This is a genomic window from Sulfuritalea sp. (assembly GCF_031426875.1).
Classification (GTDB): Bacteria; Pseudomonadota; Gammaproteobacteria; order Burkholderiales; family Rhodocyclaceae; genus Sulfuritalea.
The window spans coordinates 1-54128 of the sequence record NZ_JASJPC010000016.1 but is presented as its reverse complement, the minus strand read 5'-3'; the positions used below and the strand labels follow the sequence as shown (position 1 = coordinate 54128).

The 54128-nt window shown below is 66.5% G+C and carries 58 protein-coding genes, 1 other RNA gene and 1 pseudogene (1 of these 60 running past the window's edge); 28 read left to right on the top strand and 32 right to left on the bottom strand.

The features are described 5' to 3' along the window. The 5 genes in view from RMO95_RS07395 to RMO95_RS07375 are tightly spaced (at most 54 nt apart) and all read right to left on the bottom strand, a layout consistent with a single transcriptional unit that may run on beyond the window. Positions 1-588, bottom strand: partial view of a thioredoxin domain-containing protein gene (locus RMO95_RS07395; protein WP_310449966.1) — the 5' portion only. 66 nt of this gene lie to the left of the window's left edge; only the first 588 of its 654 coding nucleotides appear in the window; the start codon lies at positions 586-588; the stop codon falls past the left edge of the window. Beyond that, the gene (locus tag RMO95_RS07390; RefSeq protein WP_310449965.1) at positions 585-1037 is read right to left on the bottom strand and encodes a disulfide bond formation protein B; all 453 of its coding nucleotides are present in this window, start codon (positions 1035-1037) and stop codon (positions 585-587) included. The genes RMO95_RS07395 and RMO95_RS07390 overlap by 4 nt, the downstream gene beginning before the upstream one ends. Beyond that, positions 1034-1765 (bottom strand): hypothetical protein, encoded by a 732-nt coding sequence (locus RMO95_RS07385; RefSeq protein ID WP_310449964.1) that lies wholly within the window; start codon positions 1763-1765, stop codon positions 1034-1036. Before RMO95_RS07385 ends, RMO95_RS07390 begins: the two co-directional genes overlap by 4 nt. A 40-nt stretch (positions 1766-1805) precedes the next feature. Continuing rightward, the gene (locus tag RMO95_RS07380) at positions 1806-2252 is read right to left on the bottom strand and encodes a hypothetical protein (RefSeq protein ID WP_310449963.1); all 447 of its coding nucleotides are present in this window, start codon (positions 2250-2252) and stop codon (positions 1806-1808) included. 54 nt (positions 2253-2306) lie between these two features. Further along, positions 2307-3416 (bottom strand): NAD(P)/FAD-dependent oxidoreductase, encoded by a 1110-nt coding sequence (locus tag RMO95_RS07375; protein ID WP_310449962.1) that lies wholly within the window; start codon positions 3414-3416, stop codon positions 2307-2309. Positions 3417-3486: 70 nt separating this feature from the next. Between RMO95_RS07375 and RMO95_RS07370 the strand changes: the two genes are divergently transcribed. The 11 genes from RMO95_RS07370 (at position 3487) to RMO95_RS07320 (ending at position 13793) form a co-directional block, all read left to right on the top strand. Further along, the gene (locus RMO95_RS07370; protein ID WP_310449961.1) at positions 3487-3936 is read left to right on the top strand and encodes a DsrE family protein; all 450 of its coding nucleotides are present in this window, start codon (positions 3487-3489) and stop codon (positions 3934-3936) included. After that, complete coding sequence (gene yrfG / locus RMO95_RS07365) at positions 3917-4603, top strand: GMP/IMP nucleotidase (protein ID WP_310449960.1); 687 nt, start codon at positions 3917-3919, stop codon at positions 4601-4603. Before RMO95_RS07370 ends, yrfG begins: the two co-directional genes overlap by 20 nt. Positions 4604-4839: 236 nt before the next feature. Then, the gene (locus RMO95_RS07360) at positions 4840-5511 is read left to right on the top strand and encodes a GntR family transcriptional regulator (protein WP_310449959.1); all 672 of its coding nucleotides are present in this window, start codon (positions 4840-4842) and stop codon (positions 5509-5511) included. Next, positions 5504-6826 carry a malonyl-CoA decarboxylase gene (locus tag RMO95_RS07355; RefSeq protein ID WP_310449958.1) on the top strand — a complete coding sequence of 441 codons (1323 nt, stop codon included), beginning with the start codon at positions 5504-5506 and terminating at the stop codon, positions 6824-6826. The genes RMO95_RS07360 and RMO95_RS07355 overlap by 8 nt, the downstream gene beginning before the upstream one ends. A gap of 21 nt (positions 6827-6847) precedes the next feature. Further along, on the top strand, positions 6848-7864 hold the full coding sequence (gene dctP, locus RMO95_RS07350) for a TRAP transporter substrate-binding protein DctP (protein WP_310449957.1): 1017 nt from the start codon (positions 6848-6850) through the stop codon (positions 7862-7864). A gap of 108 nt (positions 7865-7972) precedes the next feature. Further along, positions 7973-8485 carry a TRAP transporter small permease subunit gene (locus tag RMO95_RS07345; RefSeq protein WP_310449956.1) on the top strand — a complete coding sequence of 171 codons (513 nt, stop codon included), beginning with the start codon at positions 7973-7975 and terminating at the stop codon, positions 8483-8485. Between the two features lie 283 nt (positions 8486-8768). Further along, the gene (locus RMO95_RS07340; RefSeq protein WP_310449955.1) at positions 8769-10097 is read left to right on the top strand and encodes a TRAP transporter large permease; all 1329 of its coding nucleotides are present in this window, start codon (positions 8769-8771) and stop codon (positions 10095-10097) included. Between the two features lie 13 nt (positions 10098-10110). Beyond that, the gene (locus RMO95_RS07335) at positions 10111-11631 is read left to right on the top strand and encodes a malonyl-CoA synthase (protein WP_310449954.1); all 1521 of its coding nucleotides are present in this window, start codon (positions 10111-10113) and stop codon (positions 11629-11631) included. 46 nt (positions 11632-11677) lie between these two features. Further along, a complete protein-coding gene (locus RMO95_RS07330) occupies positions 11678-12589 on the top strand; it encodes an acyltransferase (RefSeq protein ID WP_310449953.1) in 912 nt (303 codons plus the stop codon). Positions 12590-12600: 11 nt separating this feature from the next. After that, positions 12601-13035: a DUF2721 domain-containing protein gene (locus RMO95_RS07325; RefSeq protein ID WP_310449952.1), complete on the top strand. Its 435-nt coding sequence runs from the start codon at positions 12601-12603 to the stop codon at positions 13033-13035. A 56-nt stretch (positions 13036-13091) separates the two neighbouring features. Then, complete coding sequence (locus tag RMO95_RS07320) at positions 13092-13793, top strand: glutathione binding-like protein (protein ID WP_310449951.1); 702 nt, start codon at positions 13092-13094, stop codon at positions 13791-13793. A 167-nt stretch (positions 13794-13960) separates the two neighbouring features. Here the strand turns inward: RMO95_RS07320 and RMO95_RS07315 are convergent, their stop codons facing one another. Together RMO95_RS07315 and RMO95_RS07310 are read right to left on the bottom strand one after the other, a co-directional pair. Beyond that, a complete protein-coding gene (locus RMO95_RS07315) occupies positions 13961-14662 on the bottom strand; it encodes a hypothetical protein (protein WP_310449950.1) in 702 nt (233 codons plus the stop codon). Then, a complete protein-coding gene (locus tag RMO95_RS07310) occupies positions 14659-15201 on the bottom strand; it encodes an RNA polymerase sigma factor (RefSeq protein ID WP_310449949.1) in 543 nt (180 codons plus the stop codon). Before RMO95_RS07310 ends, RMO95_RS07315 begins: the two co-directional genes overlap by 4 nt. 179 nt (positions 15202-15380) lie before the next feature. Between RMO95_RS07310 and RMO95_RS07305 the strand changes: the two genes are divergently transcribed. Further along, positions 15381-15806, top strand: coding sequence for a DsrE family protein (locus tag RMO95_RS07305; RefSeq protein ID WP_310449948.1), 426 nt, complete (start codon positions 15381-15383; stop codon positions 15804-15806). A gap of 33 nt (positions 15807-15839) precedes the next feature. Here RMO95_RS07305 and RMO95_RS07300 read toward each other — a convergent pair whose 3' ends face one another. The 5 genes from RMO95_RS07300 to zapB all read right to left on the bottom strand — a co-directional run bounded on the left by RMO95_RS07300 (position 15840) and on the right by zapB (position 18146). Then, a complete protein-coding gene (locus RMO95_RS07300) occupies positions 15840-16643 on the bottom strand; it encodes a sulfite exporter TauE/SafE family protein (RefSeq protein ID WP_310449947.1) in 804 nt (267 codons plus the stop codon). Then, the gene (locus tag RMO95_RS07295; RefSeq protein ID WP_310449946.1) at positions 16640-17113 is read right to left on the bottom strand and encodes an EVE domain-containing protein; all 474 of its coding nucleotides are present in this window, start codon (positions 17111-17113) and stop codon (positions 16640-16642) included. The genes RMO95_RS07300 and RMO95_RS07295 overlap by 4 nt, the downstream gene beginning before the upstream one ends. Before the next feature lie 91 nt (positions 17114-17204). Next, positions 17205-17384: non-coding RNA, 6S RNA (gene ssrS, locus RMO95_RS07290), on the bottom strand. Between the two features lie 59 nt (positions 17385-17443). Beyond that, positions 17444-17770 (bottom strand): cell division protein ZapA, encoded by a 327-nt coding sequence (locus RMO95_RS07285; protein ID WP_310449945.1) that lies wholly within the window; start codon positions 17768-17770, stop codon positions 17444-17446. 181 nt (positions 17771-17951) lie between these two features. Next, positions 17952-18146, bottom strand: coding sequence for a cell division protein ZapB (zapB, locus tag RMO95_RS07280; RefSeq protein WP_310449944.1), 195 nt, complete (start codon positions 18144-18146; stop codon positions 17952-17954). 109 nt (positions 18147-18255) lie between these two features. Here zapB and rfaQ point away from each other — a divergent pair, with 109 nt between their 5' ends. Next, a complete protein-coding gene (gene rfaQ, locus RMO95_RS07275) occupies positions 18256-19359 on the top strand; it encodes a putative lipopolysaccharide heptosyltransferase III (RefSeq protein WP_310449943.1) in 1104 nt (367 codons plus the stop codon). A gap of 145 nt (positions 19360-19504) precedes the next feature. Further along, positions 19505-20602, top strand: a complete 1098-nt coding sequence (locus RMO95_RS07270) for a glycosyltransferase family 4 protein (RefSeq protein WP_310449942.1) — start codon at positions 19505-19507, stop codon at positions 20600-20602. On the opposite strand, the gene RMO95_RS07265 is transcribed toward RMO95_RS07270, so the two are convergent. From RMO95_RS07265 to polA, 17 genes are all read right to left on the bottom strand, one after another. Further along, positions 20584-21756, bottom strand: a complete 1173-nt coding sequence (locus RMO95_RS07265) for a glycosyltransferase family 4 protein (RefSeq protein WP_310449941.1) — start codon at positions 21754-21756, stop codon at positions 20584-20586. The genes RMO95_RS07270 and RMO95_RS07265 overlap by 19 nt on opposite strands. 64 nt (positions 21757-21820) lie before the next feature. After that, the gene (locus RMO95_RS07260) at positions 21821-23137 is read right to left on the bottom strand and encodes an O-antigen ligase family protein (protein ID WP_310449940.1); all 1317 of its coding nucleotides are present in this window, start codon (positions 23135-23137) and stop codon (positions 21821-21823) included. Next, the gene (locus RMO95_RS07255; RefSeq protein WP_310449939.1) at positions 23134-24111 is read right to left on the bottom strand and encodes a glycosyltransferase; all 978 of its coding nucleotides are present in this window, start codon (positions 24109-24111) and stop codon (positions 23134-23136) included. The genes RMO95_RS07260 and RMO95_RS07255 overlap by 4 nt, the downstream gene beginning before the upstream one ends. Continuing rightward, positions 24108-25292, bottom strand: coding sequence for an ATP-binding protein (locus tag RMO95_RS07250; protein ID WP_310449938.1), 1185 nt, complete (start codon positions 25290-25292; stop codon positions 24108-24110). The genes RMO95_RS07255 and RMO95_RS07250 overlap by 4 nt, the downstream gene beginning before the upstream one ends. A gap of 41 nt (positions 25293-25333) precedes the next feature. Next, on the bottom strand, positions 25334-26311 hold the full coding sequence (locus tag RMO95_RS07245) for a glycosyltransferase (protein ID WP_310449937.1): 978 nt from the start codon (positions 26309-26311) through the stop codon (positions 25334-25336). A 143-nt stretch (positions 26312-26454) separates the two neighbouring features. Further along, on the bottom strand, positions 26455-27168 hold the full coding sequence (locus RMO95_RS07240; RefSeq protein ID WP_310449936.1) for an FkbM family methyltransferase: 714 nt from the start codon (positions 27166-27168) through the stop codon (positions 26455-26457). Positions 27169-27171: 3 nt separating this feature from the next. Then, positions 27172-27732 (bottom strand): acyltransferase, encoded by a 561-nt coding sequence (locus tag RMO95_RS07235; RefSeq protein ID WP_310449935.1) that lies wholly within the window; start codon positions 27730-27732, stop codon positions 27172-27174. Positions 27733-27734: 2 nt separating this feature from the next. Next, the gene (gene asnB / locus RMO95_RS07230; protein ID WP_310449934.1) at positions 27735-29570 is read right to left on the bottom strand and encodes an asparagine synthase (glutamine-hydrolyzing); all 1836 of its coding nucleotides are present in this window, start codon (positions 29568-29570) and stop codon (positions 27735-27737) included. 37 nt (positions 29571-29607) lie between these two features. After that, positions 29608-30036: a TA system VapC family ribonuclease toxin gene (locus RMO95_RS07225; protein WP_310449933.1), complete on the bottom strand. Its 429-nt coding sequence runs from the start codon at positions 30034-30036 to the stop codon at positions 29608-29610. Between the two features lie 12 nt (positions 30037-30048). Beyond that, positions 30049-30294 carry a hypothetical protein gene (locus tag RMO95_RS07220; RefSeq protein ID WP_310449932.1) on the bottom strand — a complete coding sequence of 82 codons (246 nt, stop codon included), beginning with the start codon at positions 30292-30294 and terminating at the stop codon, positions 30049-30051. Positions 30295-30361: 67 nt separating this feature from the next. After that, positions 30362-31432: a glycosyltransferase gene (locus tag RMO95_RS07215; protein ID WP_310449931.1), complete on the bottom strand. Its 1071-nt coding sequence runs from the start codon at positions 31430-31432 to the stop codon at positions 30362-30364. Continuing rightward, positions 31429-32490 carry a glycosyltransferase family 9 protein gene (locus RMO95_RS07210; RefSeq protein ID WP_310449930.1) on the bottom strand — a complete coding sequence of 354 codons (1062 nt, stop codon included), beginning with the start codon at positions 32488-32490 and terminating at the stop codon, positions 31429-31431. The genes RMO95_RS07215 and RMO95_RS07210 overlap by 4 nt, the downstream gene beginning before the upstream one ends. Beyond that, entirely contained in the window at positions 32468-33187 is a 720-nt protein-coding gene (locus tag RMO95_RS07205; protein WP_310449929.1) for a class I SAM-dependent methyltransferase, read from the bottom strand. The genes RMO95_RS07210 and RMO95_RS07205 overlap by 23 nt, the downstream gene beginning before the upstream one ends. Next, positions 33184-34281, bottom strand: a complete 1098-nt coding sequence (locus RMO95_RS07200; RefSeq protein ID WP_310449928.1) for a glycosyltransferase family 4 protein — start codon at positions 34279-34281, stop codon at positions 33184-33186. Before RMO95_RS07200 ends, RMO95_RS07205 begins: the two co-directional genes overlap by 4 nt. Before the next feature lie 112 nt (positions 34282-34393). Continuing rightward, the gene (gene msbA, locus RMO95_RS07195; protein ID WP_310449927.1) at positions 34394-36133 is read right to left on the bottom strand and encodes a lipid A export permease/ATP-binding protein MsbA; all 1740 of its coding nucleotides are present in this window, start codon (positions 36131-36133) and stop codon (positions 34394-34396) included. Further along, on the bottom strand, positions 36130-37317 hold the full coding sequence (locus RMO95_RS07190) for an ATP-binding protein (protein ID WP_310449926.1): 1188 nt from the start codon (positions 37315-37317) through the stop codon (positions 36130-36132). Before RMO95_RS07190 ends, msbA begins: the two co-directional genes overlap by 4 nt. Positions 37318-37367: 50 nt before the next feature. Beyond that, entirely contained in the window at positions 37368-40136 is a 2769-nt protein-coding gene (polA, locus tag RMO95_RS07185; protein ID WP_310449925.1) for a DNA polymerase I, read from the bottom strand. Between the two features lie 16 nt (positions 40137-40152). Here polA and RMO95_RS07180 point away from each other — a divergent pair, with 16 nt between their 5' ends. The 12 genes from RMO95_RS07180 to metW all read left to right on the top strand — a co-directional run bounded on the left by RMO95_RS07180 (position 40153) and on the right by metW (position 50827). After that, a complete protein-coding gene (locus RMO95_RS07180) occupies positions 40153-40899 on the top strand; it encodes a TIGR00730 family Rossman fold protein (protein WP_310449924.1) in 747 nt (248 codons plus the stop codon). A gap of 31 nt (positions 40900-40930) precedes the next feature. Further along, positions 40931-41263 (top strand): DUF2782 domain-containing protein, encoded by a 333-nt coding sequence (locus RMO95_RS07175; protein WP_310449923.1) that lies wholly within the window; start codon positions 40931-40933, stop codon positions 41261-41263. Further along, complete coding sequence (locus RMO95_RS07170) at positions 41242-42522, top strand: class I SAM-dependent methyltransferase (RefSeq protein ID WP_310449922.1); 1281 nt, start codon at positions 41242-41244, stop codon at positions 42520-42522. Before RMO95_RS07175 ends, RMO95_RS07170 begins: the two co-directional genes overlap by 22 nt. Positions 42523-42583: 61 nt before the next feature. After that, complete coding sequence (gene gshA, locus RMO95_RS07165) at positions 42584-43876, top strand: glutamate--cysteine ligase (protein ID WP_310449921.1); 1293 nt, start codon at positions 42584-42586, stop codon at positions 43874-43876. A gap of 199 nt (positions 43877-44075) precedes the next feature. Then, complete coding sequence (gshB, locus tag RMO95_RS07160; protein ID WP_310449920.1) at positions 44076-45023, top strand: glutathione synthase; 948 nt, start codon at positions 44076-44078, stop codon at positions 45021-45023. A 66-nt stretch (positions 45024-45089) separates the two neighbouring features. Further along, positions 45090-46205, top strand: coding sequence for an FAD:protein FMN transferase (locus RMO95_RS07155; protein ID WP_310449919.1), 1116 nt, complete (start codon positions 45090-45092; stop codon positions 46203-46205). A gap of 184 nt (positions 46206-46389) precedes the next feature. Then, the gene (locus tag RMO95_RS07150; RefSeq protein WP_310449918.1) at positions 46390-46578 is read left to right on the top strand and encodes a hypothetical protein; all 189 of its coding nucleotides are present in this window, start codon (positions 46390-46392) and stop codon (positions 46576-46578) included. Between the two features lie 9 nt (positions 46579-46587). Then, positions 46588-46977: a PTS fructose transporter subunit IIA gene (locus tag RMO95_RS07145; protein WP_310449917.1), complete on the top strand. Its 390-nt coding sequence runs from the start codon at positions 46588-46590 to the stop codon at positions 46975-46977. Then, positions 46977-47246, top strand: a complete 270-nt coding sequence (locus tag RMO95_RS07140; RefSeq protein ID WP_310449916.1) for an HPr family phosphocarrier protein — start codon at positions 46977-46979, stop codon at positions 47244-47246. The genes RMO95_RS07145 and RMO95_RS07140 overlap by 1 nt, the downstream gene beginning before the upstream one ends. 121 nt (positions 47247-47367) lie before the next feature. Then, the gene (gene ptsP, locus RMO95_RS07135; RefSeq protein WP_310449915.1) at positions 47368-49107 is read left to right on the top strand and encodes a phosphoenolpyruvate--protein phosphotransferase; all 1740 of its coding nucleotides are present in this window, start codon (positions 47368-47370) and stop codon (positions 49105-49107) included. Next, a complete protein-coding gene (locus RMO95_RS07130) occupies positions 49107-50237 on the top strand; it encodes a homoserine O-acetyltransferase (protein ID WP_310449914.1) in 1131 nt (376 codons plus the stop codon). The genes ptsP and RMO95_RS07130 overlap by 1 nt, the downstream gene beginning before the upstream one ends. Then, positions 50234-50827 carry a methionine biosynthesis protein MetW gene (gene metW / locus RMO95_RS07125; protein ID WP_310449913.1) on the top strand — a complete coding sequence of 198 codons (594 nt, stop codon included), beginning with the start codon at positions 50234-50236 and terminating at the stop codon, positions 50825-50827. Before RMO95_RS07130 ends, metW begins: the two co-directional genes overlap by 4 nt. 220 nt (positions 50828-51047) lie before the next feature. On the opposite strand, the gene RMO95_RS07120 is transcribed toward metW, so the two are convergent. Next, the gene (locus RMO95_RS07120; RefSeq protein WP_310449912.1) at positions 51048-51218 is read right to left on the bottom strand and encodes a hypothetical protein; all 171 of its coding nucleotides are present in this window, start codon (positions 51216-51218) and stop codon (positions 51048-51050) included. A gap of 105 nt (positions 51219-51323) precedes the next feature. Then, positions 51324-51611: a DUF1330 domain-containing protein gene (locus RMO95_RS07115; protein ID WP_310449911.1), complete on the bottom strand. Its 288-nt coding sequence runs from the start codon at positions 51609-51611 to the stop codon at positions 51324-51326. A gap of 399 nt (positions 51612-52010) precedes the next feature. On the opposite strand from RMO95_RS07115, the gene RMO95_RS07110 reads away from it, so the two are divergent. Together RMO95_RS07110 and RMO95_RS07105 are read left to right on the top strand one after the other, a co-directional pair. Beyond that, complete coding sequence (locus tag RMO95_RS07110) at positions 52011-52988, top strand: hypothetical protein (protein ID WP_310449910.1); 978 nt, start codon at positions 52011-52013, stop codon at positions 52986-52988. A gap of 151 nt (positions 52989-53139) precedes the next feature. Then, positions 53140-53340 (top strand): annotated as a pseudogene (locus RMO95_RS07105) (transposase); the annotation flags it as partial. Between the two features lie 25 nt (positions 53341-53365). Here RMO95_RS07105 and RMO95_RS07100 read toward each other — a convergent pair. After that, complete coding sequence (locus RMO95_RS07100) at positions 53366-54004, bottom strand: LysE family translocator (RefSeq protein ID WP_310449909.1); 639 nt, start codon at positions 54002-54004, stop codon at positions 53366-53368. Positions 54005-54128 lie beyond the last annotated feature (124 nt).

The following is a 54128-nucleotide window of genomic DNA, read 5'->3' as shown; positions in this document are numbered from 1 at the left end:
CAGCGGCTTGCCGTTCACGAAATACTCGGGCGTCTTGGTGACCTTGAGCGTCTGCGCGTCGAGCAGATCCTGCTCGATGACGCCGGCGATTTCGGGCGCGGCCATGTCGCTGCGCAGCTTCTGCAGGTCGAGGCCGGCTGCTTCCAGCAGCGGCCAGATCCGCGCCACCTGCGCCGCGTGGTTCTGCACCCAGTCGTTCTGGCGTGCCAGCAGCATCTCCAGCGCCTGCCAGTACTTGCCCTGCTTGCGCGCCGCTTCGAGCGCCGCCACGACCTGGTCGGAGCCCTTGTGGAAAGGCGCGTAGCGCAGCACCAGGCGGATCCGTCCGGGGTTCGCCGCCATGATCTGCTTGACCAGCGGATAGAAGGCCGCGCAGGTTTCGCAGGCGGGGTCGAGAAATTCGACGATGACCACCGATGCCTCGGCCGGGCCCAGGCTCGGCGAATGCATGCGCACCAGCGCCGCGTTGTTTGCCGCGGCGAACTGGCCGGCCTGTTCCTCCTTCTCGACGTTGTAGAGCAGCGCCGCGACGATGAAGCCCAGCAGCAGGAGAAGCGCGGCAATCACGAACAAGGTCTTCTGTTTCATTTACGGCTCCGCAGATGCGCCGCGACCAGCAGCGCGATGATGGTTGAAAAAGCCACCGCCGAAAGCAGCGGAATGGTGAGGAAACCGAACCATTCGATGACGGTTTCCGAACAGGGCACGCCCTGGGTGCAGGGCTTGATGCTTTCCGGCACCACGCCGGCGACCAGCAGCAGGTGGAAGGTCGCCACCAGTCCGCCGGGCAGCGCCAGCGCCAGCCCGTAGCGGACCACCCGGGGGTCGAGCGGAAACAGGCCGAGCGGCAGGATCAGCACCAGCGGAAACATGAATATGCGCTGGTACCAGCACAGCACGCAGGGCGGCAGCTGCATGACCTCGCCGAAGAACAGCGCGCCCAGGGTCGATGCCGCGGCGATCAGCCAGGCGCCGAAAATCGGCATCCAGGCGGCCGCCGCTGCGTCGCCGGGCGCTACGGACCGGGCGCTGTTCATTGCGCCACGGCCTGCGTCAGCAGCGGCGCGGCGAGCGCGGGATCGAAAGTTGGCGCTGGCAGCACGGCGGGAAACTCGACACTGTCGAGCTTGGTGGTGCCGATGTACTGGTCCATCGCGAAATGCCTTTCGGTCATGGCGACGCGGCGGCCATCGACGCTGCGGTAGTTTTCGTAGCCGGTGGCGAACTCCATCGAGGCCCGGTTGAGGGTCAAAATCCCGCGCGAGCGCAGGATCAGCCGGGTTTCCGCATCGATTTCGACGATCAGCTTGATGCCTTCCTGCACCGGCCATTCGAGGATCCTGAGCGGTTTGCCCTGGCTGCTCCTGCCGGCGCCGAGATCGACCACGCGCTGCGCGTTTTGCTGCAGCCGCCAGGGTAGCGCCATGCGCGCCGCCTGCAGCAGCAGCGCGCCGTGAAATGCCGTGGTGGCGGGCTGTCCCTGCTGCCAGGCCTCGGCGCCGCGCAGCAGGCGCGATTCCGCTGCGCCGGGGTAGGCGATCTCGATGCGGAAGCGGTCGGGCGCCTGCCACCAGCGTTCCATCGGCCCGATGCCGCGGCGCAGGGATTCGGTCGTGCCGCGCTCATGGATCGCCGCCGGCGCCGTGCCGCCGCCGTGCGCGGCAACCACCTCGGCCAGCAAGGCGCCGACATCGGCCAGCGCCGGCGCCGCCAGCGCCAGCCAGGCCAGGCCGACGGCCACTGTCTTGCTTGCGTATCCCCTCATGATCGCTCTTGTGTCCGCTACGGCGCCGTATCGGCCCGTTTCAGGAATCCAGCCGGCCCTTTTGCTCCGGCCGCGGATTCGGCAGATTCGGCGGGGGCGCGGCCTTGGGCGCCAGATTGACCTTGGCGCCGCCCAGGCTCTTGGTGATCTCGACCACGCCGGACAGGATCCGGTCCTCGGGATTTTTCTGGCAGTAGCTGTCGAGCAGCGGGATCAGCACATTGACATTGGCCACCACCGGGCTGGCGGCGCCGCCGCCGGTGCGCGCATACACGTTGTGGCCGGCGATGAAGCCCTGCGTCCACTCCAGCGCCATCGCGCGCGATTCGCTGTTGCGCGCTTCCTTCCACTGCTGCCACTCGCTGCATTTGCGGATGCCCATGCCCGACAGCTTGACGTCCCTGGTCTGCGCCAGGGCGCTGCCGGCCAGCAGCACCAGGGCAAGGGCGGGAAGCAGCATGGCGGCGGGAGTGCGATGGCTGGACATGGCGTGGGCGGGGCGGGAGGGGGGGCAGCCGATATCCTAGCAGCTTGCCGCTGTTCAGCCGACGAGTTGCGCGGCAACCTGCTCGGCCAGCGCCAGGCAGGCGGTGAGGCCCGGCGATTCGATGCCGTAGAGGCAGACCAGTCCGCGCACGCCGTGTTCGGCCGGGCCGGAAACCAGGAAGTCGCAGGCCGCTGCACCCGGCGCGTGGGGTTTCGGCCGGATCCCGGCATAGGCCGGCAGCAGCGCGCCGTCGGCGAGTTGCGGCCAGTAGTGGCGCACCTCGGCGTAGAACGAGTCGGCGCGTTCGGGCGCCACCGTGTAGTCGATGCGGTCCACCCATTCCACGTCGGGACCGAAGCGCGCCTGGCCGCCGAGATCCAGCGTCAGGTGCACGCCGAGCCCGGCGGCCTCCGGCACCGGATAGATCAGGCGCGAGAAGGGCGCCGCTGCGGCCAGGGCGTAGTAGTTGCCCTTGGCATAGGAAAGCGGCGGCACCGACGCCGGCGCCAGGCCGCGCAGGTCGCGGGCCACGCCCTGGGCACCGAGCCCGGCGCAATTCACCACGCTCGTCGCATGCAGCTGCATGGCTGCGCCCGCCGTGCCGCCGATGTCGAGCACGATGCCGTCGGCGACTATCTCGCCGCCCAACACCGGGCTGTGCAGCGCGAGCACCGCGCCGTCGCGCTCGGCGTCGCCGAGCAGGGACAGCATCAGGGCGTGGCTGTCGATGATGCCGGTCGAGGGCGAGAGTAACGCCGCCGTGCATTCGAGCGCCGGCTCCAGCGCGCGCGCCGCATCGCGCGACAGCAACTGCAGGTCGTCCACCCCATTGGCCGCGGCGCCCGCCGCGATGTGGCCGAGCTGCTCGCGCTGCGCCGCGCCGGCGGCGACGATCAGCTTGCCGCAACGGCGGTGCGCTATGCCGCGCTCGGCGCAGTAGGCGTAAAGCCTGCGGCGGCCGGCGACGCAGAGCCGGGCCTTGAGCGAGCCGGCCGGATAGTAGATGCCGGCATGGATCACTTCGCTGTTGCGCGCGCTGATGCCCGTGCCGAATGCGCCCTCGGCTTCGAGCAGCAGCACTTCGCGGCCCTGCGCGGCGAGTTCGCGCGCCACGGCGAGGCCGATGACGCCGGCGCCGATGATGACGCAATCGATTTTTTCCATGGGGATTCTGTGGCAGAGTAATACCGTTCAAGGATAACCGAAGGCTTCGCCGCCGATCAGGAGCAAACACATGCACAGACGATTTTTCGCCATCCTCGGCCTGCTGGTCGGCCTGCTGGTAGGCCCGTTCGCCCTGACGCCGGCGGCCGGCGCGGCGCCCAAGTCCGCGGCCAAGGCCGCCGCGAAACATCGCGTGGTGTTCCAGGTCAATGAAGACGACTCGCGCAAGTGGAACACCATTCTGGCCAACATCAACAACGTGCAGGAAGAACTCGGCCGGGTCGAGATCACGGTGGTCGCCATCGGGCCCGGACTGGGCATGCTCAAGGCCGATGCGCTGACCGCCAACGGGGTGCAGGACGCGATGGCCGCCGGCGTGCGCTTCGTCGCCTGCGGCAACACCATGAAGTCGCTGCACCTGACCAAGGACGACATGATCGACGGCATCGCCTATGCCCGCGCCGGTTACGTCGAAATAATGCGCCTGCAGAAGCTGGGCCATGCCTATCTCCGCCCCTGACACGCGGCAGTGCGCGCTGCTCGACTGGTCGCGCATCGACAGCGTCCTGCTCGACATGGACGGCACCCTGCTCGACCTGAATTTCGACAACCACTTCTGGCAGGTGCATCTGCCGCAGCGCTATGCCGTGGCGCGCGGCCTGCCGCCGGGCAGCGGGCGCGAGGAACTGATGGCGCGCTTTCACGCCCGCGCCGGCACGCTCGACTGGTATTCGGTGGATTTCTGGGAGACCGAGCTGGAGCTGGACATCATGCGCCTCAAGGAAGAGGTCGCGCACCTGATCGAGATCCATCCGCACGTCACGGCCTTCCTCGATGCCGTGCGCGCCAGCGGGCGGCGCGTGGTGCTGGCAACCAATGCGCATCACAAGAGCGTGACGCTGAAAATGGCGCGCACGGGACTCAGCCCGCGCTTCGATGCGATAGTCAGTTCGCATGCGCTGGGCGCGGCCAAGGAGGAGCAGGAATTCTGGCAACGCCTGGCCGCGATCGAGCCCTTCGATCCGGCGCGCACGCTGCTGGTCGATGACAGCCTGCCGGTGCTCGACAGCGCGCGCCGCTACGGCATCGCGCATCTGGTGGCGGTGAAGAAGCCGGACACGCGGCAGCCGGAAAAAGACACCGGCGACTACCCGGCGATCGACGATTTCTCGCAGTTGATGCCATAGCGCAGCGCCGGCGAGAGCAGTTTCGTCGTGGAGCGGACGTAGGGCGGACTTCAGTCCGCCACCCACCCCTGGCCGACTGAAGTCGGCCCTACAAGGCCATCCACCCAGGCCGGATGAAGCCGGCCCTACACCGCCGAAGCCGGCGGACCGCAATGGTTTGTTGCAGTGCGGCTTGACCATGGCCACCGGACCGTTGTATGTTGTATACAAAATATCGTATGCAAAAATAAATCCACGTGAAAACAAGGGTCAATCGCTCATCTCTATCGCAGCAGGCCATCGATTTGCTGCGCGGGCAGATTTACGACCATCGCCTGGCGCCGGGCCAGCGGCTGGACGAGGCGGTGCTCGCCGAGCAGCTCGGCATCAGCCGCACGCCCTTGCGCGAAGCGCTCAAGGTGCTCTCGGCCGAAGGCCTGGTGGACCTGCAGCCGCACAAGGGCTGCTTCGTCACCGAACTGACCTTGCGCGACCTCGAAGAGATCTTCCCCATCATGGCGACGCTCGAAGGCCGCGTCGCCCACGAGGTCGCGGCGAAGCGCACGGCGGCCCAACTCAAGTCGCTCGATGTGCTGCACGACAAATTGGAACGCCACGCGGCGGCCGGCGACGTGAATCGCTACTACGAAACCAATTACGTCTTTCACGACCAGTTGCAGGAATGCGCCGGCAACCGCTGGCTGCAGATCGTGATCGGCGACTTGAGAAAACTCCTGAAGCTTTCCCGCCATCACTCGCTGCGCCTGGAAGGCCGGCTGACGGCCTCGCTGGCCGAGCATCGCGCCCTGATGCAGGCCCTGCATCGCCAGGACGCCGACGCGGCCGAGCAGGTGATGCGCGGGCATTTGCTGGCGCAGCTGGACGCGCTGCGCGAACTTTTGCTGGCCAACGAGGTGGTCCATGGTTGAAGGGCTGGTTGAGCGCCTGCGCTCGATAGTTGGCGCTCGCGGTACGGCGAGCGTGCGGCCGCGACGGCTCGCCGAGTGGCGCCGGCTGCTCGCCGAGTGCGCCGACGCCAAGGGCGGCGAGGTTTCCGCGCGCATCCGGGCGGCGGCCCTGGCGCAGACCTACCTGAAGCTCGACGACAGCGCGCGCCACGCCTTGCTGCGCCTGATTTCCCTGGAATTCGGCCCGGTGCCGGCGCGCGTCGCAGCAGCCCACGAGGCCTATCAGCGGGCCGCAGGCACGGCCGGCCAATGGGATGCCGAGGCTGATTTGCGCGCGGCCCTGCGCTCGGCGCGCATCCGCATCCTGACGCAGTTCAACGCCATTCCGCAGGGCGTCAAGTTCCTCGTCGATCTGCGCGCCGACCTGCTGCGCTACCTGGAGGAGGACGCCGAACTGGCGCCGCTCGACCGTGAGCTGGAATCGCGCCTGGCGGCCTGGTTCGATGTCGGCTTTCTCGAACTGCAGCGCATCACCTGGAACTCGTCCGCGGCCCTGCTGGAGAAACTCATCCAGTACGAGGCAGTGCATGAAATCCGCTCCTGGACCGACCTCAAGAACCGGCTCGACTCGGACCGTCGCCTGTATGCCTTCTTCCATCCGCGCATGCCGCTGGAGCCGCTGATCTTCGTCGAAGTGGCGCTCACCGATCATCTGGCCGACAACGTGCAGGCCCTGCTCGACGAGCACGCGCCGGTGTTCGATGCGCGCCGCGCCGACACGGCGATCTTCTATTCGATCTCGAACACGCAGGCCGGCCTGCGCGGCGTGTCCTTCGGCAATTTCCTGCTGAAGCGCGTGATCGACGACTTGCAGCGCGATTTTCCCAAGCTGCGCAACTTCGCCACCCTGTCGCCGCTGCCCGGCTTCGCCGCCTGGGTCGGCAAGAATCCGCAGGAACTGGCGGCAGAAGGGCTGGAACTCGATGCCGCGCAGCTGGCGGCCGGAAAATGGACCCAGGATGCGACAGCCGCACGCCGCATCAATGAGGCGCTGGCGCAACTGGCGGCGCGCTACCTGACGCTGGCCAAGGCCGGCCGCGGCGACGGCCGCCAGCCGCGCGATCCCGTGACGCGCTTCCATCTGGGCAACGGCGCCCGCATCGAGCGCATCAACCTGCAGGGCGATGCTTCGTCCAAGGGCATGCAGCAGTCCTTCGGCGTGATGGTGAATTACCTGTACGACCTCGACGATCTGGAGCAAAACGTCGAGAGCTTTGCCCGCGAGGGCGCCATCGCCATGTCGGCCGCCGTCAGGCGTCTGGCACGGCAGAAATAAAACCAATTGAGGAGACCAAGCATGCGACGCAATTTTCTGAAGACTGCTCTTGCCGCTGTAATGACGTTGGCCTTTGCCGGCGCACCGGCGATGGCCCAGGTCAAGACGATCAAGATTTCCCACCAGTTCCCCGGCGGCACCATCGACGACGGCGACTTCCGCGACCGGCTGGTACGCAAGTTCGCCGCCGAAGTGGAAAAGAAGACCAACGGCCAGTTGAAGTTCGAGATCTACCCGGCCGCTTCGCTGATGAAGCCGGTGCCGCAGTACAAGGCCCTGTCCACGGGCGCTCTCGACATGGCGCTGTATCCGCTGGCCTATGCCGGCGGCGAATTTCCGGCGGCCAACCTGACCCTGATGCCGGCGCTGATCACCAGCTACGAGCAGGGCCTGCGCTGGAAGGACGCACCGATCGGCAAGGAACTGGTGCGCCTGCTCGACGAGCGTAACGTCAAGATCGTAACCTGGGTCTGGCAGGCCGGCGGTATCGCTTCCAAGGCCAAACCGCTGGTCGCTCCGGACGACGCCAAGGGCATGAAGGTGCGCGGCGGCAGCCGCGAAGTCGATCTGATGACCAAGGCCGCCGGCGCCGCGGTGACCAATGTGGCGTCGAACGAGATCTACAGTGCCATGCAGTCCGGCGTACTGGATGCCGCGGTCACTTCCAGCACCTCGCTGATCAGCTTCCGCCTGCACGAGACTTCGGACTACCTGACCGCCGGGCGCAAGCATTCCTTCTGGTTCATGTTCGAGCCGCTGCTGATGTCGAAGAAGGCCTACGACAGCCTGACCCCGGCGCAGCAGAAGATCGTCATGGAGGTCGGCGCATCGCTGGAGAAGTTCGGCATGGAGGCCGCCAAGATCGATGACGAGCGCGTGGTCGAGGTCTATACCAAGGCCGGACGCAAGGTGGTCGACATGGACCAGGCGGCCTTCGACAAGTGGCGCGCAGTGGCCAAGGCCTCGGCCTGGAAGGACTTCGAGGAGAAGGTCAAGGACGGCAAGGCTTTGTTTGAAATGGCCGTAGCGGTCAAGTAATTCCCTTCCCAGCCCATCCGTGACGTTGTCGACTTCACCTTGCCGTGCTATCCGCACTGTCTGCGGTTCATCTTCGCGTCACAAATGACCTGAAAAGGGAATTAGGCAATGCGTAAATTGTGGCGGCAGTTCAGCCGTGCCGTAACCGCGATCAACGCCCTGACTGGCTATGTGTCGGGTGTGTTGATCGTGATCTGCAGCGGCGTCCTGGTCTTCGAGGTGGTGGTGCGTTACTGGCTCAGCTGGCCGACCGACTGGGAAATCGAAATGTCGATCATGCTGCTGATCGTCGCCACCTTCATGAGCGCGGCCTTCACCCAGGCCTCCCGCGGGCACGTCGGCATCGAAGTGCTCGACGCGCTGCTGTCCGTGCGCGCCAACCGCTGGCGCAATACGATTGGCGACATCCTGTCGATGGCCTTCTGCATTTTCATCGCCTGGCATGCCTGGAAGTTTTTCCACGAGGCCTGGGCCGACGGCAAGATGAGCAACACCGCTTGGGCGCCCAAGCTGTGGCCGGCCTACCTGTTCATGGCGCTGGGCATGACCATGCTTTCGCTACAGATGCTGGTGCAACTCGGTGATCAGCACATCCACCAACACAGGGAGGATGAGGAATGAGTCTGGGAAACCCGGTTGAACCACAGAGGCACAGAGATCACAGAGAAAAAACACGTGCCTGCCCGATCTCCGACGTTGGCCCGTCGGGAGCTTGCGAGCGGCGCGAAAACTCCATGGAGACTAGCAGTCAGTCAACAAGGAAAAGGCGCATTCCCTGTAGGAGCGAGCTTGCTCGCGATAAGCCGTTGTCGCGAGCAAGCTCGCTCCTACATCCATCGGTTTCAACATTTCTGCGCACTAGCCTTTCTCTGTGCCTCTTTGTCTCTGTGGTGAAGGTTTCAGGATGAGTACGCTCCAGGTTGGAATACTGTTCGGCATCGCCACCTTCGTCGCGCTGTTCTCCGGCATGCCGATCGCATTCGCGGTGGGCGGGGTGGCGCTGGTGTTCATGTTGCTCTACATGCCGTCGGAGACGGTAGGCCTGGTCGCCGAAACCCTTTACTCGGAACTCGACAACTTTGTCCTGCTGACGATTCCGCTGTTCGTCCTGATGGGCGCGGCAATCGGCAAGTCGCGCGCCGGCGGCGACTTGTATTCCTCGCTCAACCGCTGGATGGGGCGCATTCCCGGCGGCCTCGGCGTGGCCAATGTGATGGCCTGTTCGGTGTTCGCCGCGATGTGCGGATCGAGCCCGGCCACCTGCTCGGCGATCGGGTCGTCCGGCATCCCGGAGATGCGCAAGCGCGGCTATTCGTCCGGACTGGCGGCCGGCATCATCGCTGCCGGCGGCACCCTGGGCATCCTGATTCCGCCCTCGCTGACGCTGATCCTCTACGGTGTGGTCACCGAGCAGTCGATCGGCAAGCTGTTCATGGCCGGCGTCGGTCCCGGTCTGCTGCTCACCGCGATGTTTTCAATATGGGTGGTGATCCGGTTCCGCCGCGAGCAGGCCAGCGCACGGCTGCAGGGCGACGACCATCACATCCTGCGCGAGGAGAGCTTCACCTGGCGCGAGAAGCTGGAGACCCTGCCGCGGCTGGCGCCCTTTGTCGCCATCATCGTCATCATCATGGTCGCGCTGTATGGCGGCTGGGCGACGCCCTCCGAAGTGGCCGGCATCGGCGCCTTCTTTTCGCTGCTGATGGTGATGGTGATCTACGGCTGCTGGCGCTTCAACGACATGAAGGCCATCCTCGGCGGCACGGTGCGCGAATCGACCATGGTCATGATGATCATCGCCATGAGCTTCCTCTACACCTATGTCATGAGCTACCTGCACATCACGCAGGAAGTGGCGAGCTGGATGGTCGGCCTGCCGCTGGGCAAGTGGGGCTTCTTCGTCGCCGCCAACATCCTGCTGGTGGTGCTCGGCTTCTTCCTGCCGCCGGTGGCGATCATCCTGATGGTGACGCCGATCATCCTGCCGGCGCTCAAGGCACACGGCATCGACCTGGTCTGGTTCGGCGTGGTGATGACCATCCTCATGGAAATGGGCCTGATCCATCCGCCGGTCGGGCTCAACCTGTTCGTCATCAACTCGATCGCGCCCGACATCAAGCTGTCCGAGATCATCTGGGGCACGCTGCCCTTCATCGGCCTGATGGTGGTGGCCATCGCACTGCTGGCCTTCTTCCCGGACATCGCCATGTGGTTGCCGAACAACGTCAAATGAAACCGAACGATTCATGAACCAGAACCTGTATTCGCTGCTCGCCGCCCATTTCCCGAAGAACCCGGCTGCACCCTGCATGATCCTGCCCGATGGCCGGGTGTGGACTTACGGCGACGTCGAGCGCGCCAGCGGGCGCATGGCCAACCTGATCGTGGCGCTGGGCCTCAAGCCCGGCGACCGCGTCGCGGCGCAGGTGGAAAAGACGCCCGAGGCGCTGGTGCTCTACCTCGCCGCGATTCGCGCCGGCATGGTGTTCCTGCCGCTCAACCCGGCCTATCAGCGCCACGAACTGGAGTACTTCCTCGGCGACGCGAAACCCGGCCTCTTCGTCTGCCGTCCGCAAATGCGCGCGCTGGCCGCCGAGCTGGCGGCCAGGACCGGCGTCCCGCATGTCCTGGAACTCGACGACGAGGGTCGCGGCTCGCTGATCGACGCAGCCGCGGCGCATGCCGACGCCTTCGCCACCGCGGCGCGCAGCACCGCCGACCTCGCCGCGATCCTCTACACCTCGGGCACCACGGGGCGCTCCAAGGGCGCCATGCTCTCCCACGGCAACCTCGCGCACAACGCCACGACGCTGCATGCCTACTGGCATTTTCAGCCGGGCGACGTGCTGCTGCACATGCTGCCGACCTTCCATGTGCATGGCCTCTTCGTCGCCTGCCACACCACGCTGCTGAATGGCTCGGCGATGTTCTTCGAGCCGAAGTTCGACGCCGCGCGCGCCATGCGGCTGCTGCCCGAGGCGACCGTGTTCATGGGCGTGCCGACCTACTATGTGCGCCTGCTGCTCGATCCCGCCTTCGGCCGCGAGACCTGCCGCAACATCCGGCTCTTCGTTTCCGGTTCGGCGCCGCTGCTCAAGGAAACCTTTGACGCGTTCAAGGTCCGGAGCGGCCACACCATCCTCGAACGCTACGGCATGACCGAGGGCGGCATGTTCACCTCCAACCCTTATACAGGCGAGCGCCGCGGCGGCACCGTCGGCTTTCCGCTGCCGGGCACCGAGCTGCGCATAGTTGGCGCTGGCGATACGGCGCTGAAGGCCGGCAGCGTCGGCAACATCCAGGTCCGCGGCGACAACGTCTTCCTCGGCTACTGGGGCATGCCGGAGAAGACCCGGGAGGAATTCACCGCCGACGGTTTCTTCAAGACCGGCGACATGGGCACCCGGGATGCCGACGGCTATGTGGTGATCAGCGGCCGCTCGAAGGACCTGGTGATCACCGGCGGCCTCAACGTGTATCCCAAGGAAATCGAGGAGCTGATCGACGCCATGCCCGGCGTGGCCGAGTCGGCCGTGATCGGCCTGCCGCATCCCGATTTCGGCGAGGCCGTCAGCGCCGTCGTGGTGCGCCAGAAGAACGCCGCCGGCGCCGCGTTGACCGAGGCCTCGATCATCGCCGCGATCAAGGGCGAGCTGGCCAACTTCAAGGTGCCGAAGTGGGTGTATCTGGTCGACCAGTTGCCGCGCAACGCGATGGGCAAGGTGCAGAAGAACATCCTGCGCGAGCAGTATTCGCGCAGGCGCTAGGTCGACCCGGTATCGGCGACGGCAGCGGTTCGGCTATGATCCGGCGATGCTGAATTTCCTGCCGGCGCCGCTGATCGGTTTACTCGCCTCGCTGTTGCTGGCGCTCAACGCGCTGTTCTGGGTGCCGGTGCTGCTGCTGTTCGCGATCATCAGGCTGATCCTGCCCTTCAAGACCGTCAGGTTATGGATCGACCCGGTGCTGGTCGCCATTGCCGAGACCTGGATTTCCGGCAACAGCGGCTGGATGGCGCTGACCCAGCGCACCGCGTGGGATGTCGAAGGCATAGACGGGCTCGATCCGCACAACTGGTACCTGGTCAATAGCAACCACCAGACCTGGGCCGATATCTTCATCCTGCAGCATTTGTTCAACCGGCGCATTCCCCTGCTCAAGTTCTTCATCAAGCAGCAGCTGAAGTGGGTGCCGATCATGGGACTGGCCTGGTGGGCGCTGGATTTTCCCTTCATGCGCCGCCACAGCGAGGACTATCTGAAGAAGCATCCGGAAATGCGCGGCAAGGACCAGGCGGCGACGCGCCGCGCCTGCGAGAAGTTCGCCCTGATCCCCACCAGTGTGATGAATTTTCTCGAAGGCACGCGCTTCACGCCGGTCAAGCACCAGCGCCAGCAATCGCCCTACCGCCACCTGCTGAAGCCCAAGGCCGGCGGCATCGCGCTGGCCTTGAACGCCATGGGCGACAAGTTCCGTGCGATCCTCGACGTCACCATCGTCTACCCCGACGGCGCGCCGAACTTCTGGGATTTCCTCTGCGGCAGGCTCAGGCGGGTCGTCGTGCGGGTGCAGACCCTGCCGGTGCCGGAGCACCTGATGAAGAGCGACTACGGCGCCGATGCGGCGACGCGCGAGGCTTTCGGCCTCTGGGTGCAGCAGCTGTGGCAGGACAAGGACGCGCAGATCTCGCGCCTGCTGGAAGCGGCAGGGCGCAGCGGGCGCTAGCGGAGGACGGCATGGAATCCAGTCTCACTGACATCAGTCGTGTCATCCAGTTGGCGGTCGCGCCGGTGTTCCTGCTGACCGCCATCGCGACCATGATCAATGCGCTGAACACGCGCCTGGGGCGCATCGTCGACCGCCGTCGCGTGGTACAGGAGCGCCTGCAGACGCTGACGCCCGACGCGGCCGAGGCCACGCACTGGGAAATCAGCACCCTGGTGCGGCGCAGCCGGCTGGTGTATTACGCGATTTTCTGCGCCGTGCTCTCGGCGCTGCTGGTCTGCCTGGTGGTGGCCGGCGCCTTCCTCGGCGCGCTGCTCGGCGTCGATCTGGCGCGCGGCGTAGCGGCCTTGTTCATCGCCGCGATGCTGGCCATGATCGCCGGGCTCGGCCTGTTCTTGCGCGAGGTGTATCTAGCGGTGCGTACCGGCACGCACAACCAGCCTTGAGTGACGGCCTGCCCATTCCGGCGCAGGCCTGCCGCGAATCTTCCGGAGACCCTGACATGATCGACCTCTACTACTGGACCACGCCCAACGGCCACAAGATCACCCTGTTCCTCGAAGAGACCGGACTGCCCTACCGTATCGTGCCGATCAACATCGGCAAGGGCGAACAGTTCGCCGCGGACTTCCTGCGGATCTCGCCCAACAACCGGATTCCGGCCATCGTCGACCACGCCCCGGCCGATGGCGGCGCGCCGATCCCGGTGTTCGAGTCGGGCGCCATCCTGCTCTACCTGGCCGACAAGACCGGGCAGTTCATCGCGCCGGACCTGCGTCGGCGCAACGAGACCCTGCAGTGGCTGTTCTGGCAGATGGGCGGCCTCGGCCCGATGGCGGGGCAGAACCATCATTTCACGCAGTACGCGCCGGAGCCGATTCCCTATGCCATCGAGCGCTACGTCAAGGAGACGGCGCGGCTGTACGCGGTGCTGAACAAGCAGCTGGCCGGCCGCGAGTTCATCGCCGGCGACTATTCGATCGCCGACATGGCCTGCTACCCGTGGATCGTGCCGCACCAACGGCAGCGCCAGAATCTCGACGATTTTCCCGAACTCAAGCGCTGGTTCGCGGCGATCCGCGAGCGCCCGGCGACGCTGCGCGCCTATGCGCTGGCGCAGCAGATCAACCCGGCGCCGGTGGTGACCGAGGAAGCGAAACGCGTGCTGTTCGGGCAGGATGCGACCACCGTGCGTCCTGCCTGACGGAGACGTACTTGGATTGCCCAGAGCTTGTGAAGAAATCGTAGCGAGCGGGCCGCAGCGGGGTGCGGCCGGAGCGCAGCTACCGGAACATATGTTGTTATATGTGAGGATAGCGAGCACCGCCCAAGCCCCGATCCGGCACGCGCAGTAGATTTATTCACAAGCTGTCAGATTTTGAGGTAGGTCCAGCCCTGCTGTACGCGCTCGGCGACATGCTCGATCGCGGTCCTGGCCACCGTCGTTTCGGGGACCAGCTCGACGTCCACGCCGACGCCTTGCAGGCGCGCGATGGTCTGCCCGCAGGCGACGAAGCCGACGCGCGCATGCTGCGCCTTGAGCCCAGCAATGCGGGCGGCATAGGGCGTGGTGTCCACCCGCAGCAGTTCGAGGCCGCGGTGGTTGGCGATGATCTCGATGCGGGCGTCGCTGGCCTTGGCCAGATAGGCTTCCGCCAGGTCCAGCGCGGCGTCCATTTGCTCCGATCGCGAACTGTCCAGATGGATCAGGATGCGGCCGGGTTCCGCCGCAAAGACGCGGCCGGCCCAACTGGTCGCCGCGCCGGGCGCTTCGGCGGTGGCCGTCGCCTGGTGCCCCAGCCAACCGGCCAATACGCCGACCACCAGGGTGATGCTGGCGGCGAGTGCGCCGCACCAGACCGGCAGGCGGCGATCCAGCCTGTGGCGCGCGGGCGGCACATTGCCATAGGCATGGCGTACCAACTCCTTGGCGGAGCGCAGGGCGCACAGCCGCTGGCCGAGATCGGCGTCGCTGGCGATCGCGGCGAGAATCTCGTCGCACTCCTGAACACCGAGCTGGTTGTCGACGAAGGCATTCAGGTGCTCGTCGGAAAAATCCCGGGGCTGGTTCATTTCACGCTCCTCAGGTGTCTTTGGGCCACCGGCGGTTCCAGCAGGAGTTCCTTCAGCGAAGCGCGCGCGCGGCACAGGCGGCTCATCACGGTGCCGATCGGTATCGTCAGAATTTCGGCAACTTCGGCATAGGAAAAGTCCTCCAGGTCGATCAGGGTGACCACCTGGCGCTGCCCCAGCGGCAGGGCCGCGATTGCGGTGCGCACCCGGCTCACTGTTTCCTGGCGTTCGACATGGCTGTCCGGTCCCGGCAGATCCGACGGCAGCTCGGCGAGCAGTTCGTCGTCGAAGTCCTCGCGCCGGCCGCGCAGGTGGTCGATCCAGCAGCGATTGAGAATCGCGAACAGCCACCCCATGAGGCGCGCCGAGTCGCGCAGCTGATCGAGCCTGGAAAGCCCGCGCGTCAAGGTTTCCTGGGCCAGGTCGTCGGCCAGGCCCGCGTCGTGGCACCAGGCGAAGGCGAGGCGATACAGCCGCAGGCGGCTATCCTTGATCTGCTCCACCAGCTCGCGCTGTTCCCTCGACTGCAGCCACTTCATGCGGTTCTACCTCCTGTCTCCATAAGACGCAGCATACGGCAGATTTATTCCCTCGCGCCAGCGGCCGCCGCCGGGAATAAACCACGCCCCAAACACGTCTTATAGCTGCGACCACCGGGCGACCGGGGTACGCAGAGTTCAAAAAACAGCTTCATTCATCCACACAGAGAGGAGTCACCATGATTCGCAGAACATTCGTGCAACTGGCACTTGCCGGAACCATGCTCGTGGCCGCGGCCCCGGCAGCGATTGCGGAACCGGCCAAACAGGGCATCGTGATCCAGGTCAGCGACGGCGATACCAAGACCTGGAATCAGGCGCTGAACGTCGTCAAGAACATCCAGGCGGAATACGGCAAGGACAAGGTCGACATCGAGCTGGTGGTCTTCGGCAATGGTTCGGGGCTGCTCAAGTTCGATTCGCCGCTGGCGAACCGCATCGACGATACCCTGGCGAGCGGCGCCAGCGTCTCCATGTGCGAGAACACCATGAAGGGACAGAAGCTGTCCAAGGCCGACATGCATCCGAAAGTTGGTTACGTCAAGGCCGGCATCATCGAAATCGTCGAGAAGAGCAAGCAGGGCTGGACCGTGGTCCGGCCGTAGTCCAGGCGTTGCGGTAACCCGGCTGCTTGCGCTTCAGCCGGTCAGCAGGCCATGCAGCATCTTGCTCGCCAGCAGCGCCAGAAAACCGCCGAAAGCGCGCTTGAGCTGCTTGACCGGCAGCTTGTGCGCCAGCCTGGCGCCGACCGGGGCCGTCAGGAAGCTGACGGCGACCACGCCGACGAAGGCCGGCAAATAGACATAGCCGAGCGAAAAATCCGGCAGGCCAGAGGTCTTGAGGCCGCTCAGGATGTAGCCGACGGTGCCGGCCACCGCGATCGGGAAGCCGAGCGCCGCCGAGGTGCCGACGGCATGGTGGATCACCACGTTGCAGAACACCATGAAGGGAATCGTCAGGAAACCGCCGCCGGCGGCGACTAGGCTCGACACCACGCCGAACAGCGTGCCGGTGATGACCATGCCCGGGGTTCCCGGCAACTGGCGGTGCGGCTTGGGCTTGAAGTCGAGCGCCATCTGCAGCGCGGCGTAATACACGATCGCGGTGAATACCATGGCCAGCGGCCGGGTCGGCACCCAGGTGGCGATGAAGGAACCGGACAGGGTGCCGATCACCAGCCCCGGCGCGAAACTTTTCACGATGTCCCAGCGCACGGCGCCGTGCCGATGATGGGCGCGCATGCTGGCGATCGAGGTGAACACGATGGTCGCCATCGAAGTGCCGAGCGCCAGGTGCATGCTGTGCTCGACCGGGAAGGCCTGCGCCGTGAAAATCATGAACAGCAGCGGCACGATGGTCAGTCCGCCGCCGACGCCGAACAGGCCGGCGACGAAACCGGCGAAGACGCCGAGCAGCGGGTAGCTCAACCACCAGATCGTCATTTGGCCGCCTTCATGAGTTTGCCGGTGATGAATTTCCATTCCGCCGGATCGACCGGGGTGATCGACAGCCGGTTGCCGCGCTGCAGGGCGCGCAAGTGCGCGAGTTCCGGATGCGCGCGTAGTTCGTCGAGTCCGATCAGCCGCGTCTTCTTCACGACGCGCACATCGACATTCACCCAGCGCGGATTTTCTGGCGTCGATTTGGGGTCGAAGTAGGGACTTTTCGGGTCGAACTGGGTGCGGTCGGGATAGGCCAGCTGCGCAACTTCGGCCAGCCCGGCGATGCCCGGCTCGGGGCAGGACGAGTGGTAGAACAGCACGCCGTCGCCGACCTGCATCTGGTCGCGCATGAAATTGCGCGCCTGGTAGTTGCGCACGCCCCACCAATCGACGGTCTGCTGCGGCATCGCCAGCACGTGGTCTATGCCCACCACCGCGGGCTCGGTTTTCATCAGCCAGTAGCGCGTCATTCAGCCAGCCTCATGCGTGGATACCGTCCTGCCCGAGAGGGGGCCGGGACACAACGAAACAGGGCGCGAAAAGCTTCGCGCCCTGCTGTTTGATTCCCCCGCAAGTGCCGTTTGGCCGGCAGCCTGAACCTGGGTTCAGAGTGGCCACGTTCCTGCCGCTTCAGGTTCGCTCACGAGGAGCGATCACAACAGCGGCGTCCTTGGTCTGCGGCCGATGCCAATGGGTATTGGTTCAAGGAATGTATGGCCTTGGCGAACACTGCAGGGGAAGCTCTGGGAAGCCAGGCAACTCATTCGCGAATCGACTGCGGGAACCGGCTCAGGCAACGATCAGAACAACTGTTCGTGCTGTGCCAGCGATTCGTCGAGCTTGGCTTCGATGAAATCGATTCTACGCTGAATCGATTCGCTTTCAAGCGTCGCCGCAAGATGTTCCGGAGTGCTCTGCATGGCGAGTAATTCGTGGGCCAGATTCAGCGCCACCATCACCGCCATGCGCTCGCCGGAGCCGCGTGCGCCGGTGGGCATCCTGTCGCCGGCTTCGTGCAACTTGGCGTCGAGCAGGGCCGCGGCGGCCAGCAGTTGGCTGCGTTCTTCGGGCTCGCAGGTGACGCGATAATCCTTGCCCAGCAGTTTGACTTCAAGGGATGCGCTCATTGGTCTGCCTTCCCCCCCTCCCCCGTCCCACTGCCGGCTTTGCACAGCCGGCCGGCTACGGCGGCGCGAAGCAGTGCTTCGCGAATTCCCGCCTCCGCCCCACGGAAGGGGGTGACAGCGGTTCGCCGCTGTGCGGCTCCATGTTTTGGCTGGCGCCCCTTCGGGCGGCCGTGCGGGGCGCTCATTCTTCCGGCAACCGTGTCATCAGGGTTTCGAGGCGTTCGCGGGTGGCGTCGATCTTCTTCGTCAGCGCCGCCTTTTCGGCCTCCAGGTTTGCGACGTGGGCACGCAGAAGCTGGTTCTCGCTGCGCAGGCTGCTGCACACGGCGACTATCTGGTCGACCTTGCGCTCAAGTTGATCGAGGGAAACGCTCATAGAGCGAGTTTCATGGAAAAGTGTAATCAGGTCAAGCAACAAGCTGCCGATCTGAATGTCGTTTGGAGGGCGTCGTAGGTAATTTACCCGGGTCTGGCAAAATGCGCCCATGCCCCTTGAAGTCTTCTCTGCGGCCAGCCTGCGTCGCGCGCTGGTGATCAAGCTGCGCCATCATGGCGACGTCCTGCTCGCCACACCGGTAATTTCCATGCTGCAGCGCATTGCGCCCCAATGCGAAGTCGATGCGCTGGTCTATGCCGACACCGCGCCCATGCTCGACGGCCACCCGGCGCTGGCGCAACTGCACCTGATCGACCGCAACTGGAAGCGGCAGGGCTTGCGGCGCCAGTCCGCCGCCGAGTGGCGGCTGATACAGGCTCTGCGGTCGCGGCATTACGATCTGGTCGTGCATCTTTCGGTGCATACGCGCGGCGCCTGGCTGGTGCGCCTGCTGCGGCCGCGCTGGTCGGTGGCGCCCAAGTTTCGCACCGGCTTCTGGGCCAAGAGTTTCACCCACCTCTACCCGGCGCAGTCGGACCCGCTGCGCCACACCGTGGAAACCAATCTCGACAGCCTGCGTGTGCTGGGAATGGAACCGGCCGCTGCCGACAAGCGCGTGATCATGGTGCCGGGGGCGGCGGCCGAAGCGCGCGTGGCGGCCTTGCTGGCCGCGCACGGACTGGCGGCGGGCGGCTTCATTCACGTCCATCCCGCATCACGCTGGGCCTTCAAATGCTGGCCCGCGGAGCGTGTAGCGGCCTTGTGCGATGCGCTGGCGGCCAAGGGCTGGCCCATCGTACTGAGCTCGGCGCCGGACGCGAGCGAGAAGGCGCTGATCGCCGAGGTAGCGGCGGCACGCGCCAGGAACGCCGGGGCACCAGCGCCAACTATCGACCTCTGCGGACAGCTCTCGCTCAAGGAGCTTGCGGCGCTGACGGCGCGGGCCAGGCTCTTTGTCGGCGTCGATTCGGCGCCGATGCACATCGCGGCGGCGATGGGCACGCCGGTGGTGGCGATCTTCGGCCCCTCGGGCGATCAGGAATGGGGGCCGTGGGATCACGTACACAGGGGCCATGTGGTCGTCGCCTCGAACACCCACCCCTGCCGTCCCTGCGGCATGGCCGGCTGCAACGACAGCAAGATCAGCGACTGCCTGACCACCTTGCCCGTGGCGCAGGTGCTGGCTGCCTGCGAGGAGTTGTTGTGCGCTTGAAGATCAAGACCATTAGCCACAGAGGACACAGAGTTCACAGAGAGAGACATCGGCATTCTATGGATGGATTCCGACCCTGGGTTCGGTCTTCCGCCTTTCACTCTGTGAACTCTGTGTCCTCTGTGGCAAGAAGCTTGTGCATCTCATGAAACTCGCCATCGTGCGCCAGAAGTACACACCCTTCGGCGGCGCCGAGCGCTTTGTCGAGCGCGCGTTGGCGGCGCTGAAGGCCAGGGGCGTCGATGTCTCCATCGTGGCGCGGGAATGGCGAGGCGATGCGGCGGGCGGCGTGCAATGCGTGCGCGTCGATCCCTTCTACCTCGGCCGCCGCTGGCGCGATGCCGGCTTTGCCCGCGGCGTGCAGCGCCTGATGGCGCAAGGGCGCTTCGACCTGGTGCAAAGTCACGAGCGCATTCCGGGCTGCGACATCTACCGCGCCGGCGACGGCGTCCATGCCACCTGGCTGGATCTGCGCAACAAGGCCTTCGACCGTTTTGCGCCCTGGCACCGCTACACGCTGGCGGCCGAAGCCGCGATGTTTCGCCATCCGAAGCTGCGCACGGTGATCTGCAATTCGCGCATGGTCAGGGACGACATCGCGCGCCGTTTCGGCGTCGCCGACGAGAAGCTGCAGGTGATCTACAGCGGCGTCGATCTGCAGGCCTTCCATCCGCGCCTGCGCGAGGAGCGGGGACTGGGCCTGCGCGAAAAATCCGGCGTCGCCGCGGCGACGCCGGTGCTGCTTTTCGTCGGTTCCGGCTATGAGCGCAAGGGGTTGCCGACCCTGCTGCGCGCGCTGGCCATGATGCGGCGGAACGACGCGCGGCTCTGGGTGATCGGCCGCGACAAGGACGAGATGCTGATGCGCAAGCTGGCGCAGACCCTGGGCATTGACGAGCGCGTGCTCTTCCTTGGCGCCCAGGTCGACGTCAAGCCCTTCTATGGCGCGGCCGACGTGTTCGCCTTGCCCACGCTCTACGATCCCTTCCCCAACGCCGCGCTGGAGGCGCTGGCCTGCGGTCTGCCGCTCGTCACCACCACCACCTGCGGCGCGGCGGAACTGGTCACGGCGGACAACGGCGCCGTGATCGATGCCGGCGACGTCACGGCCCTGGCGGCCAGCCTCGACAGCTTGTGCGGCCGTGCGCCGGCGATGCGCGACGCGGCGCGCGCCAGCGTCGCCCATCTCGAACTGGACGCGATGGCGGCGCAGTTGATGGGGCTTTATTCCCGTCTGGTCTGACGCCGGCCCCCGAAGGGAAAATCCCGGCGCGCAAAGCGCTCGGCGTCGGCCAGCACCGGCCGCAGGCGTTCGACGAAGGCAGCGAAGCTAAAGCGCTGCAGATGCTCTTGCGCCAACTCCGGTTGCGGCCGCGCCCGGCCCGCCAGCAGTTGGTCGAGCAGGCGGCCGAAATCCGCGCCGCCATCCTGGCGCGGATCGCGATAGAGAAAACCCGTCGCGCCGTCCACCACGGTCTCGGTGAAAGGCGGCGCATTCACCGCGATCACCGGCGTGCCGCAGGCCTGCGCCTCGATGATGTTGAGGCCCAGCGCCTCCTTTTCCGGCAGGCCGGAGAGCAGGTAGTCGAGTTCGCGATATATCGCCGCGACATTGCCCTGCTGGCCCCAGTAGCGCACCTGCCCGGCGCAGGGCCGCAGCGCCGCGTCGAGGTCGCGCACCGAGGCATAGCCGCCGCTGCCGAAGATTTCCAGATGCACCTGCGGGTGGCGCGCCAGCACCGGCGCCAGCTGTGCGAACAGCAGCGGAAACTGCTTGATCGGCGTCAGGCGCGAGACGATGCCCAGCGTCAGGCCCGTGCGCCGGACAAAGGGCGGATGCGGCCGCAGCGCCTCGATCAGCGGTTCGAGCGCGCCGAGCAGGCGGTCGCGCCCCTTGCGCCGGTCCCAGTCGTAGCGGCTGGCGCGGCGGATCGCACCGGCGCCGTCGCCGGCACGCGCACCCAGTTCGGCAACGCCGTAAAGCGGTTCGTTCCAGGCCGGCAGTCCGGCGGCCATGAGGCCGTCGCGCACCCAGGCCGAGACGGCGTAGATGCGGTCGTGATCGGCGAAGGCCGCCGGGTCGCGGCCCTGCACCGGCATGTGGGCGATCGCCGTGCGCAGCCGGCCCGGGATAGCGCCGCGCAGCGAGGCCGGCAGCGGGCCGTGCGAGAGCAGCCAGAGCGGCCCGGTCGGCAGGTGATGCGGCAGGTCGGCCGGATCGGCGACGGCGATGCGTTCGGTGTCGGCCGGCAAGCCGAGCCGGTCCCAGAAGCCGGCGCGCGGATGCACCAAGAGGCGCGTCGGCACGCCGAGCTGCGACAGCGCGCGGCAGAGGAAGGCGGTGTATACCTCGCCCCCGCCGAAGTGCGGCTGCAGGTTGATCTGGACGAGGTTCATAGGTCTGCCGCCGGGCCGCCCCAAGGCGGACCCGCCAAGAGTCTGCGAGCGTAGCGAGCCATAGTCACCCCTTCTCCCGGAGAAGGGGCGGGGGATAAGCTGTTAATGTTCCTGGTGCGGGCTTCATCGCCGCGATCAGCACGCCGCAGAGGAAGGCGAACAACCCCAGGCGCCAGCCGGACAGATGGCCGTCGAGCAGGCAGCGCAGCAGGTAGCCGCCGATCAGGAAACAGAACATCAGGCCGGCCGCGTCGCCATGCTGGCGGAATTGTCGCCAGCCGCCGCGCATGGCCAGCCCGGCGCTCAACAGCAGCAGGGCGAGGCCGGGCAGGCCGGCCGCCAGTGCGAAATCCAGCCAGCCGCTGTGGCTGCTGATCATGCCCTTGAATCCGTATTTCGCCTCGACCGCGCGGCCGAAACCGTCGCGGCCGTAGCCGAGGCCCAGCGGCCGTTCGACTATCGCCTGCACGGCCTGGTGTGCCCAGGCGGCGCGCAGGTAGGCCGAATCGTCGATGTCGGTGCCGGAAGCCGTCGTGGGCCGCAAGGCCTGGTCGCCGCTCAGCCAGTACATGCTCGGCGAATTCCAGCCGGCATCAAGGGATTCCTTCAATCCGCTCCAGCGCTTGTCGAGCGCCAAGGAGGTGCCGCCCAGCATGACCACGAAGACCAGCAACAGGACGAAGCGCGACCGGTGCCGCGCCATCCAGAGCGCCGCCAGCGACAGAAGGAGGGCGCTGACGAGGGTACCGTTGCGTACCCGCAGCACGACGTCGGCGAGCAGCACCAGGCCCAGCCCGATCCATGCCGGCCGGGCTGCAAAAAATCCGTCGCCGCCGCTATGGGCCGCCGTTCTTTCGCCGAGCAGCAAGGCCAGTAGAAACCCGGCAAGCGTGCTGTGATAGTCGCGTTCGCCGAAGGGCACGATGCCCTTCGATCCGTCTGCCACGGCGCCGGTGGCAAGCAGCAACCAGAGTTGCCAGCCGAACATCCAGAGCATATGTGCCAGCAGCGCCGCGATGACGGCGCGGATGGCCAGCCGAGCTTCCACGCGTGCCGCGGCGTAGGCTGCCAGGGCCGCCGTCAGCAGCGGCAGGACCCAGTCGCCGCGCAGGTTGTCCAGCGCAAGAGTTGGTGCTGGCGCCACGGCGATGGAATGCACGGCCAGCCAGGCCGTGGTCGCCACCAGCGCCCATGCCGCCGGTTTCAGCAGCGGCCGCCGCAGCGAACGGCGCGCGCCCCGCAGCGTGGCCAGCACCGCCAGCAGGCCGACCAGCAGCAACAGGTTGCGCAGGGCGATGGTATGCGGAATGGGAAAAACGAAGACCACGGCGGCCAGCCAGGCCTGCCAGAACCAGGTCATCGTTGGGGCGACGGAAATCACTTGCCGCTTCCCGCCAGCCAGGAGCGCAGCCAGTGCCGCGCGACCCGCCGGCGCTGCGCCGCATTCGCGGCATGGCGCCACAACAGGCCCATGAATTCGTCGCGGCGCAGGCGGCGCAAGGTGGCCGCCGCGGCGGCGCGGTCGGACATTTTCGGCAGCTTGTGGAACACCGACAGCGCACCGTCGACCAGGTGGTCGGCCAGCAGCCGGCGCAGTTCGGGATCGTCGTCAAGCCGGGCGCACATCGCCGCCAGTGCCTGGGCGTTGACCACGCTACTGTCCACGATGGCCTGCAGGCGGCGCTGACCCTGCTCGGGTGTGAAGCGGCGCAGTGGAATCCGGTAGTGCACGGCGGTGTGCCCGGTGTAGCGCACGCGCTGCGCTGCCAGCAGCGCACGAGTGGTCCAGATCACGTCTTCGTGGATCAGGCGCGGCACGAAACGGTACTGATGCGCCTCGATGAACTCGCGACGATAGAGGTGCATCCAGACCATGTGCAGCAAGCGCCCCGCGCGGAAGCGCCGGCGCAGCCACTCGCGACCGGCAATGACGTCGGTGGCGGGCACGTCGGCGTAGATCGCGTAGTCTGCCTGGCGGCCTTCGAAGTGGTAATTGGCGTTCAGCAGCACCATGTCGAGGTTTTCGTCCTCGGCCAGGCGCAACGCCTCGGCGTAGGCGTCGGGCGCGACGAAGTCGTCGGAATCGACGAAGGCCAAGTACCTGCCGCGCGCCGCATCGAGTCCGGTGTTGCGCGCCGCCGAGAGGCCGCCGTTCTCCTGACGGATCACGCGCATCTGCGGCAGGCGCGGCGCGAACTCGGCAAGGATGGCCGGGCAGTCGTCGGTCGAACCGTCGTCGACGACGATAATCTCGTCGGCCGGCGGGTTCAGCGCGGCGAGGCTTTCCAGGCAGCGCGGCAGGTAGGGCGCAACGTTGTACACCGGAACGACCAGCGAGAGCAGCGGCTGGTTCATGGCGTCGGTGCTCCGGCCATCGCTTCGGTCATCGCCCGGGGCAGGTGCTCCAGGGTGATGACCTCGACGTTTTCGGCCAGCGGGTAGCCATGGTCTACGGGTGCGACCACCCAGGCACGGTCGATCGCGAGGTCTTTCATGGCATGCCAGAAGCCCTTGGTCGGCTTCGGCGTCATCGAGTATTTCATTTCGAAGGCGAAGCGCCGGTCGCCCAGCGTCAGCACCAGGTCGATCTCGGCGCCGGCAGCGGTACGGAAGTAATTAAGTTCGGTGCCGGGCGGGGCGTGGGCCGCAATCTGTTCCACCACGAGACCTTCCCAGGAGGCGCCCAGAACTGGGTGGGCATGCAATGCGTTGCTGTCCGCAATGTTGAGCAAGGCATGGAGCAAGCCACAGTCGCGGATATAGATTTTCGGGGTTTTTACCAGGCGTTTGCCGAGATTGACGGCCAGGGGTTCCAGCCGGCGTACCAGCAGGGCATCGACCAGCAGATCGAGATAATGGGCGACGGTGGAATGACTTGCTCCGCCCAGGGACTGACCCAGTTGCGAGGCATTGAACTGTTGCGCGTGAACGTGAGCCAGCATGCGCCAGAAGCGGTGCAGTGTCGCCGCCGAGGTTCCCACGCCCAATTGCGGCAGATCGCGCTCGAGAAAGTTGCGGATGAAATCTTCGCGCCACAACATGGACAGGGCATCGCTGGGCGCGTCGAAGCTCGGCGGGAAACCGCCGCGCAACAGCAACTTGTGTACCGTGCGCGTCGTGGCCTGCACTTCGCTTGCAAGCAGCGGCGCCAGTTCCAGGTAGCCGACGCGACCCGCAAGCGATTCGGCGCTTTGCCGCAGCAGTTTGCCCGAGGCCGATCCCAGCATCAGAAAGCGTCCCGGCCGGCGCTCCTCGTCGATTTCCGGTCGCAGGGCGACGAAGAGGCCCGGCTGGTGTTGCACCTCGTCGAGGATTACCAGGCGCTGCCGGTTCTGGCGGAAGAAGAGTTCCGGCTCGGCCAGGGCGGCACGGTCGCCCGCCCGTTCAAGATCGAGGATCAGCGCGTCCGGGCGTGTCGCGGCAAGCGCTTTGGCGAGCGTCGTCTTCCCCGCCTGGCGCGGCCCCAGCAGGACCATGCCGGGGTAGAAATCGAGGCGTTCGCGAAGGACTTCCAGCAGGCGGCGGGGATAATTCATCCTTGTATTTTGATGTGTCAACAGTCAGATTGCAAGGATAACTATTGGATATGGCCGCGGCGGCCGTCATGCCAGGCGATTAGCGCGTGGTGCAGAGCGGTGGCCCGTTGAGCATAGGTATGCCGCGCCATGACATGGGCGTGGCAGCGCTCGGCCAGCTCGCGCGCGGCGGCGAAGTTCGCCAGCCAATGTTCGATGCGGGCCACGGCGTCGTCGAGTCCGTCGAACTCGGCCCAGTTCTCGCCGGGCGTGAAGTCGTCGCGGGCATGGGTGCGGCGGTCGCAAAGCAGGAAGCCGCCGCAGGCCGGGATGCCGTAGCAGCGTTCGGGCAGGCCCGAGGCCAGCGCCGCACCGTAGTCGCAGGAGGCGCCGAAGTTGAGGTTGATGCAGCTGGTCTGGATCAGCGCCACCTGTTCTTCGACGTTCATGCCGGCCGATTCGCGGAACAGGAAACGGATGCCGCGCGCCGTCAGCCGCTCGCCGAGTGCGGCGAAAAATTCCTGGCGCGCGCGCATCTCCTTGTAGCGGGCGCCGTCCATGGCGCCGAAGAAGCTGACGTCATAGTCATAGCGGCTCGGGTCGCGCAAGCTCTCCAGCGTCGCACCGTGGAGGTGGTAGCGGGTCGTGTCGGCGGCATTCGGCAGGTAGAGCGTGCTGTCAGCAAAGCTGCGCCGCGCATCGACCAGGCTGTGCGTGGCGTAAATGTCATAGAGGCGCGCACGGTCCAGCCAATCCAGGCGCCAGGCGGCGCGGTTCAGGTAATGCGGCGCATCCTGGTTCCAGACGAAGAGCGGTATGCCCTGGCGGCGCAGGAAGCGGCGCATGCCCCAGATCGTCAGCGGATGACGCAGGCCTTCGTAGAACCAGGTATAGGCGCCGAGGATGCGTTGCGGATCGCTGCGATCGGCGTCCTGCCAGCGTCGACTTTCGCGCAAGCTCAGGCCGCGTGCCGCCAGTTCGCGGCGCAGGGCCGGATGCAGGCTGCCGTGGGCGATCAGCAGGACATCCCTGACCGTCATGAACTACCCACCCCCCAACCCCCGTCCCGGGCGGCGGGGGTGACCGCGGTTCGCGGCTATGCCGCTCCAAATCGCTGGCTGCGCCGCCCTTGGGGTCCCCCGGGGGGACTTCCTGCGGGGCGCGGCCCATCGGCGGGCGGCGCTCATGCCGGCCTGTGGAAGAAGAACACGTTCTTGCGGATCAGCGAAAAATCCAGCGCGAAACCCTGCGCCACCAGCCCGGCGAACATCTGCGACAGCACGCGGTCGCCGAGCACGTCGGGATGGGTTTCGACGCAGATCTTTTGCACCGTCGCCAGATCGGCGCCGGCGAAGAACTCGGCTTCGCCACCCTCGATGTCCACGATCAGGAAGCTGGGCTTGACGCGCGCCAGTTCGGCGTTGAGGTCGAGCTGTTTGACGGTGATGGCGCGCCCGCCGGTGCGATGCGCCGACGAAGCCCAGAAGTCGTCTTCGAGATGGAATTCGCGCTCACCATCGCCCTTGGCCAGCAGCGCGTTGATCAGGGTCGGCGCGACGTCGTTCTTCGCATGGGTTTCGCGGATCAGCGGGATCAGTTCCGGGTTGGCTTCGTAGGCGAACACCTTGTTCGCGCCGCTGCGCTTGGCGCAGTAGGCCGACAGGAAGCCGAGCCCGGCGCCGACCTCGAACACCACGTCGTCGGCCGCCAGGCGCCGCGAGATGATCTCGATTTCCTTGGCCTCGTAGTCGCCCAGATAGATCTCGCGGGCGATGCCCGGCGAAACCAGCTTGTGCTTGACCGGCAGCATGACGCCGTGATTGTCTGCCCAATCGGGCTGACTGAAGCGCCAGGCGAGTTTCTTCAGCTTGCGTGCGGTGCGGCCGTTCTTGCGCATGGTCTATTCCCTGTATTTTTTGATCGTGGCCGGGACTCCGGCGACCACGGCATAAGCCGGCACGTCCTCGCGCACCACGGCACCGGCGGCCACCACGGCACCGTCGCCGATCGTGACCCCGGCGAGGATGATTGCATTGGCGCCGAGCCAGACATCGCGGCCGATGCGTATCGGCAAGGCGATCACCGGTTGCGAGCGTATCGTCGCGCCGCGCGCATGCCGGTGCTGGTAGGAGATGATGCGTACGCCGGGGCCGACCAGCGTGTCCTCGCCGATATCGACGCCGCCGGTGCCATTGACGATGCTGTGATTGTTGATCTCGACCCGGTCGCCCAGGCGCACGCCGCCGTTGCCGCCCTGGACATAGGCATAGCGGTTCAGCGTGACCTTGTCGCCGAGCTTGACGCCGGGGCTGCGCGAGGCATCGACCGAGGCGTCGGCGTGGATCTTGCAGCCGTGGCCGAGTTCGATGCGCTCATGGCCCTTGAGATAGGCGGAGAAGGACACGCGGTTGCCGGCGCGGCGCTGCTGCAGGATGAACATCAGATGCTTGAAGAGATTCAAGGTCAGCCTTCCAGCGGATGCGATTCGAGCCAGGCCAGCAGCACGGCGAAAGTGTACATCAGGCGTACATTCCCCCGCCCTTGCTGCGCTTCCTGCCACAAGGCGGCCAGCGGGCCGGCGGCCAGCCAGGGTGCGCGCGTCGCCGCCGCGGCGACCTGGGCTGCGCCCCAGTCGCGCCACGCGCCGGCGAAGTTGGCGCGCAGCGGCACCGAGAAGCCGTGTTTTTCGCGGTTCCAGACGCCTTCCGGCAGGTGCTTGCGCGCCAGCGCGCGCAGGACCGCCTTGCCGCCGCCGGCGTCGAAATGCACCGCGGCCGGCAGGCGCAGCATGCGGTCCTGGATCGCGTTGGCCAGCAGCGGCACGCGCACTTCCAGGCCGTGCGCCATGCTGGCGCGGTCGGTCTTGGCCAGGCAGTTTTCCGAGAGATAGGTCCACAGGTCGGCGCGCAGCAGCGCGCCGCGATCGTAGCCGCCGTGACGCGCGGCGAGCTCGCGCCAGAGTTCGAGGGTGCGCTCCGGGCGTGCGGCGCGAGCCACATCGGGCGCCAGATAGCGGCGCAGGTCCTTGCGGCTGCCCGGGTAATCGCCCAGCTCGACGCGGCGGTAGAGCAGCAGTTCGGGTCCGGCCAGCGCGCGTCGGCGCAGGCTGGCCGGCGCCAGACCGTGGCGCAGCAGCGCGCGCAGCAGGCGCTTGCCGGCGCTGTCGGGAAAGCGGTCGGCGCCGTCGAGAAAGCGCGGATAGCCGCCGAACAGTTCGTCGCCGCCGTCGCCCGAGAGCGCCACCGTGACATGTTGCCGCGTCAGCCGCGACAACGCCCAGGTCGGGATGTAGGCCGGATCGGCCAGCGGCTGGTCGAGGTCGGCCAGCGCCGCGGCCAGCGTGTCGGCGGTGAGTTCGGGGGCGTCGAGCACGTGGTGCTCGGTGGCGTATTTGTCGGCTACCGCACGGGCATGCGGGCTCTCGTCGAAGCCGGCTTCGGCGAAGCGCACGCTGAAGGTTTTCAATGGGGCGGCGCCGGCCTGCGCCATGTAATGCACCACCAGGCTACTGTCGATGCCGCCGGACAGGAAGGCGCCGAGCGGCACGTCGGCGACGAGCTGGTCCCTGATCGCCTGCGCCAGCAGGGCGTCAGTCTCGGCCACCAGCGCTTCGCGCTCGGGTGCTTTTTCCGATGCGTCGGGAATGGCCCACCACTGGCGCGGCGTCGCCCGCGCGCCGGGCATCCAACGCAGGCAGGCTCCCGGTGGCAGGGCATGGATGTCGCGCACCAGGGTACGCGGGGCCAACGGCGTCTGGAAGGCCAGATAGTCGCGCAGGCCTTCGGCATCGAGCTTTTTCGGAAAGGCCGCGAAGGCGAAGAAGGGTGCCAGGGTCGAGGCCGCGACGAGATTATTTCCTTGCTCGCCCCAGAACAGCGGCTTGATGCCGAGCCGGTCGCGGGCGAGGAAGACGCTGCCGTCGGCACGGTCGTGAATGGCGAAGGCGAACATGCCGTCGAGCTTGTGCAGCACGGCTTCGCCCCAGTGCCGGTAGCCGGTCAGCAGCACCTCGCTGTCGGAGCGCGTGGCGAAGGCGTGGCCGGCCGCTTCGAGTTCGCGCCGCAGCGCGGCGAAGTTGTAGATCTCGCCGTTGTAGACCATGGCCAGCCGGCCGTCGGCCGTGCTCATCGGCTGGCGTCCGCCGGCAATGTCGATCACCGCCAGCCGCGCGTGGCCGAGCAGGGCGTCGCCGTGGGCCAGGGTCTCGCGCGCATCGGGGCCGCGCGACTTGAGCGTTTCCAGCGCAGCCGCGAAATCGGCACGGAAGGAATCACCGGCGATGAGCAGGATGCCGCACATCAGCAGTGTCCTCGGCTTGCTTGGTCGGGGCGCAAGATCAGATCACCGCCAGGTGCCGCGCCTTCGCCCCGGCCACGGCCTTCAGCGGCACGGCGCGATCGAGCGTGACCAGGGTTCCGCCCTGTTCCACGGCCAGCGCCAGCAGATAGACATCGGTGACCTGGCGGCTGCCGAGCACCGCGTTCCAGGCGATGCGTTCGGCGTCGAGCAGGCTCACGGTGTCGGGCCAGAAGACGTGGTGCGGCGTGCCGGTGGCTTCGGCGAGGCGCGTCGCGATGGCGGCGGCGGGCAAGGGATTCGGATAGCCGGGCTGGGACATTATGCGAATACAGCCGTTCTGGGTCAGCGGACATGAGGCCCAGCCGGCCGCGATGTGGTCCTTGAGCCAGTCGCGCGCGCGGACGTGGTGCAGATGATCGCCGTCGAGCAGTGCGATCAGCACATTGACGTCGAGCAGGGCGCGCATCGAGGACAGGGCTCAGATGCCTTCTTCGTCGCGCAACTGGTCGACTTTTTCGTTGCTGACTACGCCGCCGCGGGAGGGGAAGGGCCGGAAGCCATAGATCGCTTCGGGCTCCTGAGCCGTGCCGGAGGTCGGTGCCGACTGGGTCAGGGCGCGCCGCGCAAGGTCCGAAATCACCCGTCCGGCGCTGGTATGGCTGCGCCGCGCCAGTTCCTTGGCGGCCGCCAGAACGTCGTCTTCGATGTCGAGGGTGGTGCGCATGGCTTGCTCCGATGGTTGATGCGGTGATGCTAGCGCATCAGATGCCTGCCGGCAAGAGAAATGCCGCTCACGCTTGACTCCACGCCAGACCTTCCCAGGCGTCCAGCGCCCGCTCCGCAGCGTAGGGCGCCAGCGCTGCGGCGACGGCTCCGGCGCCGGGTTTCGGCGCCGCCAGCGCGGCCCGCATCGCCGCCGCCAGCGCAGCCGCATCGCCGCAGGGCACCAGGCCTTGAGCCAGTTCGCCGACGAGGATCTCGCGCGGACCGGAGGGGCAATCGGTACTGACGACGCGCGTGCCGCAGGCCAGCGCCTCGATCAGCACATTGGGCAGGCCTTCGTGGTCGGAGCACAGCACCAGCATGTCGGCACCGGCCATCCAGGGATAGGGGTTGGCCTGAAAGTTGGCGCTGGCGACACGGCGTTGCAGGCCGTGCTGCGCGATCAATGCCGTCAGCCGCGCGTCGGGCGGCGTCAGCAGCACCAGCTGCTGCGGCAAATCGGCTTGCGCAAAGGCGGCGAGCAGCAGGTCGTGGCGCTTCTGCGCGGCGTAGCGGCCGACGTGAAGAATGTAGGGAGCGGCCGGCCGCGCCGTGCAGGGTTCGGCGGCCAGCGCGCGGATCGCGGCGAAGTTGAAGGGATTGGCGATCACGGTCACCCGAGCGGCATCGACGCCGAACCCGGTCCGCAGATCGTTCGCGACGCCCTGCGACACGGCGACCAGCCGCCGCGTGCCGTAAAGCGCGCGGTAACGCGCGGCGCGGCGCTGTGCCTTGGCCGCCGGCAGGCGCGCGATCTCGGCCGACAGCGTGTTGGCGATGCGGCAGACGTGGCGCGGGATGCCGGCCAGTGCCGCGACTTCGTCGGCGAAAGGCAGAGTCGACACCAGCAACTCGTGTGGATTCGATGCCAGCCAACGATTCAGGCGCCAGGCCAGGCGCCGCTTGCCCAGCCAGCCGTGGCCGGCGCGCGCGGCCAGCGCCTGGAAGCGGCAGCCGGCGGGCGGCGGGTATTTGCCGGCATCCTCGCAGACGATGAAATCCACTTCGTGGCCGCGCGCCGCCAGGCCGCTGGCTATCTTGGCCAGCGCCTTCTCGGCGCCGCCGCCGGCGAGGTTAGTGGTGAACAGCGCGAACCTCATGCGACACGAGTTTCCGTCGCGCGTTCCCCGAGCGCCTGCTGCACCGCGGCCCAGACGCGGTCCACCGTGATCTCGGCCATGTCCGCCTCGGGCGTGCAGCGGTCGGCCAGCGGGTGGTCGATCGCATACAGGCAGGGATGGTCGAGCGGCGCCAGCACGCGGCTCGGCGAATAGCCGTGGTAGAGCGCCACCATCGGCCGCTGCATGGCGCCCATCAGGTGCGTGGGTCCGGTATCGACGCCGACATAGAGGTCGACGCGGCTCATCAGCGCCGCGGTTTCGCGCAAGCTGAGCTTGCCGGCGCAGAGCGTGGCGCCGCCGCCGAGCTCGCTTGCCAGCGCTTCGGTGCGGCTCTTTTCAAGCTCGCCGCCGAAGATCAGGAAGTGCGCCTGCGGCCAGCGCCCGCGGATGCGCCGGCAGAGTTCGCTGAAGTGGCCGGGTGGCCAGTCGCGGTAGGCCTTGGTCGGGAAGCTCGCGACCTGCAGGCCGATCAGCGGATGTTTTTGTTCGGCGCCGTGCTTGGCCAGAAAACCCGCCGCCCATTGCGCCTCGTCGGCCGTGACGCGATAGCTTAGCGCCTTGCCGGCCGGCGCCGCGCCGACTGCGGCCGGCAGCATGAGCTGGATATCCACGGCGTGGGTGGCCTGCAGCGCCGGGTGCTCGACTGCTTTGTACAGTCGCGCGTTCAACGCCGCGTCGGGCTGGCGGAAGGCGACGACACGCCGCGCGACGCGCAGCGCGTACTCCACCAGCGGCGCGTCGAAATTACAGACGAAGGCCAGGTCGTAGGGCTTGCCCGCGAATGGATTCCCTACCCAGCCCATGAAGCGCGCGCGCTGCTTTTCGATGGTGCCGGTGCGATGGATGAAGGGCAAAAAGCGCAGCACTTCCTCGCGCTTCGGATGCGCCAGCAGATGGATGCGCGCCTGCGGCCAGCGCGCGGCGACGGCGCGCACGGCCGGCGTCACCAGCAGCGTGTCGCCGATGCGCGAGACATTGATGTAGAGGATGTCGCGCGGCTCGGGTAGCTCGGTTTCAGTCGCGCCGGACGAACTCATACAGGTAATCGGGAAAGGAAAATTCCGCCGGCTCCAGGCGCCAGCCGATCAGGCGCTTGACCAGCAGCGCCGCGGGCGAGAAGCGCTTGACCAGGTGGTAGGCGGCCAGCGCGATGCCGGCGCGGCGCGCCAGTTCCATGGCCAGCGTCGGCGTGATCCAGGCCACGTGGTCGAGGTTCACCACCATCACGCCCTCGCGCTTGAACTGGCGGAAAAACTTGCGCGAGAAGGGATTCGGCGTGGTCACGTAGAGGCTGCCGCCGGGGGCGAGGTGGCGCGCGGCGAATTTCAGCAGCAGCACGGCGTTGTCCACGTGCTCGACCACGTCGCCGATGAAGACCACGTCGAAGCGCTCGCCCATGTCCGTTTCGGACGTGGCGTCGACGCAGCGCACGTTGAAGCCGCGCTCGTTGAGCTCCTTGACCAACGGCTCCAGGATGTCGATGCCGACGCAGTAGCCGGCCGCCTTGTGGACGCGGCCATGGCGCCAGTCGGGCAGGTCGAAGTAGCGCGCGCTGTGCGACACCACGCCGATGTCGAGCACGCGCTTGTCACGCACCAGGCTTTCGATGTGGCCGAGCAGGTCGCTGTCGGTATGCACGCGCTGCGCGGTCCTCAGCCAGGCACGTACCGCGGCCTTGGCCTCGCGGTTGTTGGGGTCGTCGGACACCGTGGTCCAGTCGAGGGGCTTGCTCATGGTGTCGTGGCCTGGAGGAAGACGGATTCCATGCGGTCGAGCATGGTTTCCTTGGAAAAGTTGGCGCTGGCGCGCCGCCGCGCGCTCTCGCCGAGGCGCGTGGCGAACTCGCTGTCGTCGAGCAGGCGGGCGATGGCGCGCGCGAGTGCTGCGGCATCCTGCGGCGGCACCACCAGCGCCGTGTTGCCGGCGCTGACGGCTTCGAGGATGGCGCCGACCGGCGTCGTGACTATCGGCAGGGCGCAGAGCATGGCCTGCAGGATGGCCTGCGGCACGCCTTCGTTGGCGTAGGAGGGCAGGCAGAATATGTCGAGCGCCTGCAGCCAGTGTTCGGGGTCACTGCGCTGGCCGGCGAGCGTGACGTGCCCGCCCAGCTTCAGCGCGGCGATCTTGTCTTCGATCGGGCCACGCATCGGGCCTTCGCCGACGATCAGCAGATGCAGGTCGGGCCGGTTCAGGCTGGCGAAGGCATCGAGCAGGAACAGATGCCCCTTCCAGCTGCGCAGCGTGGCGACGATGCCGAGATAGCGGCGTGCCGGATCGAGGCCGAGGGCCAGCCGCGCCGAGGACTTGTCCGCCGAGCATTTGACGGGACTGAAGCGTTCGGTGTCGATGCCGGTGGGCACCGAGACCACGCGCCGCGGGTCGAGGGCTAGGGTCTCCAGCAGGTGGCGGCGCAGACTCTCTCCCGTGGTGACCACGCCCTTGGCCTGGCGGTAAAGCCAGCGGTTGGCGAAGTTGCCCGAGACCGGCGCCGAAATATGGCGGGTACGCACGATGGCCGGTGGCCCGCCGAGCGTGGCGCAGGCCAGTCCGGTCAGCCAGGAATCGGCCGAGCTGTGGGTGTTCACCACGTCGGGGCGTGTCGCGGCGAGATGGTGGCGCAGCGCCCTGAAGCCGGCGATGGTCTTGAACTCGAGCGGCAGCGCCACCACCGGCACGCCGAAACGCGGCGCCTCGGCCGTCATGCGGGCGTGGGCCGGACAGACGATGCTGACCTGATGGCCGCGCGCGATCAGTCCGCGCGACTCTTCGAGGATGCGGATTTCCTGGCCGCCCCAGCCACAGGAGGCTTCGGTGTGGAGAATTTTCACGCTGCCTCCGCCGGGCCGCCCCAAGGGGGCAGCAAGCCAATAACCGGAAGTCGCGAACGCGACTGAACCGTAGTCACCCCCTTTCCTGGAAAGGGGGTTGGGGGGAATGTCGTCATGAATTTTCGGCGAACTGCAGGCGGTAGAGGCCCGCGTACAAACCTCCGGCCGCCAGCAGTGCGGCGTGATTGCCGATCTCGGCAATGCGCCCCTGCGACAGCACCACGATGCGGTCGGCGCGCTCGACGGTGGAGAGGCGGTGGGCGATGACCAGCGTGGTGCGTCCGCGCATCAGTTCTTCGAGCGCTTCCTGCACGGCGCGCTCGGATTCGCTGTCGAGCGCCGAGGTGGCTTCGTCGAGGATCAGGATAGGCGCGTCCTTGAGGATAGCGCGGGCGATCGCGATGCGCTGGCGCTGGCCGCCGGAGAGCCGCGCGCCGTTCTCGCCGATCACGGTGTCGAAACCCTGCGGCATCGTGGCGATGAAATCCAGCGCATGCGCGGCGCGCGCGGCGGCCTCGATCTCTTCGCGGCCGGCGTCGCGCTTGCCGCCGTAGGCGATGTTGGCCGCCACCGTGTCGTCGAAGAGGAACACGTCCTGGCCGACATGGGCGATGTTGGCGCGCAAGCTGCCCAGCGTCAGCGTCTCGATGTCCTGGCCGTCGATGCGGATCTGGCCGCTGCCGGCGTGGTAGAAGCGCGGCACCAGATTGACCAGCGAGGTTTTGCCGCCGCCCGAGGGCCCGACCAGCGCCACGGTTTCACCGGGGCGGATGGCGAGGTCGATGCCGGTCAGCGCATCGCGCTCGGCACTTGCATAACGCAGGCCGACGGCGGCGAACCCGATCTCGCCGCGCGCGCGGCCCAGGGTGACCGTGCCGGCGTCGACCTCGGTCGTTTCGTCGAGCATGCGGAACACGCTCTCTGCCGCCGCCAGCCCGCGCTGCAGCGGCGCGTTGATGTCGGCCAGGTGCTTCAGCGGCGCCAGCAGCAGGAGCATCGCGGTGATGAAGGAAACAAAGCCGCCGATCGTGGTCTCATTGCTGGCCGACTGCTGCAGGGCGACATAGACCACGATGGCGAGGCCGACCGAGGCGAAGATCTGGGTGATCGGCGCCACCGCAGCGGCGGCGATCGCCTGGCGCATGCCGTAGCCGCGCAGCGCTTTGTTCACTTTGTCGAAGCGCGAAGTGGCGTGCTGTTCGCCGCCGAAGATCTTGACCACCTTGTGGCCGCGGATCGATTCCTGCAGCACTTCGTTCATCTGCGCCATGCCTTCCTGCGCCGAGAGCGATAGCCGCCGCAGGCGCTTGGAGAAGGCGCGCACCACCAGCGCGGTGAGCGGGATCACGGCCAGGCTGATCAGCGTCAGCTTCCAGTTCAGATACAGCAGCCAGCCGACGAGGCCGATCACGGAGAGCGTGTCGCGGATCAGCACGGTCAGCGTCGAGGTTGCCGCCGCGGCGACGCCATTCACGTCGTAGGCGATGCGCGTGGCCGGCACCGAGGAGGCGTGGGCGTCGAAGTAGCTCGCCGGCAGGCGCATCAGGCGCTCGAACATCAGCTGGCGCAGGTCGGTGATGACGCGGTTGGAAACCCAGGACATGCCGTAGGAGGCGAAAAATCCCGCCACGCCGCGCAGCACGAAAATGCCGACGATGGCCAGCGGCAGCCAGGCCAGCCAGCCCTGCTCGCCCTGGCCGAAACCCTTGTCCAGCAGCGGCTTCATCAGCGCCGGGAACAGCGGCTCGGTGGCGGCGGCGAGTGCCGTCGCCGCCAGCGTAAGGACGAAGCCCTTCCAGTGCGGGCGCACATGGCCGAGCAGACGCAGGTAGAGTTCGCGACTGCTGGTCACGGCTTCATTCCCGGCAAGGTCCACGGCGTCCAGCCGGTCACGGCCGTCATGCCGTCGGCAATGTCGAAGGGCTGTGCCGTGGTGCAGGCGACGAAGCCCGGAATCGTCGCATCGCCATAGAACTCGCGCAGTCGGCGCAGTCCGCGCAGGTCGTGGCTGTCGGGCCGCTCCTTGTACTTGCATTCGATGCCGAACAGGCGCTGCTGCCATTCCACCAGCAGATCGACTTCATGGCCGCCGGAATCGCGCCAGTACCAGAACGTCGCTTCCGGGTGCTGCCAGTGCCGCCAGCGCAGCCACTGGCCGATCACGTGGTTTTCCCACAAGGCGCCGCCGACATGTTCGGGCGGCGGCGCATCGTCGGTCAGCCCCATCAGGAAGGCGGCCAGGCCGGTATCGGTGAAATAGAGCTTGGGCGACTTGACCAGGCGCTTGCCCAGCGAGCGGTGGTAGGGCTCCAGCAGCAGGATCTGGTTCGAGGCCTGCAGCGCGCCGATCCACTCGCGCGCCGTGGTGGCGGAGATGCCGACGTCGCGGCCGAGGTCGGACATGTTGAGGGTTTGCGCGCAGCGCGCGGCGCAGGCGCGCAGGAAGCGTTCGAAGTCGCGCAGGCTGCCGACGCGCAGGATATTGCGCACGTCGCGTTCCAGGTAGGTGGCGAGATAGCCCTGGTACCAGCGTTCGCGCGAGACGGCCGGGTCGTTGTTCCACAGGCCCGGGTAGCCGCCGCGCAGCCAGAAACGCCCCCAGGTGCTGCCGGCGGCGGCCGGCGAGGCCAGCCATTCGGCGCCGGACAGGCCGAGAAAGGGAATCACCGCCGCGCGCCCGGCCAGGCTGTCGGAAATCTCCTGCATCAGTGCGTAGTTCTGCGAGCCGGTGAGCAGGAACAGGCCATTGGTATTGCGATGCGCGTCGACATAAGCCTTGATGTGGCGGAACAGCGCGGGGGCATACTGCACTTCGTCGATGATGACCGGGGGCGGGAAGCGCTGCAGGAACTCGGCCGGCCGCGTCTCGGCCATCTCGGCCTGGCTCGCGGTGTCGAGCGAGACATAGCGGAACTCGGGAAAGTCATGTTCCAGCAGGGAAGTCTTGCCAACCTGGCGCGGGCCGACCAGCGCCACCACGGGGAAGCTGGCGGTGAGCTGGCGCAGTTCGCCGGCAAGTATCCTTTTGATCCACATTTTGCAATTTTAAGGCGGCGGCGCGAAATTGCAAAGCCGACAGCGCGAAATCAATGGGCTGCATCCCAGTTGGCGCCGACCCCGACTTCCACCAGCAGCGGCACCTTGAGCTGCGCCACGCCGCCCATCAGCCTGGGCAAGGCTTCGCGCAGCGTGGCCAGTTCGTCGTCCGGCGCCTCGAACACCAGTTCGTCATGCACCTGCAGGATCAGCAGGGTCTGCAGCTTCTGCGCATCGAGCCAGCCCTGCACCGCCAGCATGGCGCGCTTGATCAGGTCGGCGGCGGTGCCCTGCATCGGTGCGTTGATTGCGGCGCGCTCGGCGCCCTGGCGGCGGCCGGCGTTGGAGGACTTGATCTCGGGCAGCCACAGGCGGCGGCCGAACACGGTTTCGACATAGCCCTTGTCGCGGGCGCCGGCGCGGGTCTCTTCCATGTAGCGGGCGACGCCCGGGTAACGCGCGAAGTAGCGGTCCATATAGGCCTGCGCCGCCGTGCGGTCGACGCCGATCTGTTTGGCCAGGCCGAAGGCGCTCATGCCGTAGATCAGGCCGAAATTGATCGCCTTGGCGGCGCGGCGTTGTTCATTGCTGACCTCGATCGGCGTCAGGCCGAAGACCTCGGCGGCCGTCGCGCGATGCACGTCCTCGCCCTGGGCGAAGGCTTCCAGCAGGCGCGGATCGTCGGAGAGGTGGGCCATGATGCGCAGCTCGATTTGCGAATAGTCGGCGCTGAGGATACGGTGGCCGGGCGGGGCGACGAAGGCCGAGCGGATGCGGCGGCCCTCCGGCGTGCGGATCGGGATGTTCTGCAGGTTGGGATCGGTCGAGGCCAGCCGCCCGGTGACGGCCGTGGCCTGGCCGAAGCTGGTATGGACCCGGCCGGTGGCCGCATTGATCATTTTCGGCAGCTTGTCGGTGTAGGTGTTCTTCAGCTTGGCGAAGCTGCGGTGTTCGAGGATCTTCTTCGGCAGCGGATAGTCCTCGGCGAGTTTTTCCAGCACTTCCTCGTCGGTCGAAGGCCCGCCCGAGGGCGTTTTCTTCACCACCGGCAGGCCTTGCTGGTTGAACAGGATTTCCGCGAGCTGCTTCGGCGAATTGAGGTTGAAGGGCTGGCCGGCCAGTTGCTGCGCCTCCGTCTCGAGCGCCATGATCTTGCGCCCGAGCTCGTCGCTTTGCTGCACCAGCGTCGCCGCGTCGATCAGCACGCCGTTGCGCTCGATCCTGAACAGCACCTCGGCGATCGGCAGTTCCAGCTCGCGGTAGAGGGTTTCGAGTTCCGGCTCGGCAGCGAGTTGCGGACGCAGCACCTGATGCACCCGCAGCGTGACGTCGGCATCCTCGGCGGCGTATTCGGCGGCGCGCGCGAGCTCGACCTGGGCGAAGGAAATCCGATTGGCGCCCTTGCCCGTGACGGCGTCGTAGCTGATCGTCGACAGGCCGCAATGCCGCGCCGCGAGCGCACCGAGGTCGTGCGTCTTGTCGGATTCCAGCACGTAGGACTGCAGCAGCGTGTCCTCGACGATGCCGCGCAATTGCACGCCGTGATTGGCGAAGACGTGGCGGTCGTACTTGAGGTGCTGGCCCAGCTTGCCGTGCTGCGGCGATTCCAGCCAGGGCCTGAGTTTTTCCAGCGTCGCGGCCAGCGGCAGCTGCGTTGGCGCGCCGGCGTAGCTGTGGCCCAGCGGCAGGTAGGCGGCATGGACCGTGTTACCAAAATTCGCACCCAAACTCGCGTCCGCGTCAGGGATGGCGAAGGAAATCCCCACCAGTCGCGCCTGCATCGGGTCGAGGTCGGTGGTCTCGGTGTCGAGCGAGACCAGCGGCGCGGCGTCGAGGCGCGCCAGCCAGGCGTCGAGCTGCGCCGCATCGAGGATGCATTCGTAGCCGCTGCGGTCGGGTTCGACGCTTGGCGCGGCCTCAAGAGTTGGCGCTGGCGTCACGGCGGTTCGGGAGCGGGTCGTCGGCGCCGGCGCTTCGCCCTTCAACTCACGCAGCCAGCCCTTGAATTCCAGCCGCGCATACAGCTCGGCGAGCTTCGCCGTATCCGGCACCAGCGGGGCCAGATCGGTCACCGCCTGCGCCAGCGGCAGGTCGCAGGCGACAGTGACCAGCTTGACGCCGAGCGGCAGGAAATCGAGGTGCTTCCTCAGGTTCTCGCCCACCGCGCCGCCGATCTCGCCGGCATGGGCGACGATCGCGTCGAGCGAACCCCAGACGTCCAGCCATTTGACCGCGGTCTTCGGCCCGACCTTGGCCACGCCGGGCACGTTGTCCACGGTATCGCCGACCAGCGCCAGGTAATCCACCATGCGTTCCGGCGGCACGCCGAACTTGGTTTTGACCCCGGCCGCGTCGAGCTTTTCGTTGTTCATGGTGTTGACCAGCGTGACGTGGCCGTTCACCAGTTGCGCCAGGTCCTTGTCGCCGGTCGAGATCACGCAGTCGATCCCGGCCTCCGCCGCCTGCCGCGACAGGGTGCCGATCACGTCGTCGGCCTCGACGCCGTCCACCATCAGGAGCGGCCAGCCGGCGGCGCGGATGCAGGCGTGCAGCGGCTCGATCTGCGCCACCAGATCCTCCGGCATCGAGGGCCGGTGCGCCTTGTACTCGGGGTACCAGTCGTCGCGGAAAGTCTTGCCCTTGGCATCGAACACCACGGCGCGATAATCTGACTTATAGTCGGCTTCGAGCACACGCAGCATCGACAGCACGCCACGGATCGCGCCGGTCGGTTCGCCTGCGCTGGTACGCAGATCGGGCAGGGCGTGAAATGCGCGATACAGATAAGACGAGCCGTCGACGAGCAGCAGCGTGGACATGGAGGAGTGATGCCAAATGAATGAGAAGGACAAACTACCCAAAACCCTGGGGCGCGAAACCAAGAGCCCCGGAACGACCCGGCTCGGTCCGGCCGGCTCAGGCGAGGCCTGGCGGGTGTTCGGCATTATGGCAGAGTTCGTCGAGGCGACCGAGCGCCTGGCGGCGGTGCGGCCGGCCGTGTCGATCTTCGGCAGCGCGCGCGTCGAGCGCGATTCGGAATGCTACCGCCTGACCGAAACCATCGCCCGGCAGCTCTCCGACGCGGGTTTCTCGGTGGTTTCCGGCGGCGGACCCGGCGTCATGGAGGCGGCCAACAAGGGTGCTTTCGAGGGCAAGAGCCTGTCCATCGGCCTCAACATCCAGTTGCCGCACGAGCAGCAAGCCAATCACTACCAGGACATTTCGCAAAGCTTCCGCCATTTTTTCGCGCGCAAGTACATGTTCGTCAAGGTCGCCGCCGCCTATGTCGTGATGCCCGGCGGCTTCGGCACGCTGGACGAGTTGCTCGAAGCCCTGACCCTGATCCAGACCGGGAAGAGTCCGCACATTCCGCTGATCCTGGTCGGTACCGAATTCTGGGCCGGCCTGCTCGACTGGTTTCGCACGCGGCTGGTGGCCGAGAAGATGATCGATCCCGGCGACATGAATCTGATCCAGGTGATCGACGAGCCCGAGGCGGTGGTCGCGGCGATCTTCGACCATTACGAGACACGCGGCTTCGGTCCGCTGCCGGAAGAGCACGAATTGCTGCTTAACCTTTGATAAACTGAACGGAATTCTTGAAGGACATCCCATGCGCCGCACAATTCTCGTTCTGCTGTCTGCCCTTGCCTTGAATGTAGCCGCGCAGACCCAGGCGCCGAAGCTGGAGCCCATTCCCGAGCCGCCCCCGGCGCCGCCCGGCTCCCTCAACGAATCGCTGGAGCCGCAGGTCACCATCACCAAGCGCGGCGCAGACAAGGTCGAGGAATTCCGCATGAGCGGCAAGCTCTACATGCTCAAGGTCACGCCGCCGCACGGCGTGCCCTACTACCTGCTCGACAATACCGGCGACGGCCAATGGATCCGCCAGGATTCGAAGGATGCCGGGCTGCGGGTGCCGATGTGGGTGATAGGCACGTTCTGATCGACGCCAGGCAGACCGATGATCCCGGCCTCGCGCCGGGATTGTTTTTGGACGCCGTGCCGCCAGCGCCATTCCAGGGGATACCGTTGCACATAACTTTCGACGTCGCCCGTTACGGCCAGGTGTTCACGCCGCCGGCGATCGTCGAGCGCATGCTGGCGCTGTCGCGCAACCACGGCCGGGCGCTCGATCCGGCCTGCGGCGACGGCGCGTTTTCCGGGCGCCTGCCCGGTTGCGTGGCGATCGAGCTCGACCCCGCGCACTGCCCGCCGGGCGCGCTGAACATCGACTTCTTCGCCTATCCCGAGAGCGAAAAGTTCGCCACCATCATCGGCAACCCGCCCTACGTCAAGGCCCGCGACATCCTGCCGGAAACCGCGCTGCGCCTCTCCTCCGGCCTGCTCGACGGCCACGCCAACCTCTACCTGCACTTCATCGAGAAATGCGTGCGCCACCTCGCGCCGGGCGGCGAGCTGATCCTGATCACGCCGCGTGACTTCCTCAAGGCCACCGGCGCCGGGCGGCTCAACACCTGGCTCTGCGACCAGGGCACGATCACCGATTTCGAGGATCTCGGTGACGCAAAAATCTTCGCCGGCGCCGCCCCCAACTGCGCCATCTGGCGCTTCGAAAAAGGCAATGCCAGCCATCGCCTGCACGACGGTCGGCGCATGGCGCTGTCCGGCGGCCAGCTGATGTTCACTCGCGGCATCTACAGCCTGCCGCTGGCCAGCGTGTTCGCCGTCAAGGTCGGCGCCGTGTCCGGCGCCGACGAGATATTCAGCAACGAGGAGCACGCCAACACCGAGTTCGTCTGCTCCAGGACCGCGCAGACCGGCGCCACGCGGCGCATGATCTATCTCGATCGCGAAGGTCCGCTGCCCTGGCTGGAACAATTCAAGGAGCGCCTGCTGGCGCGGCGCGTGACGCGCTTCGACGAAGCCAACTGGTGGAAATGGGGGCGCCGCCATCACGTCTCGGATGCGCCGCGCATCTACGTCAATAACAAGACGCGCAATCCGCAGCCCTTCTTCCTGCATCCCTGCAACGACTATGACGGCGCCGTTTTGGCGCTGTTCCCGCATCGCGCCCGGCTTAAATCGGCCGATCTCCAGCGCCTCACCGCAATGCTCAACGAGGTCGATTGGCACGAGCTGGGCTTCGTCTGCGACGGACGTTTCCTGTTCTCGCAGCGCAGCCTGGAGCAGGCCCTTTTGCCCGAGGCCTTTGCCGAATTCGCGGTCAAGGGTCTGGTGTAAGATCGAGCCAAAAACCGCTCGCGGTTTGTCGCTGCGGTTTGTTGCGTAGGTAAAAATAATTATGGTTCCTCATCTCACGACCGCGCTGACCGGGCCGCTGCTCGAACTCGAGCGGCGCATCCTCGAGCACGACACCACCGTCGAGCGCTGGCTGCGCACGCAGTGGCTGGAGCACACGCCGCCCTTCTACAGCTCGGTCGATCTGCGCAATGCCGGCTTCAAGCTGGCGCCGGTCGATACCAACCTCTTTCCCGGCGGCTTCAACAACCTCAATCCGGCCTTCCTGCCGCTGTGCGTGCAGGCGGCAATGTCGGCCATCGAGAAGATCTGCCCCGAGGCGCGCAACCTGCTGCTGGTGCCGGAAAACCACACGCGCAACCAGTTCTATCTGATGAACGTGGCGCGCCTGGCATCCATCCTGCATCACACCGGGCTCGACGTGCGCATCGGCAGCCTGCTGCCGGAAATCACCGAGCCGACCACGCTGGACCTGCCCGACGGGCAGAAGCTCGTGCTGGAACCCTTGAAGCGCATCGGCACAGACGGCCGCCGGCTCGGTCTGGAGGATTTCGATCCCTGCGCCGTGCTGCTCAACAACGACCTCTCGGGCGGCGTGCCCGAGATACTGAAGGACATCAACGAGCAGTTCCTGATCCCGCCGCTGTGGGCCGGCTGGCATGTGCGCCGCAAGTCCAAGCATTTCGCCGCCTACCAGGACGTGGCGATCGCCTTTGCCAACGAGATCGGCATCGATCCCTGGCTGATCAATCCCGAATTCGAAGTCTGCGGCAAGGTGAATTTCCACGAGCGCTCCGGCGAGGAATGCCTGGCCGCCAACATCGACACGCTGCTCTACCGCATGCGCGCCAAATACAAGGAATACGGCATCGAGTCCGAGCCCTTCGTCATCGTCAAGGCCGACGCCGGCACTTATGGCATGGGCATCATGACGGTGAAGGACGCCAGCGAAGTGAAGAACCTCAACCGCAAGCAGCGCAACAAGATGGCGGTGATCAAGGAAGGCATGGAAGTCACCGAGGTCATCATCCAGGAAGGCGTGCCGACCTTCGAGCGCGTCGACGAAGGCACCGCCGAGCCGGTGGTGTACATGATCGACCGCTACGTGGTCGGCGGCTTCTACCGCGTCAACACCGCACGCGGCATCGACGAGAACCTCAATGCGCCCGGCATGACCTTCAAGCCGCTGGCCTTCGAGACCGGCTGCTGCCTGCCCGACATCCACCTCGGCCCCGACGCGCCGCCCAACCGCTTCTATGCCTATGGCGTGGTGGCGCGGCTGGCCATGCTGGCCGCCTCGCTCGAACTCGAACGCGCCGCGCCAACGGAAACATGACGCTCTCCCACCATTTCCCCGCCTGGAGGGCGGGGCTGACTGGTCACCTCACCCGCTTGGCGGGGGGCGTAGGCGGGAATTCGCGCAGCACCGCTGCGTGCCGCCGTAGCCGGCTTGCTGTGCAAAGCAAGCCGTGGGCGGCCGGGAGGGGGTGTCAATGTTTTTGTGAAGGCGGTGAATGTGGCCTTTTGGAGGCCGCATGAAACTAGCCTTCATCCTCGATCCATTGGAGTCGCTCAAGGCCTACAAGGATTCCAGCGTGGCCATGATGCGTGCGGCGGCGGCGCGCGGCCATGAAGTCTGGACCATCCAGCGCGCGGCCCTGACCTGGCGCGATGCCTGCGTCGCCGCCCGCGCGCAGCGCCTGAAAGTTGGCGCTGACAACACGGCGTGGTTCGCCGTGGCGGAAGAATCCGTACTGCCGCTGACCGCCTACGACGCGGTCCTGATGCGCCAGGACCCGCCCTTCGATTTCGAGTACGTCGCCGCCACCTGGCTGCTGGAGCGTGCCGAAGCCGAGGGCGCGCGCATCTGGAACCGGCCGCGCTCGATACGCGACCATTCCGAGAAAGTCGCCATCGCCGAGTTTCCCCAATTCATCCCGACCACGCTGATCGCCCGCGATCCGGCCGACATCCACGCCTTCATCGACGAGCTCGGCGACGTGATCCTGAAGCCGCTCGACGGCATGGGCGGCAGCAGCATTTTCCGCGTCTTGAAGGACGATCCCAACCGCAATGTCATCGTCGAGACGCTGACCAATTTCGGCGTCCGCAGCATCATGGCGCAGCGCTATCTGCCGGCCATCAGCCAGGGCGACAAGCGCATCCTGCTGATCGCCGGCGAACCGGTGCCCTATTGCCTGGCGCGCATCCCCAAGCCCGGCGAGACGCGCGGCAATCTCGCCACCGGCGGCAAGGGCGTGGCCCGCCCGCTGCTCGGCCGCGACCGCGAAATCGCCGAGGCGCTGGGGCCGATACTCTGGGCGCGCGGCCTGCTCATCGTCGGCCTCGACGTGATCGGCGACTGCCTGACCGAGATCAACGTCACCAGCCCCACCTGCTTTGCCGAGATCGCCCAGCAGACCCGGTTCGATGCCGCGGCGATGCTGGTGGACGCCCTGGAACGAGAGTGTTCACGCTTGTGAATAAATCTACTGTGCGACCGGATTGCGGCGTTGCTCACTCGCTCGCTCCTCGCCTATCGACTTGATATGTCTCGTCGCTCGCTCGCTCGCGCCTTGCACTCCGGCCTGCTCGCGACGATTTCTTCACAAGCGTATCGGCTCCTGAGCCTGCTCGTCGCGGTGTGGCTGCTCGCGGCTTGCGGGCAGCCGGCGCCGTGGCGGCAGGAATCCTATGTCTTCGGCACGCGCGTCGAACTGACGATCGCCGGCCTGCCGGAAGCCCAGGCGCGCGCCGCGGGTAATCGCGTGCTGCAGGATTTCGACGTCCTGCACCGGACCTACCATGCCTGGCAGCCGTCCGAACTCTCGGCGCTCAACGAGTCCATCGCCGCCGGTCGCAGCCACGAGGTCAGCGCCGAGTTCGCCGCCTACATCCGCGAGGCGCAGGGCATTGCCGCTGCCGGCGAGCACTTGTTCGATCCCGGCATCGGCCGCCTGATCGCCCTCTGGGGCTTCCATAGCGACGAAATCCAGCCGCGCCTGCCCGATCCCGCGGCGGTCAAGGCGCTGCTGGCGCAACATCCCTCGATCGCCGATCTGCGCCTGGATGGCAATCGCGTCAGCAGTCGCAACAGGAGCGTCGCGCTCGACTTCGGCGGTTATTTGAAAGGCGTGGCTTTGGACCGTGCCGCGGCTTCGCTCAGGCAGGACGGCGTCGCTCATGCCCTGATCAACATCGGCGGCAACGTCATGGCGCTGGGCAACCGCGACGGCAAGCCGGGCGGCGCGGCCTGGCGCATCGGCATCCAGCATCCGCGGCCGCAGGGCGTCGGCGGCGCGCCGCTGGCGACGCTGGAACTCAGGGACGGCGAAGCCATCGGCACCTCGGGCGACTACCACCGTTATTTCGAAGTGGCCGGGCGGCGCTACTGCCACCTGCTCGATCCGCGCACGGGCTTTCCGGCCACCGCCACCCAGGCCGTGACGGTGCTGATGGCGCCGGGGCCGGGTGCGGGCATGCGTTCCGATGCGCTGTCCAAGCCGATTTTCATCGCCGGATCGGACTGGCGCGGCATGGCGCGAAAACTCGGCGTCGAAGCGGTGTTGAGAGTTGGCGCTGACGGTACGGTGAGCGCGACCCCGGCGATGCGCTCGCGGGTGAAAATCGAAGTGCCGGACCTCAAGCTGGAGGTGACGCAGTGAGCACCGTTTGCCGGGCCGCCCCAAGGACGGTGCAGCCAAGATCATGGAGTGGCGAAGCCACGAACCGGAGTCACCCCCGCTCCTGGAGCGGGGGGCGTAGGCAGGGTTTCGCGGAGCACTGCTCCGCGCTGCCGCAGCCGGCTGGCTGTGCAAAGCCAGCAGTGGAGGGGGGCGCGAGCGCTTTATGAACGAGGACGACAAAATCCAGCGCGCCGTGCGGCGCACCGTCGGCATCGCGGCCCTGAAGCGAATTCGCCGCATCGTCGATGCCGACAACGAGCTGGAGGCGGGCAAGCAGCGCTGGGCGCGACGCTTGGGTGTCCTCTTCATGCTGGCCGCCATCCTTGCTCTGGCCTGGATGCTGATCCGATAGAATGTAGACATGATCGGTATCTTCCTTCTCACCCACAGCACCTACGGCGAAGCCCTGATCCAGTGCGCCTGCCACGTGCTCAACAAGCGGCCCTTGCAGATCGCGCAACTCGGCGTCGCCGCGCAGGACGATCCGCTGGATGCCCTGCCGCTGGCGCGCGACATGATCAAGCTGGTCGACACCGGGCGCGGCGTGCTGATCATGACCGACATCTACGGCGCCACACCGTCCAATCTGGCGATCAAGCTGCTCGAACCGGGGCGCATCGAAGGCATCGCCGGGGTCAACCTGCCGATGCTGCTGCGCGCCCTGACCTACCGCGACAAGGACATGGACACCCTGGTCACCCGCGCCATCGCCGGCGGTCGCGACGGCGTGCTCAACATGCTCAAACACTGATGCCGCGCGCCGAAGCCGAAATCCTCAACAAGCTGGGCCTGCATGCCCGTGCCTCGGCCAAGCTGACCCAGCTCGCCGGCTCGTTTCCCTGCGAGGTCTGGATGGAGCGCGGCAGCCGCCGCATCAATGCCAAAAGCATCATGGGGGTGATGATGCTGGCCGCCGGCAAAGGCTCCACGGTGACCATCGACACCGACGGCGAGCGCGCCGAGGAAGCCTTGCAGGCCATGCTCAAGCTGATCGCCAGCAAGTTCGGGGAGTCGGAGTGAGCCGCGACTGGCGCCGGGCCGCCCCAAGCCAGGCGCATTCACCAGCCCGGAAGCCGGCCGCCGGCCGGCTGAACCGCCGTCACCCCCGCCTGCGGGGCGGGGGGCGGGGGGTGGGCTCTTAATGACCTTTAGTCTTCACGGCCAGGCCGTCTCCGGCGGCATCGCGATCGGGCGTGCGCACCTGGTTTCGCACGCGATTCTGGAAGTCGCCCAGTACCAGCTGCGCGAGCGCGACGTGCCGGCCGAGCTGCTGCGCTTCGACCAGGCCGTGGCCGCCGCCGGCGCCGAGCTCCATGGCTTGCGCAGCGAAGCCAGCGTGCCGGGCGCGCCGGCCGAGCTGTCCGCCTTCGTCGACCTGCACTCCATGATCCTCGCCGATCCGACGCTCACCGACGGCGTGCGCGAGCTGATCCGCGAGCGCCGCTGCAATGCCGAATGGGCCGTGGTGCAGCAGATGCAGCTGGTGGTCGACCAGTTCGACGAATTCGAGGACGCCTACCTGCGCGAGCGCAAGCAGGACATCGTGCAGGTGGTCGAGCGCGTGCTGCGCGTGCTCCTGGGCAAGACCCGCAAGCTGGCCAAGCGCAAGACGAGCACCGACGACGACCTGATCGTGGTCGCCAACGATCTTTCGCCGGCCGACACCATCCAGTTCAAGAGCCTGCGCATCGGCGGCTTCGTCACCGATCTCGGCGGTTCCACTTCGCATACCGCGATCGTCGCGCGCAGCCTGGCCATCCCGGCGGTGGTCGGCATGCAGCATGCGCGCCCGCTGATCCAGGATGACGACCTGCTGATCGTCGACGGCACGCGCGGCGTGCTGATCGTCGATCCCGACATCGGCGTGCTGCAGGAATACCGGCTGCGCAAATCCGAGCTGGAACTCGAACGCTCCAAGCTCAAGCGCCTGGTCAGCGGCCGTTCGCGCACGCTCGACGGCGAGACCGTGGAACTGCAGGCCAACATCGAACTGCCGCAGGACGCCGAGCGCGCCAGGGAAGTCGGCGCCGACGGCGTCGGCCTGTTCCGCACCGAGTACCTGTTCATGAATCGCGACGAACTGCCCGACGAAGACGAGCAATTCGAGGCCTACCGCAGCGTCGCGCGGGCGCTGGCTGGCCGGCCGGTCACCATCCGCAGCCTCGACATCGGCGCCGACAAGGAGGCCCGAGCGCTGCGCAATCGAGCCGGCAATCACAGCGCCACCAATCCGGCGTTGGGCCTGCGCGCGATCCGCTTCTGCCTGGCCGAGCCGCAGCTGTTCCTGGTGCAGTTGCGCGCTATCCTGCGCGCCTCGCATTACGGCAAGATCCGCCTGCTGATCCCGATGTTGGCGCAGGCCCAGGAGATCGTGCAGACCCTGGCCCTGATCGACCTGGCGAAGATCCAGTTGCGCGAATCGCGGCACAAGTTCGACGACGGCATGGAAGTCGGCGGCATGATCGAAATCCCCGCCGCGGCGCTGGCCCTCGGACCTTTCCTGCGGCGCCTGGACTTTCTCTCGATCGGCACCAACGACCTGATCCAGTACACCCTGGCGATCGACCGCACCGACGGCGCCGTCGCCCATCTCTACGATCCGCTGCACCCGGCCGTGCTCAAGCTGATCGCCCAGACCATCCAGAGCGCCCAGCGCGTGGCGATGCCGGTCGCGGTCTGCGGCGAAATGGCCGGCGACCCGAAGCTGACCAAGCTGCTGCTGGGCATGGGCCTGCGCCAGTTCTCGATGCATCCGGCGCAACTGCTCGAAGTCAAGCAGCAGGTCATGATGGCCGACGCCGCGCAACTGTCGCTGCGTGTTGCGCGCTTGCTGAAATTCGACGAACCCGAGAAAATCAGCGAACTACTGGAAAAGCTCTGATGGCAGGAATCGGCATCGTCGCCGCGCAATGCGCGCATTTCACCCAACCCCTGAAGCTCAAGGGCGGCGGCCTGCTGCCCGCCTTCGACCTGGTGTATGAGACCTACGGCACGCTCAACGCCGCGAAATCCAACGCCATCCTGGTCTGCCACGCCCTGTCCGGCCATCACCACGTCGCCGGCCGCACCGCGGACGAGTTTGGCAAGCCCACGGCCAATATCGGCTGGTGGGACAACATCGTCGGCCCCGGCCGGCCGCTCGACACCGAGCGCTTCTTCATCGTCGGCGTGAACAACCTCGGCGGCTGCCACGGCTCCACCGGCCCGGCCAGCATCAACCCGGCCACGGCCAAGCCCTGGGGCGCCGATTTCCCGGTGGTCACGGTCGAGGACTGGGTCGATTCGCAGGCGCGCCTGGCCGACCACCTCGGCATCGATGCCTGGGCCGCGGTGATGGGCGGTAGCCTGGGCGGCATGCAGGCGCTGCAATGGACGCTGTCCTACCCGCAGCGCGTCAACCATGCCCTGGTCATCGCCGTGGCGCCCAAATTGTCGGCGGAGAACATTGCCTTCAACGACGTCGCCCGCCAGGCCATCCTGACCGACCCGGATTTCCACGGCGGGCACTTCTACGAGCACGGCGTGCGTCCGCTGCGCGGCCTGCGCCTGGCGCGCATGCTGGGCCACATCACCTATCTGTCGGATGACCAGATGGCCGAGAAATTCGGCCGCCGCCTGCGCGTCGGCGCCGGCAGCTACGGCTTCGACGTCGAATTCGAAATCGAGTCCTATCTGCGCTACCAGGGCGACAAGTTCGCCGGCGTGTTCGACGCCAACACCTATCTGCGCATGACCAAGGCGCTTGACTATTTCGACCCGGCGCTGGATTTCGACGACGACCTGGCGGCGGCGCTCGCCCGCGCCCGTGCCGGCTTCCTGGTGGTCGCCTTCACCACCGACTGGCGCTTCTCGCCCGAGCGCTCGCGCGAGATCGTCCATGCCATGGTGCACAACGGCCAGGATGTCGCCTACGCCGAAATCGACAGCGCCCACGGCCACGACTCCTTCCTCATGGACGAGCCGCACTACCACGCCGTGGTCGCCAACTACCTGAAGCGGATCAAGCCATGAACCAGGCCCTCGAGCGTGCCGATTTCGACCTCATCGCCAGCTGGGTGCAGCCCGGCGAGCGCGTGCTCGACCTCGGCTGCGGCGACGGTTCGCTGTTGAAGCGCCTGATCGCGGAACGCGGCGCCAAGGGCTATGGCGTCGAGCTCGAAGGCGCCGCCGTGCTGGCCGCCATCGGCAACGGCATCAACGTGATCCAGGGCAACCTGGAACAGGGCCTGGCCGGTTTCGACGACCAGACCTTCAACCACGTGGTGCTCTCGCGCACCCTGCAAACCGTGCGCCACACCGAGCGCATCCTCACTGAAATGCTGCGCGTCGGGCGCGAGGCGGTGGTCAGCTTCCCCAACTTCGCCTACTGGAAGAACCGCATGGCGGTGATGGCCGGGCGCATGCCGGTGTCGGAAGACCTGCCCTACGAATGGTTCGACACGCCCAACCTGCGCTTCTTCACGCTGCTGGATTTCGAGGCGCTGTGCGCCAAGATGAGCCTGGTCATACGCGAGCGGCAGGTGCTCGACGAGGCCGGCCGCCTGGTCCTCGAAGAACCGAACTTTCTCGGCAGCCTGGCGGTATACCGGCTCGCACGCTGAGAGCTTGTGAATAAATCTACTGCGCGTGCCGGATCGGGGCTTGGGCGGCTCATTTGGCAAACCCGGCTATCCTCATGTACAACGACGTACATTCCGGTAGCCGCTGGGCCACACCCCGCTGCGGCCCAGCGGCTACGCCCCGAAGGAAGTCCCCTTGGGGGACGATTTCTTCACAAGCTCTGAGGCCGGCGCGCGCTGCGCGGCGCCGGCAGCGGCAGGCTCAGGGAACCGGCTTTACCTCGGTCGCCGGGGGCGGCGCAGCCGGATCGGGGGTTTCCGAGCCGTCCGGATTTGCAGTCGTGCCTGCCTTGCGCAGGCGTTTTTCCTCTTTCTTGGCCTTCTTCGCGAGGTCTCTTTGGCGCTTCTCGAACGAATAATTGGGTTTTGCCATCGGTTGCCTCTGTCAGGAAATGGGTAATGTGAATGCCCCGATTGTACGGCAGTCCACCTGCAATTCTGCAGCGCGGCTGCGCCGCTCCCGCGGTTGCGCCGCTCCTTAAGCGTCGTAGGACAACAGGACCACGTCCGCCGCCTGCTGGCGCAGCGGCACCAGGGCCTGGTAGGCCGCCGACGAATGCCAGCCGGCGACGGCCTGCTGATCGGGAAACTGGATCACCACCACATCCGGGTGCGTGTGCTCACCCGCCAGGAGCGCCGCCCGCGCGCCGCGGAAGACCAGTTCGCCACCCCACGGTGCCAGCGTGGCGGGGACCCGACTGCGGTACTCGTCCCACTTGCCCGCATCCCTGACGGTGATGTGCCCGATTACGTAAGCCTTGCCCATTCGATCGCTCCGACGTCCTTCAAATCGCGCCTGCCGCGCTCCAGCCCTGGCCCGGGACCATGGTACAGAAAGTTGGCGCTGGCGACACGGCGGCACCATGAGGTGATCGAGATGAACGCTCATCGCATCCTCCTGCAAGGGGCTATGTACGCTGGCGTACATACCGCACAACGGATTAGCCCTATAAGCATAGCGCTACGGACAGCGAGTCGACAGCCGCCGGCAGCCACGTTAAGGCGGCCGGGCAGGGGGCCGGATGGCTGTCACCGCCGATCGATCGAGGGTAGCGGGTTGTTGGAACGCCGCGACCATCGCTGCGGTCCAACAACATCGCTGAAGCGTGGAGCGCATGCGGCGCCGCGCCTGGCCCAGCCGGAAAACCAGCGGAGGTAAGACACTATGTGGCGACTATTCTGCGTGACCCTGCCGCTGATGCTGGCAGGCGCGGCACAGGCACAGGAGCTGACCCTGTTTGCCGGCGGCCTCGAAGAGTCCGGAACCCGGCAACGAACCTCCGCGTGGGCCTTCGAGTATCAGCATCCCCTCGGTGAAAACCTGGCCGCCAGTTTCTCCTGGCTGAATGAAGGCCATGTGCCCGGCCATCATCGCGACGGGCAAGGCATTCAGGTCTGGGGCCGCAGCAATCTGCTCGACCGCCGGCTGTCGCTGGCCGCCGGCATCGGGCCCTACCGCTATTTCGACACCACGCCGTCGTCGGCCAGCAACGGCTATGCGAACGTCCATGGCTGGGGCACCATCGGCAGCCTGGCGGCGACCTACTACAGCGAAAGCCGTTGGCTGTACCAGATGCGTTTCAACCGCATCGTCACCCCCAACAGCATCGACACCAGCGCGCTGATGTTCGGCATCGGCTATCTGCTGGAACCGGTGTCCGAGCGCGGGCCGCAGGTTTCCGCGCCGCGCCAGTCGACGGCCACGACGAGCGATGAAATCACGCTGTTTCTCGGCAAGACCATCGTCAATAGCTACGAATCGGAACTCAGCACCGCGCGGGCCTTCGAATACCGCCGCGGCCTGGCGCGCCATGTCGACCTCACGCTCGGCGTGTTGAACGAAGGCGATGCCCGGCTGATCCGGCGTACCGGCGTCACCGCGCAGATATGGGGCGTGCGCGAGGTGCTCGCCAGCGACCGCCTGGCTTTGGGCATCGGCTTCGGCCCCTACCTTGCCGTCGACAGCTACCGCGACGCCGCGCCGGGTGAAGGCGGCGACAGCAAATTTTCCTGGATCTTCACCGCGTCCGCCGCCTACCGGTTCAGCCCACAGTGGGCCGCACGTTTTTCCTGGAATCGCGTCAACACCAACCACCACCGCGACACCGACGTGATCCTGTTCGGCGCCGGCTATCGCTATTGACGCGGTGCCTGCGTTCCGGCGGTCTGCTTCACAAGTGCCGTGACCTCTGTAGGGCCGGTTTCAACCGGCCAGGTTCGATGGATTTGTAGGGCCGACTTCAGTCGGCCAAGGGTGGATGGCGAACTGAAGTCCGGCCCCGCAATGGAGTGGCTATTTCGCTACGCCCTATGACTCCTGGGAGCGAGGCCCCAACGAAAACCTCAATGGCCTGCTCAGGCAATATCTACCCAGGGGCACCTGCATGAAAAGCCTGACCCGGAAACAGTGCGATCGGATCGCCCACGAACTGAACACCCGGCCACGCAAACGGCATGAATACAAAACGCCATCAGAGATCTGTCATGCGTCTTGATATTTGTTGCACTTCGCTGTTGAGTCTACGCGGCCCTACGTTGCTCTGCCGCAAGGCGCAAGGCAAGGCCAGCGAGGACAAAGCCCATGAAGTACCTTTGTGCCGCCAACCAGCGGGGATTGCGCACGAACCAACTGACTAGGTTGGCCGCTGAGAGCGCGATGGCTAGATTGATCGTGAAGCTCACGGTGATTTGAGTAAGGCCGAGCACGACGCTCTGCATGAAGACAGACCCATGCTCCGGTGACACGAACTGCGGAAAGATCGATAGATAGAAGACAGCAATCTTCGGGTTGAGGACGTTGGTCAAGAAGCCCATGAAGAACAACCTGGAAGGCGGATCCTCAGGAAGCTGCCCGGCCTCAAACGGCGACCTGGCGCCCGGTTTGACTGCTTGCCACGCCAGGTACAAGAGGTATGCCGCCCCCGCCCACTTGAGAATCTCATACGCCAACGGAACCGCCAGAAACAGCGCGGTGAGACCAATGGCCGCGGCGAACATGTGAACGAGGAAGCCAGCGATGACGCCGAGCAGCGAGATAACTCCCGCCTTCCGGCCCTGGCAGATAGATCGAGAGATCAAGTAGATCATGTTTGGCCCGGGCGTCAGGACCATCAGTAGGGCAGCTCCAGAAAACAGCAGCAACTCATTCAGCGGGACCATTGGCGCTCCTTGTGGATTGCGTGACGTGAAATCGTAGGTTGTGTGGCGCGAGGGCGACTTGGGACGCCTAATCGGGATAGGAAGAAGCCTCACGGCCCCTCCCTCCCACACCACCGGACGTACG

What these genes read in the sequence shown, in the direction of transcription:
- RMO95_RS07390 (WP_310449965.1), bottom strand. Translation starts at nt 1,037, where the DNA reads ATGAACAGCGCCCGGTCCGTAGCGCCCGGCGACGCAGCGGCGGCCGCC.
- RMO95_RS07385 (WP_310449964.1), bottom strand. Translation starts at nt 1,765, where the DNA reads ATGAGGGGATACGCAAGCAAGACAGTGGCCGTCGGCCTGGCCTGGCTG.
- RMO95_RS07380 (WP_310449963.1), bottom strand. Translation starts at nt 2,252, where the DNA reads ATGTCCAGCCATCGCACTCCCGCCGCCATGCTGCTTCCCGCCCTTGCC.
- RMO95_RS07375 (WP_310449962.1), bottom strand. Translation starts at nt 3,416, where the DNA reads ATGGAAAAAATCGATTGCGTCATCATCGGCGCCGGCGTCATCGGCCTC.
- RMO95_RS07370 (WP_310449961.1), top strand. Translation starts at nt 3,487, where the DNA reads ATGCACAGACGATTTTTCGCCATCCTCGGCCTGCTGGTCGGCCTGCTG.
- yrfG (WP_310449960.1), top strand. Translation starts at nt 3,917, where the DNA reads ATGCCTATCTCCGCCCCTGACACGCGGCAGTGCGCGCTGCTCGACTGG.
- RMO95_RS07355 (WP_310449958.1), top strand. Translation starts at nt 5,504, where the DNA reads ATGGTTGAAGGGCTGGTTGAGCGCCTGCGCTCGATAGTTGGCGCTCGC.
- dctP (WP_310449957.1), top strand. Translation starts at nt 6,848, where the DNA reads ATGCGACGCAATTTTCTGAAGACTGCTCTTGCCGCTGTAATGACGTTG.
- RMO95_RS07345 (WP_310449956.1), top strand. Translation starts at nt 7,973, where the DNA reads ATGCGTAAATTGTGGCGGCAGTTCAGCCGTGCCGTAACCGCGATCAAC.
- RMO95_RS07340 (WP_310449955.1), top strand. Translation starts at nt 8,769, where the DNA reads ATGAGTACGCTCCAGGTTGGAATACTGTTCGGCATCGCCACCTTCGTC.
- RMO95_RS07335 (WP_310449954.1), top strand. Translation starts at nt 10,111, where the DNA reads ATGAACCAGAACCTGTATTCGCTGCTCGCCGCCCATTTCCCGAAGAAC.
- RMO95_RS07330 (WP_310449953.1), top strand. Translation starts at nt 11,678, where the DNA reads ATGCTGAATTTCCTGCCGGCGCCGCTGATCGGTTTACTCGCCTCGCTG.
- RMO95_RS07325 (WP_310449952.1), top strand. Translation starts at nt 12,601, where the DNA reads ATGGAATCCAGTCTCACTGACATCAGTCGTGTCATCCAGTTGGCGGTC.
- RMO95_RS07320 (WP_310449951.1), top strand. Translation starts at nt 13,092, where the DNA reads ATGATCGACCTCTACTACTGGACCACGCCCAACGGCCACAAGATCACC.
- RMO95_RS07315 (WP_310449950.1), bottom strand. Translation starts at nt 14,662, where the DNA reads ATGAACCAGCCCCGGGATTTTTCCGACGAGCACCTGAATGCCTTCGTC.
- RMO95_RS07310 (WP_310449949.1), bottom strand. Translation starts at nt 15,201, where the DNA reads ATGAAGTGGCTGCAGTCGAGGGAACAGCGCGAGCTGGTGGAGCAGATC.
- RMO95_RS07305 (WP_310449948.1), top strand. Translation starts at nt 15,381, where the DNA reads ATGATTCGCAGAACATTCGTGCAACTGGCACTTGCCGGAACCATGCTC.
- RMO95_RS07300 (WP_310449947.1), bottom strand. Translation starts at nt 16,643, where the DNA reads ATGACGATCTGGTGGTTGAGCTACCCGCTGCTCGGCGTCTTCGCCGGT.
- RMO95_RS07295 (WP_310449946.1), bottom strand. Translation starts at nt 17,113, where the DNA reads ATGACGCGCTACTGGCTGATGAAAACCGAGCCCGCGGTGGTGGGCATA.
- RMO95_RS07285 (WP_310449945.1), bottom strand. Translation starts at nt 17,770, where the DNA reads ATGAGCGCATCCCTTGAAGTCAAACTGCTGGGCAAGGATTATCGCGTC.
- zapB (WP_310449944.1), bottom strand. Translation starts at nt 18,146, where the DNA reads ATGAGCGTTTCCCTCGATCAACTTGAGCGCAAGGTCGACCAGATAGTC.
- rfaQ (WP_310449943.1), top strand. Translation starts at nt 18,256, where the DNA reads ATGCCCCTTGAAGTCTTCTCTGCGGCCAGCCTGCGTCGCGCGCTGGTG.
- RMO95_RS07270 (WP_310449942.1), top strand. Translation starts at nt 19,505, where the DNA reads ATGAAACTCGCCATCGTGCGCCAGAAGTACACACCCTTCGGCGGCGCC.
- RMO95_RS07265 (WP_310449941.1), bottom strand. Translation starts at nt 21,756, where the DNA reads ATGAACCTCGTCCAGATCAACCTGCAGCCGCACTTCGGCGGGGGCGAG.
- RMO95_RS07255 (WP_310449939.1), bottom strand. Translation starts at nt 24,111, where the DNA reads ATGAACCAGCCGCTGCTCTCGCTGGTCGTTCCGGTGTACAACGTTGCG.
- RMO95_RS07250 (WP_310449938.1), bottom strand. Translation starts at nt 25,292, where the DNA reads ATGAATTATCCCCGCCGCCTGCTGGAAGTCCTTCGCGAACGCCTCGAT.
- RMO95_RS07245 (WP_310449937.1), bottom strand. Translation starts at nt 26,311, where the DNA reads ATGACGGTCAGGGATGTCCTGCTGATCGCCCACGGCAGCCTGCATCCG.
- RMO95_RS07240 (WP_310449936.1), bottom strand. Translation starts at nt 27,168, where the DNA reads ATGCGCAAGAACGGCCGCACCGCACGCAAGCTGAAGAAACTCGCCTGG.
- asnB (WP_310449934.1), bottom strand. Translation starts at nt 29,570, where the DNA reads ATGTGCGGCATCCTGCTCATCGCCGGTGATTCCTTCCGTGCCGATTTC.
- RMO95_RS07225 (WP_310449933.1), bottom strand. Translation starts at nt 30,036, where the DNA reads ATGCGCGCCCTGCTCGACGTCAATGTGCTGATCGCACTGCTCGACGGC.
- RMO95_RS07220 (WP_310449932.1), bottom strand. Translation starts at nt 30,294, where the DNA reads ATGCGCACCACCCTCGACATCGAAGACGACGTTCTGGCGGCCGCCAAG.
- RMO95_RS07215 (WP_310449931.1), bottom strand. Translation starts at nt 31,432, where the DNA reads ATGAGGTTCGCGCTGTTCACCACTAACCTCGCCGGCGGCGGCGCCGAG.
- RMO95_RS07210 (WP_310449930.1), bottom strand. Translation starts at nt 32,490, where the DNA reads ATGAGTTCGTCCGGCGCGACTGAAACCGAGCTACCCGAGCCGCGCGAC.
- RMO95_RS07205 (WP_310449929.1), bottom strand. Translation starts at nt 33,187, where the DNA reads ATGAGCAAGCCCCTCGACTGGACCACGGTGTCCGACGACCCCAACAAC.
- RMO95_RS07190 (WP_310449926.1), bottom strand. Translation starts at nt 37,317, where the DNA reads ATGTGGATCAAAAGGATACTTGCCGGCGAACTGCGCCAGCTCACCGCC.
- polA (WP_310449925.1), bottom strand. Translation starts at nt 40,136, where the DNA reads ATGTCCACGCTGCTGCTCGTCGACGGCTCGTCTTATCTGTATCGCGCA.
- RMO95_RS07180 (WP_310449924.1), top strand. Translation starts at nt 40,153, where the DNA reads ATGAATGAGAAGGACAAACTACCCAAAACCCTGGGGCGCGAAACCAAG.
- RMO95_RS07175 (WP_310449923.1), top strand. Translation starts at nt 40,931, where the DNA reads ATGCGCCGCACAATTCTCGTTCTGCTGTCTGCCCTTGCCTTGAATGTA.
- gshA (WP_310449921.1), top strand. Translation starts at nt 42,584, where the DNA reads ATGGTTCCTCATCTCACGACCGCGCTGACCGGGCCGCTGCTCGAACTC.
- gshB (WP_310449920.1), top strand. Translation starts at nt 44,076, where the DNA reads ATGAAACTAGCCTTCATCCTCGATCCATTGGAGTCGCTCAAGGCCTAC.
- RMO95_RS07155 (WP_310449919.1), top strand. Translation starts at nt 45,090, where the DNA reads ATGTCTCGTCGCTCGCTCGCTCGCGCCTTGCACTCCGGCCTGCTCGCG.
- RMO95_RS07150 (WP_310449918.1), top strand. Translation starts at nt 46,390, where the DNA reads ATGAACGAGGACGACAAAATCCAGCGCGCCGTGCGGCGCACCGTCGGC.
- RMO95_RS07145 (WP_310449917.1), top strand. Translation starts at nt 46,588, where the DNA reads ATGATCGGTATCTTCCTTCTCACCCACAGCACCTACGGCGAAGCCCTG.
- RMO95_RS07140 (WP_310449916.1), top strand. Translation starts at nt 46,977, where the DNA reads ATGCCGCGCGCCGAAGCCGAAATCCTCAACAAGCTGGGCCTGCATGCC.
- ptsP (WP_310449915.1), top strand. Translation starts at nt 47,368, where the DNA reads ATGACCTTTAGTCTTCACGGCCAGGCCGTCTCCGGCGGCATCGCGATC.
- RMO95_RS07130 (WP_310449914.1), top strand. Translation starts at nt 49,107, where the DNA reads ATGGCAGGAATCGGCATCGTCGCCGCGCAATGCGCGCATTTCACCCAA.
- metW (WP_310449913.1), top strand. Translation starts at nt 50,234, where the DNA reads ATGAACCAGGCCCTCGAGCGTGCCGATTTCGACCTCATCGCCAGCTGG.
- RMO95_RS07120 (WP_310449912.1), bottom strand. Translation starts at nt 51,218, where the DNA reads ATGGCAAAACCCAATTATTCGTTCGAGAAGCGCCAAAGAGACCTCGCG.
- RMO95_RS07115 (WP_310449911.1), bottom strand. Translation starts at nt 51,611, where the DNA reads ATGGGCAAGGCTTACGTAATCGGGCACATCACCGTCAGGGATGCGGGC.
- RMO95_RS07110 (WP_310449910.1), top strand. Translation starts at nt 52,011, where the DNA reads ATGTGGCGACTATTCTGCGTGACCCTGCCGCTGATGCTGGCAGGCGCG.
- RMO95_RS07100 (WP_310449909.1), bottom strand. Translation starts at nt 54,004, where the DNA reads ATGGTCCCGCTGAATGAGTTGCTGCTGTTTTCTGGAGCTGCCCTACTG.